Annotated in this window: 45 protein-coding genes (1 of these 45 running past the window's edge); 16 read left to right on the forward strand and 29 right to left on the reverse strand. The window is 62.7% G+C overall.

Features of this window, described 5'->3' with window-relative positions; translation table 11 throughout:
- The 4 genes from ACWF82_RS20445 to ACWF82_RS20460 all read right to left on the reverse strand — a co-directional run.
- Positions 1-323: hypothetical protein (locus tag ACWF82_RS20445; RefSeq protein ID WP_452503305.1), on the reverse strand; the 323-nt coding region annotated here is incomplete at its 3' end.
- 503 nt (positions 324-826) lie between these two features.
- A complete protein-coding gene (locus ACWF82_RS20450; protein ID WP_452503307.1) occupies positions 827-1,384 on the reverse strand; it encodes a hypothetical protein in 558 nt (185 codons plus the stop codon).
- Positions 1,357-2,706: an IS481 family transposase gene (locus ACWF82_RS20455; RefSeq protein ID WP_452503501.1), complete on the reverse strand. Its 1,350-nt coding sequence runs from the start codon at positions 2,704-2,706 to the stop codon at positions 1,357-1,359. The genes ACWF82_RS20450 and ACWF82_RS20455 overlap by 28 nt, the downstream gene beginning before the upstream one ends.
- A gap of 299 nt (positions 2,707-3,005) precedes the next feature.
- The gene (locus tag ACWF82_RS20460; RefSeq protein WP_452503309.1) at positions 3,006-3,767 is read right to left on the reverse strand and encodes a nuclear transport factor 2 family protein; all 762 of its coding nucleotides are present in this window, start codon (positions 3,765-3,767) and stop codon (positions 3,006-3,008) included.
- Between the two features lie 65 nt (positions 3,768-3,832).
- Between ACWF82_RS20460 and ACWF82_RS20465 the strand changes: the two genes are divergently transcribed.
- Positions 3,833-4,426, forward strand: coding sequence for a TetR/AcrR family transcriptional regulator (locus ACWF82_RS20465; RefSeq protein WP_452503311.1), 594 nt, complete (start codon positions 3,833-3,835; stop codon positions 4,424-4,426).
- 706 nt (positions 4,427-5,132) lie between these two features.
- Here the strand turns inward: ACWF82_RS20465 and ACWF82_RS20470 are convergent.
- The 3 genes from ACWF82_RS20470 to ACWF82_RS20480 all read right to left on the reverse strand — a co-directional run bounded on the left by ACWF82_RS20470 (position 5,133) and on the right by ACWF82_RS20480 (position 8,726).
- Complete coding sequence (locus tag ACWF82_RS20470) at positions 5,133-5,483, reverse strand: histone-like nucleoid-structuring protein Lsr2 (RefSeq protein WP_452503313.1); 351 nt, start codon at positions 5,481-5,483, stop codon at positions 5,133-5,135.
- A 350-nt stretch (positions 5,484-5,833) separates the two neighbouring features.
- Positions 5,834-6,478 (reverse strand): FMN-dependent NADH-azoreductase, encoded by a 645-nt coding sequence (locus ACWF82_RS20475; protein WP_452503315.1) that lies wholly within the window; start codon positions 6,476-6,478, stop codon positions 5,834-5,836.
- Positions 6,479-8,018: 1,540 nt separating this feature from the next.
- Entirely contained in the window at positions 8,019-8,726 is a 708-nt protein-coding gene (locus ACWF82_RS20480; RefSeq protein WP_452503316.1) for a carboxymuconolactone decarboxylase family protein, read from the reverse strand.
- Positions 8,727-9,493: 767 nt separating this feature from the next.
- On the opposite strand from ACWF82_RS20480, the gene ACWF82_RS20485 reads away from it, so the two are divergent.
- Positions 9,494-10,408 carry a fumarylacetoacetate hydrolase family protein gene (locus tag ACWF82_RS20485; protein ID WP_452503318.1) on the forward strand — a complete coding sequence of 305 codons (915 nt, stop codon included), beginning with the start codon at positions 9,494-9,496 and terminating at the stop codon, positions 10,406-10,408.
- A gap of 285 nt (positions 10,409-10,693) precedes the next feature.
- Here ACWF82_RS20485 and ACWF82_RS20490 read toward each other — a convergent pair whose 3' ends face one another.
- The 4 genes from ACWF82_RS20490 to ACWF82_RS20505 form a co-directional block, all read right to left on the reverse strand.
- Positions 10,694-12,109 carry an NAD(P)(+) transhydrogenase (Re/Si-specific) subunit beta gene (locus ACWF82_RS20490; protein ID WP_452503503.1) on the reverse strand — a complete coding sequence of 472 codons (1,416 nt, stop codon included), beginning with the start codon at positions 12,107-12,109 and terminating at the stop codon, positions 10,694-10,696.
- Positions 12,110-12,135: 26 nt separating this feature from the next.
- On the reverse strand, positions 12,136-12,438 hold the full coding sequence (locus ACWF82_RS20495) for an NAD(P) transhydrogenase subunit alpha (protein WP_452503320.1): 303 nt from the start codon (positions 12,436-12,438) through the stop codon (positions 12,136-12,138).
- Positions 12,438-13,598 carry a Re/Si-specific NAD(P)(+) transhydrogenase subunit alpha gene (locus ACWF82_RS20500; RefSeq protein WP_452503322.1) on the reverse strand — a complete coding sequence of 387 codons (1,161 nt, stop codon included), beginning with the start codon at positions 13,596-13,598 and terminating at the stop codon, positions 12,438-12,440. Before ACWF82_RS20500 ends, ACWF82_RS20495 begins: the two co-directional genes overlap by 1 nt.
- A gap of 702 nt (positions 13,599-14,300) precedes the next feature.
- On the reverse strand, positions 14,301-17,765 hold the full coding sequence (locus tag ACWF82_RS20505) for a protein kinase domain-containing protein (RefSeq protein ID WP_452503324.1): 3,465 nt from the start codon (positions 17,763-17,765) through the stop codon (positions 14,301-14,303).
- A gap of 955 nt (positions 17,766-18,720) precedes the next feature.
- On the opposite strand from ACWF82_RS20505, the gene ACWF82_RS20510 reads away from it, so the two are divergent.
- The 3 genes from ACWF82_RS20510 (at position 18,721) to ACWF82_RS20520 (ending at position 23,352) form a co-directional block, all read left to right on the forward strand.
- The gene (locus ACWF82_RS20510) at positions 18,721-19,836 is read left to right on the forward strand and encodes an LLM class flavin-dependent oxidoreductase (protein WP_452503326.1); all 1,116 of its coding nucleotides are present in this window, start codon (positions 18,721-18,723) and stop codon (positions 19,834-19,836) included.
- A gap of 197 nt (positions 19,837-20,033) precedes the next feature.
- Positions 20,034-21,794: an FAD-dependent monooxygenase gene (locus ACWF82_RS20515; protein ID WP_452503328.1), complete on the forward strand. Its 1,761-nt coding sequence runs from the start codon at positions 20,034-20,036 to the stop codon at positions 21,792-21,794.
- A 118-nt stretch (positions 21,795-21,912) separates the two neighbouring features.
- Positions 21,913-23,352, forward strand: coding sequence for an NF041680 family putative transposase (locus tag ACWF82_RS20520; protein WP_452503330.1), 1,440 nt, complete (start codon positions 21,913-21,915; stop codon positions 23,350-23,352).
- A gap of 1,359 nt (positions 23,353-24,711) precedes the next feature.
- Here ACWF82_RS20520 and ACWF82_RS20525 read toward each other — a convergent pair.
- Genes ACWF82_RS20525 through ACWF82_RS20535 form a run of 3 tightly spaced genes read right to left on the reverse strand, consistent with a single transcriptional unit; the run spans position 24,712 to position 28,176 of the window.
- A complete protein-coding gene (locus ACWF82_RS20525; protein ID WP_452503332.1) occupies positions 24,712-25,443 on the reverse strand; it encodes a hypothetical protein in 732 nt (243 codons plus the stop codon).
- A complete protein-coding gene (locus tag ACWF82_RS20530) occupies positions 25,430-26,998 on the reverse strand; it encodes a substrate-binding domain-containing protein (RefSeq protein WP_452503334.1) in 1,569 nt (522 codons plus the stop codon). The genes ACWF82_RS20525 and ACWF82_RS20530 overlap by 14 nt, the downstream gene beginning before the upstream one ends.
- 11 nt (positions 26,999-27,009) lie before the next feature.
- Positions 27,010-28,176 carry a hypothetical protein gene (locus ACWF82_RS20535; RefSeq protein ID WP_452503516.1) on the reverse strand — a complete coding sequence of 389 codons (1,167 nt, stop codon included), beginning with the start codon at positions 28,174-28,176 and terminating at the stop codon, positions 27,010-27,012.
- Between the two features lie 183 nt (positions 28,177-28,359).
- Here ACWF82_RS20535 and ACWF82_RS20540 point away from each other — a divergent pair, with 183 nt between their 5' ends.
- The 3 genes from ACWF82_RS20540 to ACWF82_RS20550 all read left to right on the forward strand — a co-directional run bounded on the left by ACWF82_RS20540 (position 28,360) and on the right by ACWF82_RS20550 (position 29,279).
- On the forward strand, positions 28,360-28,626 hold the full coding sequence (locus ACWF82_RS20540; protein WP_452503505.1) for an IS3 family transposase: 267 nt from the start codon (positions 28,360-28,362) through the stop codon (positions 28,624-28,626).
- A gap of 26 nt (positions 28,627-28,652) precedes the next feature.
- Entirely contained in the window at positions 28,653-28,856 is a 204-nt protein-coding gene (locus ACWF82_RS20545; protein ID WP_452503507.1) for a hypothetical protein, read from the forward strand.
- A 111-nt stretch (positions 28,857-28,967) separates the two neighbouring features.
- Positions 28,968-29,279, forward strand: coding sequence for a WD40 repeat domain-containing protein (locus ACWF82_RS20550; protein ID WP_452503336.1), 312 nt, complete (start codon positions 28,968-28,970; stop codon positions 29,277-29,279).
- 575 nt (positions 29,280-29,854) lie between these two features.
- Here ACWF82_RS20550 and ACWF82_RS20555 read toward each other — a convergent pair.
- The 5 genes from ACWF82_RS20555 to ACWF82_RS20575 form a co-directional block, all read right to left on the reverse strand.
- Positions 29,855-30,397 (reverse strand): YbhB/YbcL family Raf kinase inhibitor-like protein, encoded by a 543-nt coding sequence (locus ACWF82_RS20555; RefSeq protein WP_452503338.1) that lies wholly within the window; start codon positions 30,395-30,397, stop codon positions 29,855-29,857.
- A 44-nt stretch (positions 30,398-30,441) separates the two neighbouring features.
- On the reverse strand, positions 30,442-33,981 hold the full coding sequence (locus tag ACWF82_RS20560) for an indolepyruvate ferredoxin oxidoreductase family protein (protein ID WP_452503508.1): 3,540 nt from the start codon (positions 33,979-33,981) through the stop codon (positions 30,442-30,444).
- 180 nt (positions 33,982-34,161) lie between these two features.
- A complete protein-coding gene (locus ACWF82_RS20565; RefSeq protein ID WP_452503340.1) occupies positions 34,162-34,926 on the reverse strand; it encodes a cyclase family protein in 765 nt (254 codons plus the stop codon).
- Positions 34,927-35,080: 154 nt separating this feature from the next.
- On the reverse strand, positions 35,081-36,880 hold the full coding sequence (locus ACWF82_RS20570; RefSeq protein WP_452503341.1) for an FAD-dependent monooxygenase: 1,800 nt from the start codon (positions 36,878-36,880) through the stop codon (positions 35,081-35,083).
- Between the two features lie 231 nt (positions 36,881-37,111).
- Entirely contained in the window at positions 37,112-38,296 is a 1,185-nt protein-coding gene (locus tag ACWF82_RS20575; protein WP_452503343.1) for an alcohol dehydrogenase catalytic domain-containing protein, read from the reverse strand.
- A 510-nt stretch (positions 38,297-38,806) separates the two neighbouring features.
- Here ACWF82_RS20575 and ACWF82_RS20580 point away from each other — a divergent pair.
- Positions 38,807-39,184 carry a nuclear transport factor 2 family protein gene (locus ACWF82_RS20580; protein ID WP_452503345.1) on the forward strand — a complete coding sequence of 126 codons (378 nt, stop codon included), beginning with the start codon at positions 38,807-38,809 and terminating at the stop codon, positions 39,182-39,184.
- Between the two features lie 205 nt (positions 39,185-39,389).
- On the forward strand, positions 39,390-42,776 hold the full coding sequence (locus ACWF82_RS20585; protein WP_452503347.1) for a pyruvate carboxylase: 3,387 nt from the start codon (positions 39,390-39,392) through the stop codon (positions 42,774-42,776).
- A 44-nt stretch (positions 42,777-42,820) separates the two neighbouring features.
- Here the strand turns inward: ACWF82_RS20585 and ACWF82_RS20590 are convergent, their stop codons facing one another.
- The 3 genes from ACWF82_RS20590 to ACWF82_RS20600 all read right to left on the reverse strand — a co-directional run bounded on the left by ACWF82_RS20590 (position 42,821) and on the right by ACWF82_RS20600 (position 46,598).
- Positions 42,821-43,447, reverse strand: coding sequence for a TetR/AcrR family transcriptional regulator (locus ACWF82_RS20590; protein WP_452503349.1), 627 nt, complete (start codon positions 43,445-43,447; stop codon positions 42,821-42,823).
- Positions 43,448-43,881: 434 nt separating this feature from the next.
- The gene (locus tag ACWF82_RS20595) at positions 43,882-44,823 is read right to left on the reverse strand and encodes a fumarylacetoacetate hydrolase family protein (RefSeq protein WP_452503350.1); all 942 of its coding nucleotides are present in this window, start codon (positions 44,821-44,823) and stop codon (positions 43,882-43,884) included.
- 653 nt (positions 44,824-45,476) lie between these two features.
- Positions 45,477-46,598, reverse strand: coding sequence for a CaiB/BaiF CoA transferase family protein (locus tag ACWF82_RS20600; protein ID WP_452503352.1), 1,122 nt, complete (start codon positions 46,596-46,598; stop codon positions 45,477-45,479).
- A gap of 83 nt (positions 46,599-46,681) precedes the next feature.
- On the opposite strand from ACWF82_RS20600, the gene ACWF82_RS20605 reads away from it, so the two are divergent.
- Positions 46,682-47,851 carry an acyl-CoA dehydrogenase family protein gene (locus ACWF82_RS20605; RefSeq protein ID WP_452503354.1) on the forward strand — a complete coding sequence of 390 codons (1,170 nt, stop codon included), beginning with the start codon at positions 46,682-46,684 and terminating at the stop codon, positions 47,849-47,851.
- 48 nt (positions 47,852-47,899) lie between these two features.
- Positions 47,900-48,427, forward strand: a complete 528-nt coding sequence (locus ACWF82_RS20610; protein WP_452503356.1) for a carboxymuconolactone decarboxylase family protein — start codon at positions 47,900-47,902, stop codon at positions 48,425-48,427.
- Positions 48,428-48,625: 198 nt separating this feature from the next.
- Here the strand turns inward: ACWF82_RS20610 and ACWF82_RS20615 are convergent, their stop codons facing one another.
- The 3 genes from ACWF82_RS20615 to ACWF82_RS20625 form a co-directional block, all read right to left on the reverse strand.
- Positions 48,626-49,612, reverse strand: coding sequence for a quinone oxidoreductase family protein (locus tag ACWF82_RS20615; protein ID WP_452503357.1), 987 nt, complete (start codon positions 49,610-49,612; stop codon positions 48,626-48,628).
- A gap of 3 nt (positions 49,613-49,615) precedes the next feature.
- A complete protein-coding gene (locus tag ACWF82_RS20620) occupies positions 49,616-50,161 on the reverse strand; it encodes a quercetin 2,3-dioxygenase (protein WP_452503359.1) in 546 nt (181 codons plus the stop codon).
- A gap of 165 nt (positions 50,162-50,326) precedes the next feature.
- Complete coding sequence (locus ACWF82_RS20625; RefSeq protein WP_452503361.1) at positions 50,327-51,109, reverse strand: IclR family transcriptional regulator; 783 nt, start codon at positions 51,107-51,109, stop codon at positions 50,327-50,329.
- A 352-nt stretch (positions 51,110-51,461) separates the two neighbouring features.
- Between ACWF82_RS20625 and ACWF82_RS20630 the strand changes: the two genes are divergently transcribed.
- Complete coding sequence (locus tag ACWF82_RS20630; RefSeq protein WP_452503363.1) at positions 51,462-52,094, forward strand: GntR family transcriptional regulator; 633 nt, start codon at positions 51,462-51,464, stop codon at positions 52,092-52,094.
- Positions 52,095-52,166: 72 nt separating this feature from the next.
- Here ACWF82_RS20630 and ACWF82_RS20635 read toward each other — a convergent pair whose 3' ends face one another.
- From ACWF82_RS20635 to ACWF82_RS20645, 3 genes are all read right to left on the reverse strand, one after another.
- Complete coding sequence (locus tag ACWF82_RS20635) at positions 52,167-53,351, reverse strand: acetyl-CoA C-acetyltransferase (protein WP_452503364.1); 1,185 nt, start codon at positions 53,349-53,351, stop codon at positions 52,167-52,169.
- A gap of 75 nt (positions 53,352-53,426) precedes the next feature.
- Entirely contained in the window at positions 53,427-54,308 is an 882-nt protein-coding gene (locus ACWF82_RS20640) for a hypothetical protein (protein WP_452503366.1), read from the reverse strand.
- The gene (locus ACWF82_RS20645; RefSeq protein WP_452503518.1) at positions 54,218-54,538 is read right to left on the reverse strand and encodes a hypothetical protein; all 321 of its coding nucleotides are present in this window, start codon (positions 54,536-54,538) and stop codon (positions 54,218-54,220) included. The genes ACWF82_RS20640 and ACWF82_RS20645 overlap by 91 nt, the downstream gene beginning before the upstream one ends.
- Positions 54,539-54,778: 240 nt before the next feature.
- On the opposite strand from ACWF82_RS20645, the gene ACWF82_RS20650 reads away from it, so the two are divergent.
- The 3 genes from ACWF82_RS20650 to ACWF82_RS20660 all read left to right on the forward strand — a co-directional run bounded on the left by ACWF82_RS20650 (position 54,779) and on the right by ACWF82_RS20660 (position 56,904).
- Positions 54,779-55,582, forward strand: coding sequence for a DeoR/GlpR family DNA-binding transcription regulator (locus tag ACWF82_RS20650; RefSeq protein ID WP_452503368.1), 804 nt, complete (start codon positions 54,779-54,781; stop codon positions 55,580-55,582).
- Positions 55,569-56,096 (forward strand): NAD(P)-binding protein, encoded by a 528-nt coding sequence (locus ACWF82_RS20655; protein ID WP_452503370.1) that lies wholly within the window; start codon positions 55,569-55,571, stop codon positions 56,094-56,096. The genes ACWF82_RS20650 and ACWF82_RS20655 overlap by 14 nt, the downstream gene beginning before the upstream one ends.
- Positions 56,097-56,169: 73 nt before the next feature.
- Positions 56,170-56,904, forward strand: coding sequence for a transposase (locus ACWF82_RS20660; RefSeq protein ID WP_452503510.1), 735 nt, complete (start codon positions 56,170-56,172; stop codon positions 56,902-56,904).
- A gap of 335 nt (positions 56,905-57,239) precedes the next feature.
- Here the strand turns inward: ACWF82_RS20660 and ACWF82_RS20665 are convergent, their stop codons facing one another.
- Positions 57,240-57,671, reverse strand: partial view of a hypothetical protein gene (locus ACWF82_RS20665; protein ID WP_452503372.1) — the 3' portion only. The gene runs 348 nt beyond the window's last position; only the last 432 of its 780 coding nucleotides appear in the window; its start codon lies beyond the right edge, outside the window — the gene reads right to left on this strand; its stop codon occupies positions 57,240-57,242.

Consider the following 57,671-nt stretch of genomic DNA (forward strand, 5'->3'; position numbering starts at 1 on the left):
TCAGCGCTTTCTCGCGAACCTCGGGTGGGTAACGCTTGGACATGATGACCATCTTCCTCAAGGAAGGAAGCGGTCTTCAACCCGTGACGGTTCACGATCGCCCCGCTATCGAGGGTGAGCAGGTCGAAGGCGTTGGGCGCCACGGTCCAGCTCGTGCCGGCGAACTCAGGGTTGCCCAACTCGATCACAACGTTGCCCGAGAGCTGGTTGTTGATCGCCAGGCACGAATTCGGGAAGTCCCCGGCATGTGCGGGCGAGGTCGCCAACAACGGCGCGGCGACCGCACCACACAGCACGGCTATCCGCCCGATCGAGTTCATCATCAAGTCCCCGTTTCTTCTCAGTCCGGCGGGCCCGCAGATGTCCCGCCCTCACCGGTAAACATCTATCCGGCAAGGCTTTTGATGAGCTAAAGAACGCCTGACAGGGTTCGGGTGGCAACCGTCGAGAAGCGATGCGTGATCCCGACCGGTGGCCGCGGCCCGTGCGCCAGACACCAGAACTGAGTCAGTTCGTGACTAGATAGTCCACGACGGCGGCCCGGTGATGGCCAGGCCAGAGTCCAGCACGCTGGTGCGGTAGGTCTCCCAGTCGTCGAGCTTGGGCTGGTCGCGCTCGGCGCCGCGGTGGGCCATGCGCTTTCCGGTAGTAGCTGGCGAACACCAGGCTCGTCGCCGCCAGTTGCTCTCGGCAAGCTGGCGCAGTCAGCCCGAGAGTCGGGCGCGGTCGCCTATGATGGAACTCCGTGAGTCAGGCCGCCATCGAGGCAGGGCTGCTGTTTCGACGCGTTAGGGCGGGCTCGGGGCCGGCCTGTCACTGTGAGGGCTCAGGAGTTGCTTGACCGAACGTCATCACCAGATGCTTGACCGCTGGTCGGGGTCGCTCCTTTGCCTGTGACGTAGAGGCGCGTGATCGGTTTCGTGCTTCGACGCGGTCGGACGGCGATCTCTTCTTCACCGTGCAGGATCCGTAGATGGGTGTCTTCGATGACGACGGTGACGAGTTTGCCGCGGTGGCGGGGTCCGAGTTTGATGCGTTGGCTCGCGACGAGGATGCGTCCGGATTCGTGGACGCGACGTTGGGCGCGCAGTGATCCTGGAGGCAGCGGTGCTGGTGGCAGTGGTGTCGAAGGCGTGCGCGCGCCGCGGATGCGGCCGAGATGGTCGCGTGTGATCGGGCAGGGCCAGGTGCCGATCAGGGCGTTGTCGGCGATGGCGTGCAGGAGGTGCCCGTCCAGCCGCAGCGTGACGGCGCGACCGGCCCAGGCGAACCCGACGAGGTGCTGTTGTCCGCCGATGCCGACGACACCGTCTTTATCGACGGTGCGGTCGATTTCGATCGATTCGCCGGACCCAATCACAATGGTGCCGTTGGCTTTCCGCAACGCGGGCTTGGCCGGTGGTGGTCCTGCGGGGCGGGCACCGCGCATGCGCAGCAGTTGCAGGTGTTCGGGCAACAGTCGTGATGGGACTGTGCGGATGAGATGTCCGTCGAGGCTGACGTGGAGGCTGCGTGGTCGGCCCAGACGGTCACCGTGCGCCCGATGCAAGCGCGCAGGCTGACCTTTTGCCGCGCGTTGGTCAAGGTGATCTCGCCGCTGGCCGGCACCCTGGTCTCCAGTTCCACCGCACCGTCCACCGACGGTGCTGGTGCGGGTTCGATCACGTCGACCAGAAGCGGTCCGGGCGGGGATGGTTCGTCCGCAGAGCGCTCCGGAGCGAGGTTCGCGGGAACGTCGAGGCGGGTAGATCCGTTGGGGCGGAACAGATATGCCGGGGTGTCCATGTCCAGAGCCTGGTGCGGGCGTTGGTGGTTGTAGGAGGAGATCCAGCCGTCGACCGCCTCCTGCGCAGCGGCCAGAGACTCGAACGGGGCCACGCGGTCGAGGAATTCCTCGCGCAGAGTCTTGTGGAAACGCTCGATCTTCCCGGTGGTCGTCGGTGAACGCGGCTTGGTGCGACGCTGGGTGATCCCGTTGTCGCGGCAGATCCGTTCGAACAACACCTCCACCGGCTGAGGCTTGATCCGCAGGCCCGTGAACTGGCCACCGTTATCGGTCAGTACTTCCGAGGGCACCCCGTAGCGGCGCATCGCCGCGGTGAATGCCTCACACACCGCCCGGCCCGACGGCGCCGCCAGCACCGCGGCCACGACCACGAACCGGGAGTGATCGTCGATGCCGGTCAGCATCTTGCACTCTCGCCCGTCCGCCAACGGAACACCGCCGACGAGGTCGAGCTGCCACAGATGCATCGGAGTTTGCCGTTGCCACCGCCGATATCGGCGTTTGTGTTGCTGGACTTGCTGATTCACCATCCCGTTGCGCATCAGCACCCGATGCGCCGTGGCCCGAGACGGCACCCGCTCCAAGCCCTGCCGTGCCAGCTCGTGGCTGATCCGGCGGGCGCCCCACCGCGGATGATCGCGTCGCATCCGACAGATCAACGCCTCGATATCGGCATCGAGGCGGGTCGGGCTCGTGCGCGGGCGCCGCGACCGGTCGGCCAGTCCGGGCAAACCCTCCTGCCGGAACCGTTTGCGCCAGGTATCCAGCGACTGTCGCGACGTCCCGTATCGGGCCGCGACCTCGCCGATCGGCGAACCACCCAGCACCTCACACACCGCCGGTAGCGGTATTCCACCACCGCCTGCTGATCCACAACCACCCGCTCGAATCACCGACAAGACCGAACGGAACAAGACCATCGATGGCCCCGAAAGGTCAAGCGTCACTTGATGACAAACGGTAAAGCATGTCCTGAGTCCTCACATTGACATGCGGGCGGACTAGCGTCCGATAAGTTCGTATTGCCGGTGGCTAGGTCGCCACACTGTTTCGGTCCAACCAGTTCGCGGCTGGGGGCCGGACGAGAGGGAGCTTTCCTGGAACGCTCTGCACGTGCGTCTCTTGCTGTGACGGGTCCTGTCCGAACCGGCTCTGGGCCGAGCGGTCCGACCGACCAGCGACCTACATCCGACGGCAGGTCCGGCGGAGCTCGGAACAGCTATCGGGGTAGTACTCCACGCTCGACGGCGGTGGCTCGGTTGAGCAGTGTCATGACTCGTGTGGCCACACCGGCGCCGCTCATCAACAGCTTGAAGCTCTTCGACGACGGGGCGGGCAACATCCCCGACAGCTGGACTCCATCGATCAGGTCGTAGAGAGTCTCACCCTCGTACATCAGGTGATCGGTGTTGAAGTGGTAGCGGTCGACCGCGGTGCACTGAATGAACGCGCCGTTGCCTGGGATGGCCACGGCATCATTGCCGTAAGGGTGTAGCTTGAGCGGGCCCACAAGGTGGCCGCTGCCGTAATACCGGACGACCATGCGGACCTCGCCCTCCGGCGTCACGTCGACATACGACTGACCGGGGATCGGATCGTAGCGCCAGTCCGGAATGGCGTCGAAGAATGCGAAGTTGTACTCCACGAAGACATTCAGGCCAACCATGACGGCGCCGAGGGTGGTCACGTCCTTGTAGCGCAGGTCGTTGGTGTAGAGCTCATGGTTGTAGCTCATATCCCTGGCTTTCCAGCTCCACCAGTACTTCTTGGCCCACTCGAGGGTCCATCCGATGTCGATGCCGTGTTCGCCGTAGAACTCGATCTTCTTCTCGTATTCGTCGAACCACTCCCGCGTCATAGCCGTAAGGGCGGCCTCGTCGAGGATTCGCACGGGTTCAGCCCTGGTATTGAGGACCTCGGGGATCGGCTGCATCAGGCGTGGCTCGAACAGAGATTGCTGGAACAGCTGTTCGTCGAACATCGATCTCTCCACATCATCGGGAAGCAAGTGGTTTCCAATTAGGATGTTGTTGCTAATGTGGGCCTGTGTCAAGGAGCTATGGCGGACAGCCGGCCGAGGATCGCGTCGCCGAAAGGCGGAAGCGACTCGTTGACGCTGGGATCGAAGTGGTCGGCCATGGCGGCGTCGCCGCACTAGGGATGCGCGTGGTGTGCCGCGAGGCTGAGCTGAGTCAGAAGTTCTTCTACGAGAGCTTCCCCAACGCTGAGGCGTTGCTGTACGCGGTCTACGACGCCGCGTGGGGGCAGATGGAAGCGGCTGTCGCGCAAGCGATGTCGGCCGGTGACCTGCGTGCGGGTTTCGCGGTCGCCGCTCGCCTCATGGAGGGCGATCCTCGGCTCTGTCGCATCTTGTTGGTCGAGCCTTTTGCGGACGCCGACCTGCGGCGGTATGTGCGCGAAACTGGCCCCAGATTTGTCACGCTGTTGGGCGGCCTGGTCGACGGATCTCCGGACGATCCGAAGGTCAGGATGCGGTTCTCGGCGGTATTCGGTGCGCTGATCTCGCTGTTCGTGGAGTGGACCGAGGGCAATCTCGGTACGGACCGTGATGCGTTCGTCGACCATGCTACCGAGGTCGTGGAGCGGTTGGTCGGGGTCGGGCTTTCGGCCGGGCATTGATTCCGGGCCGGCTGATGCTCGAAAGGCGGTGCTGGACGGCGATGTGATCCTGTTCGGCGTCTCCAGCGTTCTGCAAGCCTTGTGCATGGCGATCGTCTTCATACCGCGAAGTACAACAACCAGTGGTTTGTGCGACAGCCGCGGGGAGGCGGCACCGCTGCCGGGCCCCGGAGATCCTGAAGCTGTCGACAGCACAAACGTAAGCACGGTCAGCGGGACGAGTCAGCGAACGGAGTCAACCAATGCGGTTCAGGTAAGGCATGAGGAACCTCGATTCCCCGGGGTCAGCAGCTCTTCTGGGTGATCAGTCTGCCTGGAGTTCCGGCACGGATTGCCACGCGATTGGTGCTGCCACTGCGCTTAGCCCAACCTCGTGGGAGGGGCTGGCGCAGGGTCGGTTCGCGGTAGCTGGGTTTGACCGACAGAGGCTGACCCATCGCCTTTGCTCGACCAGTGAGGCCCTCCAATCGTGTGAACAGAGGACTGGGAGGAGGCTCGGACGGCAGCGAACCCAAGGGTCTAGCGGTTGCGCCGTACTGAAGGTGTTGCGGGACAACGGGATTGCTAGAATCTCGCCAGGCGGGGGCGGGTGGCGTGGACCGCAGACCCTCGGTACCTTCCCTCGCCGCTACCTCGATGGCGGGCCCGGTGGTGGCGTGGGGATGTGCCCTCGCCGAAAACCGCCCACGCCTCCGCGTACTTGGTGCTACGCCGAGGCCTTTTCGTAGGCGGTGATCACCTCGGCCGCAATCCTGCCGCGGGTCGAGACCTTGTGGCCGTTCTCGACGGCCCATGCTCGAACGGCGGTCATATCGCTGCGGCGCGAGGACTTACTCGTCGCTGTAGTGATTTCGGGCCGACGCCTGATTCCCTTGATCCGACCGGTCCGGCGTGCATGCGGAATCCACTGCTCGAACACATCGCGCAGCTTGGCGGCGTTGGTATCGGACAAGTCGATCTCGAAGCTCGCCCCATCGATCCCGAACGAGACGGATTCCTCGGCAGCGGATGTCCCGTCGAAATCATCGATCAGTGTGACAACGACTTTTCGAGCCATGGGGAGTCCTGTTCAGTCGAGTATGGAAGAGCGTTGTAGTGATCGTAGGGATGGGCTGGATCGGTACACAGTCCGGGTCGGCCCCTTCGTCTCGCTATCCGCGGTGAATAATCCGGCGTGCTGATCGACGCCATGGTCTGCGTGGTCGCCGACACGAGTGCGCCCACACCTCATGCGATCGGCTAGCGCCCGCTCAGTGATCAGCGTCGGCTGGCTGCGGATTGTCGTGCCCCGCCTGTTCGGTTGAAACAACGGGTGAACCGCCGCGAGCGTTCGTAAACCATCGCGGACCCGAGAGAGTCCGATGCCCCGCCGAGGACGAAGTGGACGAGGATCGCCTGGAGGGGCGGTCAGGCTCGGGTCAGAGCACCGATGGTTTCGGCAAGGCGGCGGGCTCGGTTGTGGGCGTCGGCCAGGGAGGCTTCATACACCGGGAGAAGCGAGGCAAGCGCTGGGGCGTGAGGGGCCATGGTCAGCTCGGGGGTCACTGTGGTGATATCCAAGCCCAGCAAGTCGTCGCGGCCAAGGACTGCTTCCAGGGCGGGTACAACGTAGTCCAAGCCGTGTTTGGGGGTACCAGGCCCGTAGCCGCCGCCTCGGGCGGAGATCAGCACGGCCGGTCGGCCAGCCGCCGGCGAAGGGCCGAATCGGTCTAGGGTGCGGCCGCCGATGATGATCTGGTCCAGCCACGCTTTGAACACCGATGGCATCATGAGGTTGTACATAGGCACGGTGAACAGGTAGGCGCTTGCGCCGAGGAACTCTTCGACGAGTTCATCTTGGAGTGCGGCGGCCTCGGTCTGCTCGGCGGTGTATCGGGCGGGGTCGGTGGTGCGGGCGGTGATTCCCGCGGCACTCAGGTGCGGCACCGGGTTGGCGGCTAGGTCGCGGTGGACAGCCTGACCTTGCCATGCATCGCGGAAGGATTGGGCGACCTGGCGGGAGACGGAACCTTCTCCGAGAGAAGAGGAGTCGATGTGAAGAAGATAGGTCATGAGGCTTCTTTCGAAGTAGCGAGCAGATCGGGTGCGGGCTGAAGGGCAGCCTGCGGTCCGCAGACTGGGTGAGGGTCTCGGGGCGGTGGCTACCATGTGGGTGTCCGCCCACTCAGTTCGCAGTACATCGAGTTCGCAGTACATTGAGTAGGGCGTCGCTGTCCTGCGCACCGTTCATGCCGCAGGTGCTGTGACGACGATGACGGCACGACCATGGCAAGCACAGGAGCTGGGGGCGGCGGGCGCTGTCTCGAGTCTGGCTGCACTAGCGGCGAAAGGTGAGTGCGTTGCGGTTCTCTACACGGTCCGGCCGAGTTTGTTCGGAGCGCTTTGGGTGCGTTCCTCCGGGCCGCGGACTACGTCGGTCTTGCCGAGAGGAGATGCGGGAGATCGCGTTCCAGATCTCATCGCTCGCTATTTGCTCCAGCTTGAGCTCGAGTACGGATTCGTACCAGGATCGTGTTGCCAACCACGATTGCCTGCACATCACCTGCCGTGGGTTGCAAGTCCTATCGGTCCGTCAGTGGGCCATCGGCCGAGTTCGATGTCTGATGCCTGGCTTGCTTACCGTCACGGACAAAATTTTAGGCACACCGGTGTTTCTCCTTGCGTAGGTGGATATTTCGTTGTGACTGGCGTCCACGTCGCGGACTGCCACGGAACCAGAATCGCCGGTAGGACATCATCTGCAGTCGCCGTTTCCGTCGCGGCGAGTGCCGCGCTAGAAGAATGAGGTCGAAAGTCTCGAATCGATTCCGACCGCAACAGTTCCGTGCGGCGGGTGGTTGAAGCGTCAGACCCTGCTACGCATACCGCGGACTTGGGCGTAAACATGTGCTTCGCCTGGCTGAGCGGACCACTCCTTGTGCTTGGCTGCCGTGGTCGAAGACAGATTCGTGCCGGACTTGATCACGGCCTTGCGTTTCGGGTCAGGCATCGTACGTTCGCGTCCCATCTCTGATGTCTGCTGCTCCCAGCCGACAGCACGCAAGCGCATTCTGGGAACGCTAGCCCGGTACCCGTTCCCGGGATCGGATTCGTTCTCCTCCGTGCCCCCGCGCTGGGTCGGCTCGTATCTCCGATCAGAACACTTGCGTCGCTTCCGCGTCCAGGCATCGGTCCCGGCAGGCGGGACCGGGTTTCCACGCGGCGCCGACAAGGGACCGCGATGTCGACGGTGTTCGCGACTAGGCTCGTTCGGTAGACAGGCTGGTCGTCGACTGTGAGCTCTGCACTCCAGGGCAGTTGCCACTGCCGCCACCATCGCCGCGAGCCCACGAATTGTGAACACGTGGACGTTGCCGATGCCGCCATACATTTCCGACACGATGTGGAACCGAGCGCCTGATCCGACGATGTCGAATTGAACTTGTCGGCGTCGTTCGCATTCAATACGCGGTTGTTCGGTGCCCGGGTTCACGGGGGGCACCACGCGGCGATGCGGTCGTGGCGTGTGGAAACGAATGGCGCCTATGCTGCCAGTAAGCCGGGAAATAGCGGGCGGGGGCTCCCGCTCGCAGATGGTCACGTGACGGGTTCGCTAGGTCTCGGTTTCGATGCGGTCGTGCTCGAATTCGTCCTCGAGGCCGATTCCGGGTACACGTGTAGCGAAGTTCCCCGAAATGTACCGCGTGGCCGTCAGTGTGAGCTGTACCAACTGTTTCGGTGAGAGGTGGCGGGCCAAGTCGTCCCACATATTGGGAGTCATCTCCTCGTTGTTGGCTATCGCCCGCCCGAATCGGATAATCGACATTTCGAGATCGGTGAACAGCCCGACTTGGGATTCGGGATCGGACAGCGCGGCGATTTGGTCCGGGGTGAATCCGGCTGCGAGAGCATCCTGTTCGTGGTGCGCCGCCAAGTATGCGTTCCCTTTGCCACTGGCACTGACGAGGATCACGAGGTCGCGCAGACGTGGTCCCAATTCCACTGCCTGCCGCAAATTTTGCGCATACGGCAGTAGTCCGTCAAGCTGTGCGGGAGCATTCGCGAGAGCGCTATAGTTGTTCGGTGTGGGCACTCGTCGTTCGGATTCCAATCTATCGAAGGCTGCAATGTCCTCGGGATTTTCGGCATCTTCGCGACGGCGGTGCGGTACACGCGGCAATGTCTTTCCTTCAGTATGTGTCGGTTTTGTACCGAATTCATCGTATTCGTTGCAATTTCCGCGATGCGGCCGCCGGTTGAGTTCGGCGTCGCGTGCGAATAAAGCATGGCCACGACGGCCTGGTGGCTTGTTGTTGAGCACCTGGGAGCAGTGCCGGTTTGGCGAGAGGTTTCCTGGCGGTGGGCGGCGTGGGTTTGCCGCGTTTGGTCTTGAGCTGCAATTCACGTCCACGGCGACTACGCGGTCGACCGTTGCTGGGTCTGGATTCAGGCCAGCGCAACCGATTGGCCAGACCCGGTACCTCCTCGATCCTGTTGCGGCGCTGTCGAATAGGCCCGCAATCGGAGGGGCTCCGGTGGGAATGCCACTTCTGTTGGTTGGATGCAGCCGAGGGCGGGGACGAAATCTGGCACCCAGGGCGCATGGTCGGCACCAGCCGAGTGGACTGCCCCTCCAGGCTGTGGAACTCCCCACTGTGCCGAGAAGCCAGGGGATCCTCGGAGTCGGTCGCTCGGCTGCGGCGGCTCGCCAACTCTCATAGCGGTGAGCCGGCCCACGTGATCAAAATCTGTCGCGACCTGCGCGTCACCGCTACCTCCGGTGGGAATGTGAAAGACGGCCCTTGGTTGCCGACGTCTGCTGCCATCACAGACGCGGTGATGGATTGTCAGATTGAACAACGCGGGCGTGGCGCTTGCCATCTTGTGGTTCCACCGGGCGGGACGCGTGCTGCCACCTTTGAGGCTGCCGTCACCATACTGGCAGCACCGTCACTCGCGCCGTAAGGATGTCGTTGGGCGGTGAGACGAGAACAAATGAGGTACTTCCCAGTGCGGAATGCCGAATGGACAACCGTTAACGCTCCGCGTGCGCTTACCCCGTCGCACGCGTTTGAGAAAGGAGAAGAATTGAAGGTCGCACTTTTCGACCGAGGCATTAGGACCCCTGGAATCGGGTTCATCGACGATTCCGACATCATCGATGTGACCGAGTGGGTGGGCCCACCGAGTGACAGTCCGCTTGGCGCGTTTCTGACACGGCGGGCGCGCGAAACTCCGCCGCTTGATGGCCAACGCCTCCCGCTCACGGAGGTGAAGCTGTTGCCTCCCGCAAGGGGAACCGGCGCAATTATCTGCGTAGGCGTTAACTACGCCGAACACGGTCGCCGCGTGGCCGAGTTGAGCGGCGCGAAGTTCGACCCAGGTGCGCCGCCTTCCTTGTTCATGAAGATGTGGCGCTCCCTGACCGGTCCAGATCAGGACGTCGTGCGTCCTGCAGCGGCGGACTGGTTGGACTTCGAAGGGGAACTCGTCGTCGTCATCGGACGTCACTGCCGCGCGGTCCCAAGGGAGCGCGCACTCGAGGTCGTCGGCGGCTATTCGGTCGGCAACGATGGTAGCGTCCGCGACTGGCAACGCAAACTACCTACTCTCACAGCGGGGAAAAACTTCTTCCGGACGGGATCGCTGGGTCCGTGGGTTGTGACCGCCGACGAGATTCCCGATCCCTCCGTTCTACGCGTGACAACGACGCTGAACGGCGAAGTGATGCAGGACGCGCCGGTCTCGGACATGATGAACGATGTGCCCGCCCTCATCGAGCACATCTCGACATTCACCCCGCTGGCGCCCGGCGATGTGATCTTCACCGGGACACCGGGCGGCTCGTTCTCAGACCGCGGCAACAAGCGATGGCTCGTTGCAGGCGACGAGATCGCCGTGACGATTCCCGAAATCGGGACTCTCCGAAATCGGGTCGTCGATGAGAACCACGCAGGGATGGTGAGATCGGCCGCAAGCTACGTGGATTGGCATTTCGAGTAGCGCTCCAGGATCTTGTCGACTAACGGCGCACACGGCTGGTTCCTTCGGTGCACACAGTTCGGGATGCGATCCAGGAAATGTCACCGCATGGGTGGTTGCCCGACATTGCTGCGGTGACAGCGCGGCTCGCCCTATCGCAGCTGTTTGTTCGGTGGCAGCGAAGTTGGGTGTGTCGCCATCACGCTGCAGAGGGTGCACGGATGCAACAGCGTGATGACGACACGGCGCGCAACCAGATGGCATGGTAGCCAGATGGACTGGTAGCGCGGGCCCAGGAGACGGCGCTTAGAGCGCCTTCAGTTCTTCGGTGACCGCGCCGACGGATTTCTTGGCGTCGCCGAACAGCATGGAGGTGTGATCGGCGTAGAACAGTGGGTTGTCGATACCGGCGAAGCCGGAGTTCATCGACCGCTTCAACACGATGACACTTTGGGCCTGGTCGACGTTGAGGACCGGCATACCGTAGATCGGGCTGGTCTTGTCGTCGCGGGCGGCCGGGTTGGTGACGTCGTTGGCGCCGATGACCAGGACCACATCGGTGCGGCCGAATTCGCCGTTGATGTCGTCCATTTCCTTCATCGCGTCGTAGGACACCTCGGCCTCGGCCAGCAGCACGTTCATGTGACCGGGCATCCGGCCCGCGACGGGGTGGATGGCGTATTTGACCTCGACACCCTTGCCCTCGAGCAGGGAAGCCATTTCCTTGACCGCGTGCTGGGCCTGAGCCACGGCCATACCGTAGCCGGGGACCACGATGACCTGGTTGGCATAGGCCATCTGGATCGCGGCGTCAGCGGCCGAGGTCGCTTTGGCTTGCTTGTTCTCGCCACCGGCGCCGCCACCGGCCGCGCCACCGCCACCACCGAAACCACCGGCGACGATGGCCGGGATGGAACGGTTCATGGCCTTGGCCATCAGGTTGGTCAAGATGGTGCCGGACGCGCCGACGATCATGCCCGCCACGATCATCGCGGTGTTGTTGAGCGCCAGACCCGCGGCCGCGGCCGACAGACCGGTCAGCGCGTTGAGCAGTGAGATGACGACGGGCATGTCGGCGCCGCCGATGGGCAGCACGACCATCAAACCGAGCACACCGGCCAGCACCAGCAGGCCGATCATCCACAGTTGCGAGACGCCACCGTTGTCGGCGCCCAAACCGATCACCACGGCGCAGACGATCGCGCCGGCGAGCAGCAGCAGGTTCAGCGGTTGTTGCAGGCGGCCGATGCCGATCGGCTTGCCCGACAGGATTTCCTGCAGTTTGGCGAAGGCGATGATCGAGCCCCAGAACGACACCGAACCGATCACCGCGGCGAACAGCGAACCGATGATGATGTGAATGGTGGGTTCGTCGTGCAGCGCCGAGAAGCCCGAGCTGTCGATGAACTCGGCCCACGCGATGAGCGCGACCGTGCCACCACCGACACCGTTGAACGCGGCGACCAGCTGCGGCATCTCGGTCATCTTGGTGCGCACCGCGGGCGGAACACCCAGTGCCACACCGACAATCAGGCCGGCGCCGATGAGAATCCAGCTGTCGGTGTGCCGGACCGAGATCAGCGTGGCAGCAACCGCCACAGCCATACCGACTGCGGCGATCTGGTTGCCACGGACCGCGGTCTTGGGGCCGGTCAGGCCCATCAGGCCGTAGATGAACATGGAGAAGGCCACGATGTAGAGGCCGTTGACCAGGTACGACATGCTGTCGATATCGTTGACGGAGTGCATCACTGGGCCGCCTGCTTCTTACCCTTGAACATGCCGAGCATCCGATCGGTCACGACGAACCCGCCGATGACATTGAGAGTCCCGAACACCACGGCGACAAACAGAATGATCTGAACCAAGACCGACGGGTCTTCCACATTGCCCAACGTCACCAGCGCGCCCAGCACCACGATGCCGTGAATCGCGTTCGTACCCGACATCAACGGGGTATGCAGTGTGTTCGGGACTTTGGAGATCACGGCGAATCCGACGAACCCCGACAGCACGAGAATCGCGATATCGGCCAGCAATTCGGAATACATCAGGCACTCACCTCAGCTTTCGCCTGGTCGTTCGGGGCATCCTGCCGTTCGGTGACACAGGAATCGGCCAGCACCTGATCGGAGAAATCGGGTGCGAGCTTGCCGTCGACCAGCATCAGCTCCAGCAGCGCGGCGATGTTCTTGGAGTACAGCTCGGAAGCGTGCTCGGGCATGGTCGCGGGCAGGTTCAGCGGCGAGGTGATAGTCACCTCGTGCTTGACCACGATCTCGCCGGGCTCGGTGAGTTCGCAGTTGCCGCCGGTCTCCCCGGCCAGGTCGACGATCACGCTGCCGGGCTTCATACCCTCCACCGCGGCGGCGGTGACCAGACGCGGTGCGGGACGACCCGGGACCAGCGCGGTCGTGATCACCACGTCGAAACCCTTGATGGCGTCCTCGAGGGCCTGCTGCTGGGCAGCCTTCTCGTCCTCGGTGAGCTCACGGGCGTAACCACCCTCACCGGTGGCGTCGATACCCAGATCCAGCCACTGGGCGCCGACCGAACGCACCTGATCGGCGACCTCGGGGCGCACGTCGTAACCGGTGGTCCGCCCACCCAGGCGCTTGGCGGTGGCCAGTGCTTGCAGACCGGCGACACCGACACCGAGGACCAGCACGGTGGCGGGCTTCACGGTGCCCGCGGCGGTGGTCAGCATCGGGAAGAACCGCGTCGACTCCGACGCGGCCAGCAGCACAGCCTTGTACCCGGCCACGTTCGCCTGCGAGGACAGCGCGTCCATCACCTGCGCGCGGGAGATACGCGGGATCGCTTCCACCGCGAACGCCTGCACACCGGCGGACTTCAAAGCGCCGATCTGGTTCTCGGCGTTGCGGGGGGCGAGGAACCCGATCAGGGTCTGCCCGGAGGACAGCTTGCCCACCTCGGCGTCGCTGGGCGGGGCCACCTTGACCACGGCATCGGCCGACCACGGATCACCGATGGTCGCGCCCGCCTCGACATAGGCCGCGTCGGGGATGAGCGCGCCGAGGCCGGCACCGGCTTCCACGACCACCTCGACACCCTGCTTGGACAGGGCGGGGATGATCTTGGGCACCAAGGCGACCCGCCGCTCACCCGCGCCGGACTCGCGAACGACTCCGACACGTGGGGCCGTGACCGGGTTGGTCTCGACTTGTCGGACGTCCTCGCGCGGGCTCACGAAACTGCCGGCTGTCGAAGGCGGCTGACTACCGTTTGGGTGTGGTCGGCCGGGCTGAACTTCATCTGAATCCTTTGTTGTTTCATGGATTTCGTTGGTCTAGAACAAGGAGGGATATGCCGGAATCGTGGCGGCGCGGTCGACAACCAACTGTCAGACATCGGCAGCAAAGGGATCGATGCAGCCCGGCTGCTCTGCCCTTGTGCCGCTGGCAGGAGGAGCAAGAGGGTTCGGCGTCTCGGTATCGGCCCTCGTGCTGTCTGGCCAGCCTGTCGGTGGGAATTCGACTGTAGGTGAGCGCGGCGCCTGCTCTTGACTCGAGGTGGTGTCAGCCATGGCGGTTGCGACAAGCTCGAGTGCACCACGGATCTCGGCGTGGCTCGTATCGCGCGATATTGCGTGGCACGGTGCCGAAGTGCGCGGAATCGCGCAGATTGGTGCGAGCGGCCGGTCGGTGCGCGTCAGACTCTTTCGTCTTGTTTCGCCAGTTGTTCGAAGCCATTACGCCAGCTGGTGCTGGAATCGGCCGCATCACACCTCCCACGTTGCTGGCTAGTAGCAGCATGTAGTTGCTCAACGCGAGCTTCGGCTGCGCATGCTGCTTGGTTTCGTGCATTGCTGCCTGAAATCATGCAGAAGGTGGCGTCGCATGTCAATATCTCGTGCAAACAGCGGTCTGGACGGTGTCCAAGTAGTGGTTCGCTACTGTGTGGTGTGGTCGACCGCAGCGAGCTGAGCCAGGAATGCGCGGGGTACTGGAGTCCAGTCGGGGCTCCAGCGTCCGTGGTCGAGATCGTCGAGCAAACCGTGAATTAGGACTCTCACTGTGGAGCCTTCGTCGAGAATCGGGCGAGTGAGTCCGGTCGGGGCGTAGTCGGCCAGGACACCGGACAGGGCATGCTTGGCCTGTGGCATCCTATGATCAGCGGCATAACAGGTTGTCAGCAAGAGTGCGGCGCGCAGGGCTGCCCGGGGACGGCGTGCGGAATCGATCGATTCGGCCAGGGCCGTTGCGTATCCGATGGCGAGCGGAGGATCGTCACGTAGCACAGATCGTATGAAGGAATCCTGTTCCAGCTCGACGATCAGCTTCTCGATTCCATTGTGTGGAAGGTCGGCGGGGTCGACGGCGAAGCTCGATGTCCGGCGGTCGATAGTCTTCAGTCCAAGGCGGACCGCTTCATTGGTAATGCCGGCGGATAGTCTGGGCAGGTCCAAGACCCTGGCGATCCGAGCGCCCTCGGTCAAGCGCACTGCTGCGCTGTCGAGATCGCCGCGCAATGCCTTCACGCGGGCGCCTGTCCCGTAGGTTGCCAACATGAAGTCTGCTGATCCTCCGGCTGCCCCGAGCTTCTCGCAATTGTCGAGTAGTTGCTCGGCCTCGACTATCTGGTTGCGCTCGTACAAGAAGTTTCCGAGTAGGGCGCTGGCAACGGTGGCAGTGTAGGGGTTCTCACCGGCACTGGTACGTCCCAGTTTCAGCGCTGTTCGGAAGTTGTGCTCCGCCGCGATGGTGTTGAGTTGTTCCCAGTCGGCCAAGCCTGCGAGGCAGAAGCTGTACATCGGACTCAATGCGCCCGGGAGGTGCGGGAGATACGGTGCTGCCCGCTCGTGCCAGGCTCGGACCTGATCGAAGTCGAAGTTGTAGAGAGCTGCGCAGGCCTCTACATTCGTCGCTGCGCACATCACCCACGGGCTCAGGGACTCGGACTGAGAGATGCAGTCGTGGACCAACTGATCGACGGCACCGACCCGATCGTCGAGGAGATTCTGGACGCTTCTGATGATCGCCGCCTCGACAGCGATAGTTGACGATGGTTGCCGTCGAGACGACTCAGCAGGGAGAGCCAGGTGCAGGGCGGTCTCCATTTCCGTACGCTGACGCAGCATCATGAATGCCCAGGCGAGTGCTATCTGGAGTTTGGGGTGTGTTGCGGCCGATGACGACGGTAGTTTCTCTGCCAGTCCGATCAGGGTAGCCAGCTGCGAATGCTGCACAAGGTCGAGAGCATCGGCTTCGACCAGTTCCACCGCGCGTTCCGGCAGCTCAGCAGTAAGGGCGTGATCGATGGCTTCACTCAACAGGTGGTGGCGCCCGAACCACTCCGCTGCCGCTCGGTGCAGCTCGCGAATCCACTCCGGATGATCTCGTTCGAGTCGTTGGCGGAGGTACTCGGCGAAGAGGTGGTGATAGCGGAACCATCGGCCGTCGTCGTCGATTCGGCGTAGGAACAGGTCTCGGTGTTCAATGTCCTCGAGGAGAACCTGTCCGCGGCGATGCCCGGTCAACACGGTGGCGAGGTCGCTACAGATGAGCTCAGTGATGGAGGTCGCCAACAGCGCGTCGACGAGATCGGGATCGAGGTTTTCAAGAACGTTCTCGGTCAGGTAGGCGCTGATGGCGTGATGTCTGCCGGTGAGATGCCCCACCAATGCGGTCGGGTCGTCGTGGCCTCGCAACGACAGTGAGGCCAACTGCAGTCCTGCGGCCCATCCATCGGTGCACTGGTGGAGCCCGGCGATATCGCCGGGTGAGAGGGGGAGACCACCGATGTCGACCAGCAGGTCTCGCGCCTCCGTCGGATCGAAACGCAATGCTGCGGAATCGATTTCGATCACTTCTTCGCGGACTCGGAGAGTGCTCATAGGAAAGTGCATCTGGGAGCGGCTCGTGACGAGGATCTGCAGATGGTGGCACCCGTGGTCGATGAGGAAACTCAGCACCGCTAACGATCCGCTGTCAGTGATGCGGTGAGCGTCGTCGATGACAACTACCACCCGATCGCCGCTTTCGTGGATGGTGTCGATCAGCGTGGTGGACACGTAGCGTTCGGCGCTACGTCCGTGCTCCTCGAGAGCGGCCGCCAGATCTGCAGTGAGTCCTGGGTGTGTGCGATGGATCGCCTCGAGGATGTGACCGAGGAACCACGTAGCGTTGTTGTCGTCGCGATCCGCGTTGAGCCACGCCACGACGACGTTTTGCTGGCGAAGTTGTTCGGCCCACTGGGCTGCGAGGGTACTTTTGCCGAACCCTGCCGGAGCATGTATCACGATCAATCGAGGTCTGCGGTCGGACTGCAGAGCTTCAAGCAACCGAGGCCGCGGAATCACAGTCCTTGTCTGTAGGGCGGGGCGGAACTTCGTAGCGGCGGCAGGTGGTGTCGATAGTCGGGACAGCGACGGCCTGGGGTGCGAAGCGTTCGGCGACTCAGCAAGGAAGGTGTCGAATCGACGTGCCTGCCTGGGGTCGGTTGTCGGCGGGGCTCGGAGGACCATGTCGTCGACCAAGAGGCCGTGATTGCGCTGAATAGTGCGCATCCGGTCGCCGAACTCTTCGGCTGAATGAGGCCTAGCCACGGGATTGCGAGCCATGCTGGCTTCGATTGCCGCGCACAGATCGTTCGGTATGCCGTCGGAGCGCAGGTCCGGGATCGGTTCGGCAGCTATGCGGAGGAACTGGGCAACCACTCCTTCTCCCGTGCGTCGTTCGAATGCGGCATGACCCGTGATCGCGCAGAACAATGTCGCGCCGAGACCGTAGATGTCCGATGCCACCGACGCGGCCCCTTCTTGTAGGACCTCGGGCGCGGTGAACGCAGGGGATCCGAGTACGACATCGGCGCTTGTTTGGAATCCGCCCTCAATGCGTGCGATGCCGAAGTCGGTGAGCTGAGGCTCGTCGTAGTCAGTCAGCAGAATGTTCGCAGGTTTGACATCGCGGTGCAGAATGCCTGTGCGATGGATGGTCTCAAGGGCACCTGACAGTTTCACCATAATATGTAGCGCGTCGGCGAGGGGCAGTGGGCCATTGTCGCGGATCCTTCGCTCGAGCGAGCCTTCGGAGTGATATGGCATGACGATGAAAGGATGATTGGCGGTGGTGGTGCCGACCTGTAGCACCTGCACGATATTGGGATGACCGGACATCCTGCCCATGGCCTGCTGCTCACGGAGGAAACGTTCGAGGTTGTCAGGGTCGGCGTCGTCGGTGCCGGTGAGGACCTTGACCGCAACGACACGATCGAGGGCGGCTTCTCGGCACCGATATACCACGCCGAACCCGCCACGGCCGACGATGCGCGGCTCGGCAAACCCTTTTGCCTCCAGCTCCGCTTTGGTGACGGGTGACTGGGCACGCTGTGTAGCAACGGGCTCTTGGTCGGACATTGTGCACCGACAGCCCTGTTCAACCGGTCCGGATTGAGATCGGTCGCGAGCGAATCCGAACGACCGAGTCGCGATCGCGCTGCCTTGCCATTCGATCACCTCCAAAACCGAGCATGAACTCCTCGGCCTGCCGGTTCATGATATCTGTCAGCGCAGGGTCACGGTAGCTATCACTGCGTGTAGCCGGATGGTGCGACCCGCACCTTCGAAGCCAACTTAGTCGGGATCGGAGGTTGTCGGGTTGATCTCCAGTGCCCGTTGCGCGGGCAGGTTCAATCAGTCACGAGGCAACCGCATGGGCATGTGGCTGCCGACCAGCGAATGCCAAGGGCGCCACGAGTCCTAGCCACGGATCCGAATTCGCGAAGGCTCTTGCAGTGGCAGTAGCCACATCTTCCATGTATTGAGGCTGAACGTGGGCGATCAACTCGTGCTTGCTTGCAACTCGTGCTTGCTTGCAGATCGTCGGTCAACGGTCACGACGCCGACACCAGCCAGCCTGGCGACATCGTCGAGGGCGATCGCCCCCCGCGCTGAGTAGCCGACGCGCAGCGGCAGCCATCCGGTCCTGGTTCCGCGCCGCGTCGGCGCACAGTCGCCGACGCTCTACCTCAGGCGTACTGTTCAGTGGTCGGCCTCCTGTTATTGCGAATCCCTCGCCCTTCGTGCGCCGCTGCTTGCTCATACCGGCCGTAGTCCTTGGCTTTGGCTATGGCTATGACATGCAATGGTCCCCTCTGGCATGCTTCGCCTGCCGTACACCCCCGTGATAACTCGATGCCGTGGCCACCACTGCCTGCGTGATCCATCCAGCGGAACCCGCGTCATGACGGGTGTCACAGTGATGGCGCAAACTCCAGTACACGGGAGCTGCGATTGGCCATCCGAGGCAAGGTGGCCTGCCTTGATACGTAGGCCGGTGCGGGCCGGTCCAGCAAAGGACAGGGAGCTAGACATGGATTTCGGACTCGTCATGATGAACTACGCGGGTTGTTGGGACGATGCAGGCTTCGCCGAGGAGCACGGCTTTGCCACCGCTGGTTTCACCGATAGCCCTCTACTTTGTGGCGATCCGTTGGTGTCGATGGCACTCACTGCGCAGCGCACGTCGAAGCTGCGCATCGGGACGCTCCTGAACGTTCCAGGGATGCGCACTGCACCCGTCACGGCCTCGGCGATGTCGATGGTCAATCAGATTGCGCCGGGACGAGTGTTCTTTGGGACAGGGACCGGGTATACCGGGCGGCTGACCTACGGTCTCCCCCCTGTGGCATTGGAGAAAACATGCCGCAATTTGAGCGACGTGCGGGACCTCATGGCTGGGCGCGACGTGACATATCAGGATGGCGGCCGCGAGGTCGTAGTACGTGCAGTGAACTCGGAGCTCGTAGAGAACAACGTCACGCATCCGGTTCCCTGCTACATGGCGGCCGATGGCCCTCGATCTTTGCAAGCTGTCGGTATGGTGGCCGACGGCTGGGTCGCGACGCTTGCCCTGGCAGGTGCGAGAGCGATGGGAAATGCACCCGAGGTGTTCGCTCAGTCCTTCCAAACGGTCAAGGCAAGTGCTGTCGACTCGGGGCGGAGCCTCGAGGACGCCTACACGATGTGGGCCACCGCGATATGCATCCTTGAGCCTGGCGAACCCGCCAATTCGCCGCGTGCGCTCGCGCAGGTGGGACCGTATTCGATCTTCGCGTTCCACACCTACGCCTGCAACCCGGCGATCGCCCCGTACCTCCCGCCCGAGGTGCAGGAGCGCATTGACATCTACGAGGAGAAGGTCTTGTCGCGCTTCGATGTTCCGCGGAACCTGCTGTATCAGAGGGTCCACGAGGGACACCTGATGCATCTTCTGCCGGGTGAACAGCAAGTACTGACAGAGGAGATCATTCGGAACACGGCGCTCATAGGCACTGCAGAGGAGATCGCGGATCAGCTTCACCGAATGCAGAAGGCGGGGCTGCGGAACGTGTCCCTGTCTATCCCGCCGCGTCACACTCGGGAAGTGATCGTCGACATCGAGACGAAGCTGGCTCCGTTGCTCGACCGGACCTCTGCTCCGCTCTGACGCATCATCGAATCGGTCGGCGGGCGGCCCGATTCTCCGCGGCGGACGACAATCACCGCCCACTCTTACGTGGTCTAGCTCGTCTCCCGTCCAACGGAACGGATTTCTGGCAGATCGGATCGGGTCCTTGTTATCCATAGCGCAGCAGCTGATCGGTCCGTGTCCGGGCCATCAATAATCTGGAGGTTGTTTCTCTCATGCGTAGTGTCAAAACCGATGTCCTGGTCGTGGGGGCTGGGCCGGCCGGGCTGACCGCATCTGCGTTTCTTGCGAAGTACGGCGTCGACGCGATCACGTTGTCTCGCCATCCCGGCACTGCGCCCCAACCGCGTGCCACGATCATGAATCAGCGCACTGTAGAAGTGCTGAGAGATCTCGGCATCGAGCAAGAAATCGATCGAATCGGCGTCAGGCTCGCAGATCAGAGCCACTCCGTCTATGCGACAAGCTTCGTCGGTGCGGAGATCCTCCGTTACCGAGCCTACGGGGCCGCAGACCGGGCCACTGACTATCAGTTGGCGAGTCCGTCCGCCAACTACAACGTCGGACAGCACTATCTGGAGCCGCTGGTGCTGACGGCGGCTCGTCAACATGGAGCAGACGTTCGGTTCAACCATGAGCTTGTGTCACTGGTGCAGGCCGAGAACGACGTGGTCGCCCGGGTCCGTGAACGAGAATCCGGTGAGGAATATGAAGTCCGTGCGATGTATGTGGTCGGGGCGGACGGGGGCAGGTCGCGAGTAGCGGAGCAGGTCGGTGCGGAATTCGAGGGCGAAGCTTCGCTGCTGCACATGGTGAGTGCATGGTTGGAGGTCGACCTCACCGAGCACACCGCCTACCGGCCATGCCATATCTACACGCTGCTGCAGCCCGGCGGAGATTCTTGGGTCGGCTCAGGCAGTTTCCTCAATGTCCGGCCGTGGAACGAATGGGTACTCTCGCGTCAATATGACGGGAGTCTCGGTGACCCGGACCGTTCCGATGAAGCGGTGATTGCGGCGGCCCGCTCGTTGATCGGCGATCCCGATATTCCGGTGAAAGTCAAGGGGACCGGCCTGTGGCAGGTCAACAACATGGTTGCAAAGCAGTACGGATATGGACGGGTATTCCTGGTCGGAGACGCGGCGCATCGGCATCCTCCGGCCGGGGGATTGGGCAGCAATACATCCGTCCAGGATGCTTTCAACTTGGCATGGAAACTGGCATTCGTGCTTTCAGGCCGGGCTGGCATCGAACTGCTGGACAGCTATCACGATGAGCGCCAGCCCGTTGGCAAGCACATGGTCACCCGAACGATGGAGAACCTCGGCTACATGGCTGCCGTGGGCAAGACTTTGGGACTCGTGCAGGGACAATCGTCTGCTGAGGGATGGGCAGCGCTGAAGGAGATTTCATGCAACACTGAGGCTGGCGTCAAGCGCCGCGAGGACCTGGCTCAGGCAATCGAGCTGCAGCATTATCGGTCGAGCGCTCACGGTACCGATATTGGTCATCGCTACACGGAATCTTGCGGGATCGTGGACGACGGGACTCCATTCCCAGAGCCGTTGCGTGATCCCGAGTTGTTCTACCAGCCGACGACGCATCCAGGCGCCTACCTGCCACATGCGTGGCTCGAGCGCGATCGGGAGCGGATGTCGACCTTGGACCTTGCCGGTCATGGGCGGTTCAGTCTGATTATCGGGATCGGCGGTGAACAGTGGGTACAGGCTGCGCACAGCGTTGAGGAAGAACTGGGAATCGAGTTGCCGGTCTTCGCCGTGGGCTATCACTGTGAGTACGATGACGTGCTCGGTGACTGGGCGAAAGTCCGGGAGATCGACGATCATGGTGCACTCTTGATTCGGCCGGACAGGCACATTGCCTGGAGGTCGGCCACCTGTCCTGAAGCTCCCATCGACTCGCTTCTCGATGCTGTACGGCAAGCTCTCGCGCGCTCGATGGTGGGTGTGACCTAGCTTGAGTTTTAACCTTGGTCCCGGTCAGGCGGCCCCTGGTTGATCTTGAAAGAAGCCCTTGGGTGATGATTCTTCTTGCGACAGAAGGAAACTCACTCCAAGGGCTTCGGTGAATAGTGTGCACGACACTGGCGGCGCCAGCGTGTTCGGGGAACTGTCGGCGTTCCGGCAGGAGTTGTATCAGTGTGTGACCGCGCGCACGGATGCGGTGTTCGAGCTGGTCGACGCGGTGTTGTGCGCGGACGGGCCGGTGCGGTCGCCGCCGGAGTTGTCGCTGGTCGCCGAGCATCGCCGTGGCCACGGCAGCGTGTACGCGGCGCTAGATCGCGGCCGAATCGATGTGGAGCGGTTGCGGCGAGCGCTGGCCGCGGTCCCGCTGCCCAGGGCCGCGGACGGTCGGCTGGTGCTAGCGGTCGATATCACCTGCTGGCTGCGACCCGAAGCTCATACCTGTCCGCAACGGGTGCTGTGTCACACCTACGGGCGAGCCAAGAACACACATCAGATGATTCCGGGCTGGCCGTACTCGGTGGTTTGCGCGCTCGAGACCGGTCGCAGTTCCTGGACCGCGCCACTTGACGCGATCCGGTTGACGCCCGGCGATGACGCTGCCACAGCCACCGCGGCCCAGCTTCGCACCGTGATCGGCAACCTGATCGCTGCCGGGCAGTGGCAGCCCGGCGATCCCGACATCTGGATCGTCGCCGACGCCGGCTACGACGCGCCCCGGATGGCGTTCCTGCTCGCGGATCTGCCGGTGCAGCTGTTGGGCCGGATGCGGTCCGACCGCGTCCTGCGCCGCGCCGCGCCGCCATGGCTTCCCGGCACCATGGGACGTCCGCCGCGCCACGGCGGCGAGTTCGTGTTCGGCGACCCCGCTACCTGGGGTGAGCCGGCAACCGAGACCCTGACCGAGACCAGGCTTTACGGGCCCGCGCACGCACGGTCATGGGACCGGTTACATCCCCGGCTCACCCACCGATCGTCCTGGGTCACTGCGGCCGGGAAACTGCCCGTCATCGAGGGCACCGTGGTCCGCCTCGACGTCGCCCGGCTGCCCAGTGGTGCAACACCGAAACCGGTTTGGTTGTGGCATTCGGGCACTGGTCTGGACGCGGGCACGGTTGATCTGCTCTGGCAAGCATTCCTGCGCCGGTTCGACATCGAGCACACCTTCCGCATGTTCGAGCAAACCCTGGGCTGGACCGCACCGAAACCCCGCGATCCCGCCAGCGCGGACCGGTGGACCTGGTTGCTGATGGCCGCATACACCCAGCTGCGCCTGGCGCGCAGCCTCGCGCGAGATCAGCGGCGTCGGTGGGAGAAACCTGTTGCACCGCAACAGCTCACACCCGCGCGGGTCCGGCGGGTGTTTCGGCACCTCCGCCCGAACATTGCATGTCCAGCCAGCGCGCCGAAACCCTCACGACCAGGACCTGGCCGACCACCGGGCTGCCGCAACCAACGGCCCGCACCCCGCCATGATGTCCACATCAAGACCGATGGCAACATTCGCGCACCAACCCCGGCCGGGCCGCGACCACGCCGCCAGGGTTAAAACTCAAGGCGCTGTCCTGGAAGTCACCGGAGCCACAGGAATCGCTACGATGGTGAGTTCGGGGCCTGGTAGTAGGCGGCGCGTTTGGCGTAGCGAGCGGCCAGGTCCCGGAATTGCTTGCTCCGGTCGAATCATCGCTCGACAAGTTCTGCTGCGTGTAGGCATCGGCGTCGAACGCTGGTGGCCGCCGCCGCGTGAGCCGTTGGTTGCGCGGTGGGCGATCTGGTCGGCTGTTTGGGGCTGATCATCTGAACCCGCCGCCTATGCAGCGCGTGGAGGGTCGAGGGACGCGATTGTGCTTTGTCCGCGATCACCAGGTCGGGCTGGATCCGTGACTGCTCCAGACCCGGGCGGCCACCTGAATACCGTCTAGTAAGGCAGCAGTTTTGGGTCGTCACCGGCTTGACTGGTGTGAGCACTACGCGCATCGGCAGGTCCCGTCTGCGCGCCGAGCGGGTGACCCACGCCTTCACTACCATGTCCGCAGCTATCGGGTGTGGTTCGCCCACATCACCTTGTCCATGCTCGGACTCGCCTGGCTATCGGCATCGAAAGCAGTTGCCGCAAAGGGGGGAATCGCCGAGGTCGGTGAAGACATGATCGCTCTCGCGCTACCGGAGATCCGACGCATGCTCGTCCCCCCGGTCCTGCCCGCCACCACGACCCCGACCACGTCTGGGCCCGGTCACGATGGCCGCCGCCGACGACAACACCAAGCACGCCTATCTCCCTCTCGGCGGACTGGCCGTTGAGGGCTGGCGCCGCTACGACCGGCTCCGCGGCGCCGCGATGCGAACCTGTTCGGGCAGTATCGAACAGGTCGAACATCTCGAACACGAGATCACGCAGACTTTGCAATCCGCACATCGAGATCACCATCGACGGAAACCTGGTGGGCGCACTCGAACTCCGCATCGCACTACTGCTCCAGCCGATCACCGCCACCGTGCGCAGCGCGCAACTAGTCGCGATCGGGCGGGCGACTGCACCCTCACCGCGACGGTCTCGACGACGGAGCTAGGAAAAATCCTGGAACGCGAACACCCTACGCGTGGCGACCCTGGTGGACCTCCGCCGACCGAAACAACTGCTTTCCATCGGCCCGAGACGCTCACAGTCCGAATGAGCTTCTCACCACGCCGCTGACACCAGCGGCGAGATTCGGCCCGGACTCGGCCTTGCGCGCATTCTAGTTCCGCCAGCACCACTCAAAAGGTTCCAATAATGCTCATTACCAGCATGTTTCACATGCTGCTAGTACCCTGTAATTCCCTAGATTTCGTATCGCTTCCTACGGCACGCGTCGGCCAACCCACGACAGCCTGACATCAGGCCTCGGTGAACGCGATGCTCCTGACGTCAGCGGAAGATCGCCAGCGCCCATATCTTCAGCACGCCGTTGTTCTCGTCCCAAGCCTCGACCTTGCCGAGCACCCGGGCCGGGAACGACCCCTTGCCCTCCGGCAGCTCTTCGGGCGCGCGCAGCCACGAACGGGTGATCTTGACCCGCACGTGCGCGTCGCCGCCCGCCGGATACGGTGCGCGTAGGCGCAGAAAGGTCCGATCCGACCCGTCCTCGTCGTATTCCTGGAACTGCCCGCCAATCGACAAGAACATTCTGCTGCCGCTGAGTCGTGCCCCTTCCGCGCCGGCATCGAGGAGAGTGCGGTGCGCGAGAGCGTCGCCCCTGTGTAGATCCACGTACACGATCGCATCCGCGTTCTCGAGCCGCTGAACGACCTCACGGATCGCCGTGATCGGCTTCTTCTCGAAATCGAACGTCACCTTCTTGTCGCCCGACTTACCCGCGCGCCCAACGATAGTCACAGGGCCGTGCCTGATCTCGCCGTTGGCTTCCGCGGAGACCCGCGTATACTGCTCCACTGTCTGCTTCAGCGCCACGGTGTCGTTGGACTCAAGCAGATCCATGATCACTTTCTCGTTCAGATACATGAGGATCTCGTGGCCGGCGTCGCCGAACAGATAGTCGGGAACACGGCGGATTCTGTACGCGTACAGCCCTGCCGCGACGGCCACGAGAACGCCACCGATGAGAATCAGAACCCAGAACCACGGGTTATCGACAGCCACGAATCTCCTTGAATGCTTCCGACAGTGACGTCGCGGTCGCATCGACCATGCGACCGCCGGTGGCTCGCGCCACGCGGTCCAATTCGTCGGGAGCAGCCGAACTCACCCGGACGGTATAGGTGTGCACGGCCTGGACCTCGGGTGCGCGCTCTCGATACTCGCGCAGAAAATCCTCCACGCCGATACCGGTGTTGCTCTCGCCGTCGGTCATCAGCACAATCGTTACCGGCTGCTCGGCGTGTTCGCGGGTGACAGCGGTGGCTTTCTCGTACGCGGCATCCAGCGCCGACCACACACCTGTGGTCTCGTCGAAACCGTCCGTGGCCAGGTAGTTGCGGATGGCATCGAGATCCGGCGGCCCGGTGACGACGAAATCCCGCTCATCCAGGACGCGACCGCCGAAACGCATGATGGTGAACGTCTCGCCCCGATAGAAGCGCACGAACTTGCCCACCGTCGACGGGTCGTCGCCGCCGAATCCCGCGAACGTGGCACGCAACGCGGCTATTCGCGATCCACGCATCGACGCCGAGAAGTCGAGCACAAATATCACGTGCGACGGATTGTGCGCCTGTGGCTTGGAATATTCGGCTACGAGCCGATCGATGGTTTCCTTCCGCTCGGGAAAGTACAGCGTGTTCGTGCCGAAATCCGGAAACCGGGAATCGCGGTGCACCCGACTGTTCAACGGACGACGCGATGTCCGTTCCATGATCTCCCGCTGCACGCGCTCGGACTCGAACCATTCCACGACCGTCTCGTAGATATCTCGCTTACCGGGGTCGAGCAACATCATCGGATAGTCGGCGAGGACGATGCCGTCGCGGGGATATAGAATCTCCAGCGGCTCACGCAAAGTCCCACTCGCGTTCATCGACAGCAATACCGATTCATAGTCGATCACCGCGTCCGCCGCGTCCTGATCGGCCTTGTATGCCTCGGCGAGCGCGCGCGAGGTGTCAGCGGTGAGGGTGCGCCCGCTGAAGAACCCGCGCAGCCGGTCACACGTGATGTCCTGTTCCCGCAGAGCACCGCCGGTTCCGGCCGCCGCCGTCGCGACGCCGACCAGTGCGGACAGCCCGCTCGCCGCGTGCCGCGGGTCCGCCATCCCGAACCTCAGCATTCCCGCGGCCGCCCGGTCGGCCAGATCCGCCCAAGAAAGCTGCCGATCCCCGGCCGAACTCCGCAGGGACTCCGCGATTCTCGGTTTGACCCCAATCGCCAACGGCGAGAACATGAACCGACGGGTCAGCGGCACCTTCCCACCATACCCGCGTTGCTTCGATGTCAACTCGAAATAGCGATCCGTCGACAACCAGGCGACGTCGTGCTGGTATCTGCCCGGTTCCAGCGCCTGGGTCGCATCGATCGTCCCCCGGTGATCCAGCACCAGCTCGATGCCGGTATCGCGGCGCAACTCCTCCAGCAGCGGTCGCATATCCGTGAGTTCGGAAGAGGCCAGCACCCGCAAGGTAGCGCGCGGCGATGACTCGGACTCGCACGCGGTGACCAGCCCGAGGACGACGCACAGCACGGCGCTGATGACCACGCTCACACCGGGCCGCCTCACTGCGAGCAGCCGCCTACCGCGACGACGAACTTCTCGAACACATCGAACGGGGGCAGACTCACGTGTGTGCTGTCGGCGGAAGCAGGCGCTTGGAGCCCACGGCTGACGAGCAGATCGTTCAACTCTGCGCTGGCGATGTCATTGGAGCTGTCGAGCATTCGGAAACCTAGTTTCACTGCCCTTGTGCGCAATTTCGGATCACTGTGCAGCAACTGCGCCAGCTTCCGCCCCGTGTCGTTGAGTGCGAGGAGTCGAGGCTGGGTCTCGAAATGGACTCTGGGATAAAGAAGTACCCGCTCCTCGTCCGGTTTCCCGTCAGGTCGGTTCAATTGGTAGGCGAGATACTGGTGTTCATAGATTGCCACGACCGGCGCGATCGCCTTCCCTTCGGGGGACAGGTAATACGGCATCCGGTTGCCTATGGGTGCGCCCTGTGCCGCGTAGATCGGCTTTACACCCTCGGCGAACTCGACCACCTGGCTCTCGTTCTTGGGGGCCGTGAACTCCTGGCCGTACTTCGCGTAGGCGACTACCGCCACATAGGTACCTCCGGAGTTGGACACGCACACGTCAGAGGTGTGGGCGACCACCACATTGCCACTCCCCGACCCATAGCGGCCGATACCGATCGAGTCCCAGCTCTTACCCTGCTCCGCGAGGGCAACGAACTTGCCGATATCGATCTTGTAGTAGAGCGGGTCGAACCTGCCGCGGCTCACCGGCTCAGCGACGCCCGCGTCGCTCAATGCTTGCGCGAACGGCCGGAACGTAGCAAGCACGATCGGGCTGCTGAACAGCACATACTCTTGGACGTACTTGTTGCTCTGCTGCCTGTTGCGTGTGATCAGATCGGCGGCGGGTTGGCCGGACGGGAAGACGAAGTCGTAGTCGTCGATGTCGTGCACAGCCACCTCACGTGAGCCGCTGCTGTCCACTCGTACGTCGAAATTATTGTGCGCCAGGATCTTCTGAACTTCGGAGTCGCGAAAGAAATCGACCTTCGACCCCATCTTGCCCCGCACGACGACCGGTTCCGGGTCCGGGCGAACCACGAACGGCGTCAGAGCAATGACCAGCAGCCCGACCACGGCCACCACGCGAATCGTGAGGAGAGCGGGACGAACTGGAGACGGCTTGATCCTCACAAGCGGCTCGACGGCCACACTTCCCCCTCTGGCGATCCACCAACCGGTGCTCGATCGATAGAGACTGTACGCCCACGGGGAGGCAGATCGGAATGGCTGCGAAGCGATGCCATATGGTTCCGAGCAGGAGTACGCCTCGACTTTCCTTCTTGTTCACCAACTTCCAGCCCCGGTCACCCGTGGCGTTGGGAATCTGGGCGCATCCATGCCGAGTCCGAGAGCACCTGCGGGGTGCCGCGGATCACCGATGGGCTGCGCGAGCGCGGGCGCACGGTCAACTACAACACGGTGGCGAAGACCATGGCCGAGATCGGCATCGTGGGCATCAGCCCGCGCACGTTCGAAGACCCGGACGACGGTGGTCGATCCGGGCGCGTCCTTCCCGCCGGACTGGCATGCACGACTCGTCAGCGGGCCACTGATCTGACAGCGGCTGTCGGGCTGTCGGGACCTTCACCAACCCCGTGAGCAGCTTCACCGGGCGACTTGTCGAGGTGCTGTCACTGTCGTTCAGCCCGGACGGCCCTGTTCTCGCGGTACGGGGGCGAGATGGGGTTGTACGGCTTGTGGGACCCCTCAGCCGCCAACAGATCGGCACAATCGGCCCGATCCACGGGCTCAACGAGGTCATGTTCACTCCGGACGGCGCACTCGCCACGGGCACAGGTTCGCTCCTCGATGGAACCGTGGCCTGGTAGGACCTCAAAGCGGGAACACAAGTCGGCTCGCTTTCCGAGCCATGTGGTGGAGTAGTTGCCGCAGCTATCAGCCCGGACGGTGCATTGCTCGTCGTCAGTAACCACGACGCGATGCAGTTGTGGGACGCGCGCTCCTATGAATACGCCGGCCCGCTGACCGGCCCCACGAATGATGTTGGTGCGGTGGCGTTCAGCCCCGATAGCACCGTCCTCGCGACTACCAGCGATCGCTCTATTCGACTGTGGAACCCCCGAACTCGCCATCCGGTCGCCGACCCGGGCACCAGGCATACCAGCCCCCTCATGCTGGCCGGACACACTGACATCATCTATACGGCCGCCTTCAGCCCCGACAGCACTGTGCTGGCCACAGGCGGAAAGGACCACACGGCCAGGCTGTGGAGCATCGAACAACGCAGGTAAGAGGGTTTGCGGAAGCAGATCATCGAGTAGGCCAGGCTCGTACTCGGTAGGTGTGGTGCGGCGCTCGTACCGAGTCTAAACAGCGTTGACGATGTGCAGCCATGCAAAGTCGCGCTCGGCCGACTATCTAGTCTCCCACTCCTGTGGCGCGGCTGAGAGGGCCTCGGCACTATGAGTGAACAGGGTAATGCGTGGAAACGCCCATAACCTGCTCGACCCGTGGCCGGACTGATCGGCGCGACCACGCGGCGATGCGACTGAGCCACCGCGCAGCCTGGACCCGATCAGTGGTAGGAGCATTGATTGGCAATGCCTGCGTCTCCGCGCGCGACCAGAACCTGTAGCTCAGGACTTGAGCGTCGGCCAAGAGAAGAGGCCGCCGCAGGGATCGCGGCGGCCAGGTCCGGAGGAAAAGAGGCAGAACTCGCCTGTGACGGATGATCAGTCGAGGTATCTTTCTGCAACGACCGATCCAGGTTTAGTGCGCAAGGAGATGTTGTCCGAGCGTGTCACAGTTTCTGAGCTCGTGAGCTGACAGGCACCACAATGGATCGGCAGCGCCGTCAGCGGTCGGCCTAGGTCTCGTTTTCGTAGACCGGAATGATGAACCCGCGCGCCAGTGTGTGTCGACGCAGATGTGCGCCGAGCGCGGCGGGTGTTGAGGTATTGGAGAGCTCCAGCTTCTCGACATCCACGGCGTGAACAACGAAGAAGTAGCGATGCTCACCGGTGCCGGGAGGTGGCGCGGCCCCGAGGTAGTGGCTGAATCCGGCGTCATTTGGTAGTACCACGGCGCCGACTGGAAGGCCAGCGCCGTCTGGTGGATCTCCTGCACCAGAGGCCAATTCGGTTACCGATGAAGGAATGTTGAATACTGCCCAGTGCCAGAATCCGCTCACGATAGGCGCATCCGGATCGTAGCAGGTCACTGCGAAGCTGAGGGTTTCGGTAGGGAAGCCATGCCACAACAGATGTGGTGAGCGGTCTTCCCCTCCGCCGCGCAGGATTCCGCTACGGAAAGGTTGTGCAAGTGTTTCGCCATCCTTGATATCGTTGCTGTGGATGGCGAATGTCGGCACCTGTGGCAGACGGCTGTAGGGATCGGGTCCTCGGGACATCGACACTCTTTCGGCTCGATGGGTGTGAGCGTTGACAGACGAACTCAACTCGGCGATGTGGCCGCAGCTGGTGTGGTGAATTGAACGAGCAGGCCCGCCAACTGCTTTCGGTAGGCGCCGGTGTTGCGGATCTTGATTTCTTCATATCCTCGGACGATGTCGGGCAGCTCCGCGATCTCGATTGCAGTGTTGTAATTCGCAAGTGTCAGATGCTGCTCGATCTCTTTGAGGACACCGATGTACTCGTCGATCAGTTCACGTTCCAGGCGCCGAACCTCGCCCGGGCCGAATGGGTTGAACCGCGTACCGCGCAGGTGGCGAGTGGCGTAAAGAACGTGGAAGGCCGGCTTGAACCAAGGGCCGAGTGTGATCTTTCGGTCGAGGCCCATAGCCCGGAAGATCGGCGGGTGGAGTTTCCACTTTGCGCGAACGCCGGGGCCGAACTCCTGTTCGAGGGCGACCTGTAGCTGGCCGTCGATATTGAGTCGCGCAACTTCGGCTTCGTCTTTGTAGGCCATCAGTTTGAACAGATTGTGTGCGACGGCGGTCGTGAGTGCCTCGGAATCCGGACCCACGACGACGGTCTCGAGTGCTCGAATGCGTTCTACGACATCGGCGTAGCGCTGCGCATATCGCGCATTCTGGTAGGCGATAAGTTCCGGCACGCGGACATTGAGGACACGGGCCAGCTCTGAATCGGGCAGGGCGTCGATGCTCATGAGCACAGCTTCGGCATGTTTCTGCTGACGGGTACCGCGCCGCACCGCGGCGGTGCGAGGTCGATTCACCCGTGCGACTTTGGCGAGTGCTTCAGGGGCACTGACCATCTGACGGCCACGACGGAACGCCTGGAGGTTGACTTCGGTAGCGACGCCGTTGAGGGTGATGGCGGTCTCGATCGACTCTGCGCTGAGAGGAAGTGCACCGGTCTGGAAAGCAACCCCGACAAGCAATATGTTCTCGCACTGGCTCGACCCGAACAACGACTCGGTGAGCGAGCGGGCGTCCACCATGTGCAAGGCGGCGGGGCGGATTTGCTCCGCGATGCGCTTCTCGAGCTCCGCTGGCTGAGGGAACTTCACACTCGTGTCGACCACCATCGACCCGGTCGGGACGATGGCGGAGGAGACAACGCCGACTGTGCGTACCGGATCCGCGGCCACGAGGTTGCTCTCCGCCGCGGCGACGAGGATGTCACAACCCAGATAGAGGTCGCAGTCGACACTGGCCAGTTTGTTGGTTCGGACTTGATCTTTTGAGGTGAACCGGAGGTCCGATACGACGGGGCCGCCCTTCTGTGCGACGCCCGTTTGGTCCAGGCCTCGCACAGTCCAGCCGTCGAGGCTTGCCGCGGTCGCCAGCACCTGTGCGAGCGTGACGACGCCGGTGCCGCCGATACCGGTGATCCGCATACTGAAGTCCGCACGTTGAATCACCTCCGACGGTGCGGCAATATCATCGGGGCCGAGTTGTTCGATCTTCTTCCTCGCGCGACCTCCTGGGACGACTTCGAGGAATGAAGGGCAGTCACCCGTCACGCAGGTGTAATCCTTGTTGCACGAGGATTGGTTGATCGCTGTCTTGCGTCCGAACTCGGTATCCACGGGCTCGACTGACAGGCAATTCGACTTCTCGCCGCAGTCGCCACAGCCTTCGCAGACCCGTTCGTTGATGGCGATGCGTTTTACCGGATCGTCCAACTTTCCGCGCTTTCGTTTGCGGCGTTTCTCCGCCGCGCACTCCTGGTCGTGGAGTAGGACCGTCACACCCTGAATACCTGCGAGGTCTTCTTCCACCTGAAGCAGGCGGGAACGGTCTAGAACCTGGACGCCCTTGGGCAGCTTTATTCCTCGGTAGCGGCGAGTATCTTCTGTGGTGACTACGACCTTCCGGACTCCCTCGTTCAGCAGCAGGCGGACGATGCCGGGGACCGTCATAGCGCCAACTGGTTCCTGGCCGCCGGTCATGGCGACAGCAGAATTGTAAAGGAGCTTGTAGGTGATGTTGACGCCTGCGGCGACTGCTGCGCGGATGGCAAGCGATCCCGAGTGCATAAAGGTGCCGTCGCCGATGTCTTGAAAGAGATGGGGGACCTTGGTGAACGGTGACATCCCGATCCACTGCGCTCCTTCGCCGCCCATTTGAGTCACTCCGACGATGTTGCCGACCTGCTTTTCGTCCATAACCATGACCAGGCCGTGGCACCCGATGCCAGCACCGACGAGCGCGCCGTCGGGTACCTTGGTCGAGACATTGTGGGGGCATCCGGAGCAGAAGTAAGGTGTACGAGCCAGCGACGGTGACGTGGTATTGGCTGTGAGTAGTGGCAGTTGGATTCTGGTGCGTTCGCCAGCGTAATGCAACGGCTCGCCGTCGTGTCCATGCAGCCGCGGCGCGAGAAGGCGGGCGAAAAGGTCCGGCGATCCCTCGCCGTTGGCCGGCATCAGTACGGTACCGTTCTCGTCGTGTTTGCCCACGATGCGAGGTTGGTTCGGCGCCCCGTACAGGGCGTCCTTGACGAACATCTCGATGAATTCCCGCTTCTCTTCGAGCACGATGATCTCGCGCAACCCATGAGCGAACTCACGGATCAGTTCGGGGTCCATCGGGTATGGTGCGCCGACTTTTAGCAGCCGGATTCCTGCAGCCGCAATAGCGTCACCGTCCAAGCCCATACGATGGAGCGCTTCGATCAGATCAACGTAGGACTTTCCTGGCGCGACAATTCCGACTTCAGCGTTCGGTGCGTTATTGGTGACTCTGTTCAGCTTGTTCAGAGTGATGTAGCGACGTGCCGCGTCGAGTCGCGCATTCCATTGCGTGCGTTCGAGTTCCTGAAGCTGTGCTCCGATCAGCATGGCATTCGGGCGGTGCACAATGACTCGGCCGTTGTCCACGATGGAGACTACTCGCGGTTGCACTCGATCGTGGGACAGGTCGACGGTTGCTGACCCATCGGCGACCTGAGTAACGATCTTCATTCCTGCCCACAGTCCGCTGCATCGCGACATTGCGATTGCGTGTATGCCGAAGTCGAGGACTTCCTGAACATCGCCGGGGAACAAGAAGGGGATACCCAGGTCGAAAAGGGCCCCTTCCGAAGCGCACGGCAAGGTAGAGGACTTAGCGGCGGGGTCGTCACCGGCAAGAACGACCGCACCCCCGGTCGGAGGCACCCCGATGAGGTTGGCATGCCGGAACGCGTCTGTGGCTCGATCGACTCCGGGCGCCTTTCCATACCAGATTCCTGTGACCCCGTCGTATCGCTGCTGGCCGACTTGGTCGATGAGCTGGGTGCCCATGACGGAGGTGGCGGCCAGTTCTTCGTTTACGCCTGGACGGAAGACGACTTTGTGCTCATCGAGCAATTTGTGCGCGCGTTCCAATTCCATGTCATAGGTCCCAAGCGGTGATCCTTGATAGCCTGAGATGAATGTTGCGATGTTGTGGCCGGCGCGGGTGTCTCGTCGTCGTTGCTCCAAAGGCAATCGCACAAGTGCTTGAATCCCGGTCATGAAGCCATGTCCGTCGGATAGCAAGTACTTGTCGTCGAGCGATGGCTGTTTCGTGGACAAGATGGGGATACCGCCTTCGTTACAACGGGCTGCAGATTGGCAAATTGGGTGGGGAACACTGTTGAGATGAGGACCTCAGACACCCCGCTGTTCTTGTGTTGGCAACGCCGCCGCCCTGGGCCGACCGCCAGCCGGACCAGGGCGAAACACATCGTTGGTTGCGACGCGGCTGGTGAGATCGGGTAAAACTCACTCAGTGAGCAACAAGACCCGCAACGGCGAGCCTGTACCCTTCCCGAGTTTCAGGGGCAGCGCCACGAACACTCCTGTAGCTGGTACGTCCGCCAGATTTGTCAGGCCCTCGACGATGAGGATCCCGTTCGGCAGGAACCACCGAGTATGCCCAGGGCTGCCGGTGATCTGTCCATCCCGGAAGGAGAAATCACACGCCGAGGTATCACAGGCCACCACGGAGATGCCCGCAGTCGCGAGATATTCGCAAGCATCGTCTGTGAGGCCCGGTTCGTTGAGCCCCCACCAGGTTTCGTCTTTGCCGGCTTCGCCACCGGGCAGGTAGCGGTCCCAGCCGAAGTCGACGATGGCGACGTCGCCGGGAGCGAGTGAGAAGCCGCCGCGCGTTGCCGCCGCGATCAATTGATCGCGGTTCACCGGTTCGCCCGGTTGCGGGTCCTCCGGAGTCAGATCGAATTTCTTGAATTGACGAAAGAACAGGGCGTCGATCGGAAGTTCATCGACGCACTTTCCTCCGGAGACGAAGTGGCATGGCGCGTCGACATGGGAACCCGAATGCTCAGGCAGCGTCCACGAATTCGCGGCTACGCTGATCTCGACGTCAGGTCCGCGCGCGGCGAGTTGCTCCACCTGGATGTGCGGCATGGGGAAGAAGAGAGGAAGGTCCGGGCTGTAGACCGGGGACACGTCGTGGTACTGGAACTGCCGGACGGCCGCGACGATCTCGGTGAGGGTTAGTGTTGATTCACTTGCTGTGGCCATGGTTTGCTCCCGTCTCCCGAACGCCGTTGTTTCGGGGCAACTCGAACGCTAGGTTGTGGTTTCGAACTGATGTGAGTTATGGGTCCCGCCTGGTGGAACCGAGTCTGAAGATCGCTATGGACCGCCAACGGATCCGCGGATCCCGCACGATCGGTCAGCCTTCGCGGGCGGTTGCGATGTCCGAGGTCGTGGCTGACGTGACAAGGTCCGGCTGGTCCAGCGCAAGAGCTTGTCGGACTGCGGTCCGAAGAGTCTTGTCGGGGTTGGTGTCGCGGGTGTGAGCTCGCCAGGCGATGTGTCGATCCGGTCGGATCAAGAGCGCGCCGCCGTCGTCGGTTTCCCTGAGGCCAGCCCATTCGCCGACAACATCATCGTATTCGCACCGGGGACCGATAGCGAATACTGGGAGTTCGATTCCGAGCTCCATGCTGATCTTCTCGGCTGCACCGGCCCACGGTTCTCCGCCAATTCCGACGATGAGGCAGTATCTGCCGTGACCAGCCAAGTCTAGTGTCGAAACCTTGCGACGTTGATGTTCGACCCATGCGTGGGGAAGATACGCGCCGGGATGAGTTGTCGGGTGATAGTAGAGTTGCGGGTCGCGAGTAGGTACGGGGAATGGTGTGCCGTCGCCGACAATCGCACACGATGTATACCGCTGACCGAGCTCAACTCCATTGGCATTGGATCGGTAGTTTTGCAGGGCGATGGCTTCCGCAAGCGCCTTTCGCCGCTCTGGCGCTCCCGCTGCGTCGGAAAACAGTTCGCGCAGCGAGGACCAAGCCTCCATCGGGGCTTGGTCCGGGCGTAGACCGAGGGCCGCGATCGCTGCTCCCTGATTCTTGAGGTTTTCGATCGCTCGGTCGACGATCTGTTTGCCGACCGGCCGTCGCTCTTGGCTGTAGCTGTCGAGGAGTCCCTCGCCGGCCTGACCGGAGATGACGTTCGCAAGCTTCCAAGCCAGGTTGTAGGCATCTTGGATCGAGGTGTTGCTGCCTAGCCCGCCGGCCGGTGGATGGCGATGGGCCGCGTCACCAGCAAGAAATACTCGCCCGCGCCGGTAGTCGGTGGCCACGACGTTGTTGACCTGCCACTTGCTGACACCTTTCAGCCTGACCTCCGCACTGGGGTCTCCGATCAGCGTTCGAGCGTATTCTGTCACCGCAGCTTCGGAGGTATCCGGCTCGCCCAGAGACGGGTCGTACTCGCGCACGAGGATCCAGTCACTGAAAGGGCGGACACAGATGAAGGTGCCTGAGCCGACCCAGGAGTTGGCACCCGGCTGGAAAATCGAATAGATGACACCCGGTCGATGCGCGGCGTGCTTGGCGAGGTCGACCTCGATCCACATGTTCACCATGTGCTTGAGCGCGGCCTGGCCTTCGAACTCTATCCCCACGAGGTCGGCCACTTTCGAACGCCCGCCGTCTGCGGCAATCACGTATCGAGCGTGGATGTTGTACTCCTCACCGGTCCCGCGGCAGCGTACTCGCGCGAGCACCTCATGCTCCGACTGCTCGATCGCGATCAGTTCGTGTCCGAACCTGACGTCGGCACCCCGCTCGACCGCTGCGGACAACAGGACTGGTTCCAGGACATGTTGTGGAGCATTGATGAGCTCGCAGGGGCTCGCTGCCGCATAGTCGGCAGCGCGTGGACCCGTGCCGTAGGATTGGTACCTGTAGATTTCCATCCCCGTGAAACTTGTTGCAACCACATTGTGGTTGAGGGTGCGCAGCGGAACACCGATCGCACGCACACGTTCTTCGATACCTAGGTCGCGGAAGACTTCGACAGTGCGCTGATTGGTGATGTGCGCGCGTGGTTGAGGCGCGACTCCGGGATGCCGAGCGATGGTAGTCGCGCGAACACCGTGATCGGCGAGCATGATGGATGCGGTGAGACCGGTTACCCCGGCTCCGACGACGAGGACGTCAGTGTCGATCGTGTGCATCAGTGTCCTCACTTGGGTCGCGTTTGTGGCGACGGATTTCGAATTGGGCGCTGCGGTCATCGATTCACCGGAGACCCGGTCGGTTCGAAGACTTGTTGTCAGAGTGCTCTATTTATCAACCATCAGCCATGCACTCCTAGGATTGGGTTCCGTTGGATGAACCCGGGACCGTGATCACGTTCAATCCTGCGATCACGGCCTGCCACAGGATCGCCTGCGCCGCAGCTGCGACTATCGGATCTGTGTCTCGGGGGAGATTACGTAGTTGGAGAATCCGCCGTTCCGTTCCTCCGCACTTGCTGCTGTGATCGCCTTGTTGATATCTTCGAGCCCGAACACCTCATGGTCGAAGACATTCAAGTTGACCGCGCCGGCGCCAGCCAGGTCGGCCATTTCCTTGCCCTCAGAAGTGGTGAACCAGAATGAACCCATATATGTCTGGTTGCTGGTCATCACGTGGGGAAGACTGATCGGCACCTCCTCGAGAACGCCTCCGACGTTCACGTGGGTGCCACCCCTGGCCAAGGCCGCGGCTGCCGCCGAAAACGATGCCGGAGAGCTGCCGGTCGGCAATGCATCGATCACGACATCGACACCCCGACCCTCGGTCAGCGAACCTGCCCAATCGGCAATCGATTCTGTGGCGTTGGTGGTCGAGTGCACCTGTATCCGCTCGGGAGCCAAGGCTTTGACCTTGTCGAGTCGCTCGGCATTCCGACCAACACCCAGAATGGTGGGCGCACCCAATGCTAGGGCGAACAATGCTGCTCCGAGCCCCAGCGTGCCAGAGATGCCATTGATCAGTACGGTTGTGCTCATATTGACATTTGCACGGCGGAGGGCGCTAAAGCTCGTTCCGAGATAGCCCCATCGGGCAGCTGTCTCGAAATCGACGTTGTCGGGCAGCTTGACCAAGCTGTAGTGCGGCGCAGTCATGAATTCGCAGTAGCCGCCATAAGGGTAGTCGGCAAGCATTTGCCCACCCCACGGTCCGGTTCCGAAGTAGCCGTTCAGCGCTGCGTAGTCGCACGAGCGAACGCGTCCCATCCGGCACTGCCTACAGCCACCACAGTAGCGAAGAGGATTGACGTAGACGCGATCGCCGACCTCGAACCCGCGAACGAGCGGCCCTGTTTCGACGATGACCCCTGCGGGATCGAGGCCATAGATTGCGGGAAGCTCGGGGGTTTGGACCATCGGAGGCGGGTTGAGCATGTTCACCGTGTTGGGTACCAAGCCGCATGCTTTGACCTGGACGATGACATCGTTCGGACGGGGTGATGGACGGTCGACCTCGTCGACAGAGAAGGGTTCACCGATGCGGTGATAGCGCGCGGCGCGCATGTGCTGGGGACACTGCGCGTCCGGCCGAGCAAAATCTGCCGTGAGGGTTGTGGCGTCGCCATTGTCGATCACAGTCCATCTCCTGTTCTGTTCCGTACCGAGGTTCCGACGCGTTGCTGCGGGCGCGATGGTCGATCTTCCGTACGGAGTACGGCTCGCGTGCAGCGGTTTGCCAACCGGGTTCGTCACGTGGGGTACGCGTTTCGACGGCTGGGATGCGTCCCTCGGTGCATTGTTGATAGCGGGCCGGGGGTGGGCTCTCCAGTTTCAAGTTCCATTGGGTGGACACTGACACCCGCACGCGCCCTGACTGTGGGACCTTGGCCTGATCGGTACTGATACTTCGCGTCGGTTCGCACAGTCAGTTCCACGGTGATAAGCGCGTCAGGATCTACGGCGTCGACCTAGACTTCGAGCTGGCAGGTACTCCGCGCATAGTGCTTGTTGTCTTCGCGAGCAGCCCGGAACTCCTGCCTGCACCCGCTGTCCGCGCTGGTCGGTGAGTGACCGGCGCTGGGGGTCGGTTCCGGTGGGCGGATCTTCGCGCTTTCTCCGATTCGGTGGTGCGGCAACACTGATCTGATGACGATCTACGAGAAAGTGCTGGAGCTCGACCGGGCCCGCCGTGCCGCAATGATCTCAGCAGACACCGATACTCTGGCATCGCTGTTGGCTGACGACCTGGTGCTCGTTCATACCTCCGCCCGCGTGGACACCAAAGAGACTCTCTTGACCGCCATACGCTCAGGTGTTGTGAACTATCGTTCGATCAAAATCAGCGACGATCGTTGGCGCAGACTGGGGGACACCGTTCTCCATACTGGTATCGCTGCCATTATCGCCGGCGTCGACGGCGCCCCTGTGACCCTGGCGAACCGATTCGTGATCGTTTGGCGCCACTCTGAGCAGGGATGGCAAATCATCCACTGGCAGTCCACGGGCGTACGCGAAGCGTTGTAGCTGGAATGGATGAAGCACACGGTTCCGGTGGGTGGGACCGGTGGCTTCACCTGTATTAGTCATCGGCACAAGCTGTCCGGGTCAACACAGCAACGAAGGTTGGTTGCTGTAGCAATGGGGAGCTGTGCTCGTATCAGCCCACACCGTCCGTTGAATCGCCGTCTTGGCGACGACGGCCGCTTGAGGAAGGGAAAGCATCGTTCAAATGTTTTTGAAAGTGTTGGTCGCCAATCGCGGCGAGATCGCCATTCGCGCCTTCCGCGCGGCATACGAACTCGGCATCGGGACGGTCGCGGTGTTCCCGCATGAGGACCGCAACTCCGTGCACCGGCTGAAGGCGGCCGAGTCGTATCAGATCGGCGAGGAAGGGCACCCGGTCCGGGCGTACTTGTCGATCGAGGCGATCATCGACGCGGCCAAGTCGGCGGGTGCCGACGCGATCTATCCCGGTTACGGGTTCCTGTCGGAGAACCCCGACCTCGCCGCCGCTTGTGAGCGTGAGGGGATCACCTTCATCGGTCCGTCGGCTTCGGTGCTCGAGATGGCCGGGAACAAGGCCACCGCCATCGCCGCCGCGAAGGCTGCCGGGCTTCCGGTGTTGAAGTCGAGTGAGCCCTCCGCCGATATCGATGCGCTGCTGGCGGCGTCGCAGGAGTTCGAGTACCCGATTTTCGTCAAGGCTGTGGCTGGTGGTGGTGGTCGCGGTATGCGCCGGGTCGCCGCGCCGGAGCAGTTGCGTGAGTCGATCGAGGCGGCGTCGCGGGAGGCGGAGTCGGCGTTCGGTGATCCGACGGTGTTCCTCGAGCAGGCGGTGGTGAACCCGCGCCACATCGAGGTGCAGATCCTGGCTGATCAGCACGGCAATGTGATGCACCTGTTCGAGCGGGACTGCTCGCTGCAGCGTCGTCATCAGAAGGTGATCGAGCTCGCGCCGGCCCCGAATCTGGATCCGGCACTGCGGGAACGGATTTGCGCGGACGCGGTGGCTTTCGCCCGGCAGATCGGGTACAGCAACGCGGGCACGGTGGAGTTCTTGCTCGATGAGCGTGGCAAGCATGTGTTCATCGAGATGAACCCGCGGATTCAGGTCGAGCACACGGTGACCGAGGAGATCACCGATGTCGATCTGGTGCAGTCGCAGCTGCGGATCGCCTCCGGCGAGACCCTCGCCGACCTCGGCCTGAGCCAGGACAAGGTGTCCATCCGCGGTGCCGCACTCCAGTGCCGTATCACCACCGAGGACCCGGCCAACGGCTTCCGTCCCGACACCGGCCGCATCACCGCCTACCGCACCCCCGGCGGCGCGGGCATCCGCCTCGACGGCGGCGCCACCGTCGGTGCCGAGATCGGGGCACACTTCGACTCACTGCTGGTCAAACTCACGTGCCGGGGCAAGGATTTCGATGCCGCCGTCGCGCGGGCGCAGCGGGCGGTCACCGAGTTCCGGATCAGGGGCCTGGCGACCAATATTCCCTTCCTGCAAGCCGTTCTGGACGATCCCGACTTCCGGGCGGGCCGGGTCGACACTTCGTTCATCGATGAACGCCCCGACCTGGTGAACCGGCGCGTGTCCGCCGACCGTGCCTCGAAGATCCTCGAATACCTGGCCGATGTCACGGTGAACCGGCCCAACGGTGAGCGCCCGACAACGGTGTACCCGCAGGACAAACTGCCCGTGGTGGATCTCGCGGTGCCGCCTGTCGCCGGTTCCCGGCAGCGTCTGCTCACGCTCGGCCCCGAAGGTTTCGCCCGCGCCCTGCGTGAGCAGAAGGCGCTCGCGGTCACCGACACCACCTTCCGTGACGCGCACCAGTCTTTGCTCGCGACGCGTGTGCGCACCAGCGGCTTGCTCGGTGTGGCCGGGCACGTCGCCCGGCTGACCCCCGAACTGCTCTCGATCGAGGCGTGGGGTGGCGCGACTTACGATGTGGCACTGCGCTTCCTGCACGAGGACCCGTGGGAGCGGCTGGCCGCCCTGCGCGAAGCCGTGCCCAACATCTGTCTCCAGATGCTGCTGCGTGGCCGCAACACCGTGGGTTACACGCCCTATCCGAAACAGGTCACGCGTGCTTTCGTTGCCGAGGCCGCCACGACCGGTATCGACATCTTCCGGATCTTCGACGCGCTCAACAATGTCGAGCAGATGCGTCCGGCGATCGACGCTGTCCGCGAAACCGGTACGGCGATCGCCGAAGTCGCGTTGAGCTACACCGGTGACCTGCTCGATCCCGACGAGTCGCTCTACACCCTCGACTACTACCTGAAGCTGGCCGAGCAGATCGTCGACGCGGGCGCGCACGTGCTCGCGATCAAGGACATGGCGGGCCTGCTGCGAGCTCCGTCCGCCGCGAAACTCGTGACGGCACTGCGCAGCAACTTCGACCTTCCCGTCCATGTCCACACCCACGACACACCAGGTGGTCAGCTCGCCACCTACCTGGCGGCGTGGCAGGCTGGTGCCGATGCCGTGGATGGCGCCAGCGCGGCGTTGGCCGGGACGACCAGTCAGCCGGCCTTGTCGGCCATTGTCGCGGCCGCCGCACACAGTGAATTCGATACCGGCCTGAACCTGCAGAACGTGTGCGATCTGGAGCCGTACTGGGAGGCACTGCGCAAGGTGTACGCGCCGTTCGAGTCGGGTCTGCCCGCGCCGACCGGGCGCGTGTACACCCACGAGATCCCGGGTGGTCAGCTGTCGAACCTGCGTCAGCAGGCCATCGCGCTCGGCCTGGGTGACCGGTTCGAGGAAGTCGAAGCAAAGTACGCCGCCGCCGACCGCCTGCTGGGCCGCCTGATCAAGGTGACCCCGTCTTCGAAGGTCGTCGGTGACCTGGCTCTGGCACTGGTCGGCACCGGTGTCGACATCGAGGCCTTCGCCGCCGATCCGGGCCGCTACGACATCCCCGACTCGGTGATCGGCTTCCTGCGCGGCGAACTGGGCGAGCCCGCCGGTGGCTGGCCCGAGCCGTTCCGCAGCAAAGCGCTGGCCGGACGCAACGAGCCCAAGCCGGAGACCCCGCTGACCACGGCCGACCAGGCCGGGCTCGACGGCACCTCGGCCGAGCGCCGCGACACCCTCAACCGCCTGTTGTTCCCCGGCCCGACCGCGGAGTTCCAGGCGCATCGGGAGAAATACGGCGATACCACCGGTCTGTCGGAGAACCAGTTCTTCTACGGTCTGCGCCGCGGCGAGGAACACCGGGTGCAGCTGGAGAAGGGCGTCACCCTGCTCATCGGCCTGGAGGCTATCTCCGAGCCGGACGAGAAGGGCATGCGCACGGTCATGTGCATCATGAACGGGCAGCTGCGCCCGATCGCGGTGCGCGACAGGTCCATCGCCTCGGAGGTACCGGCGGCAGAGAAGGCGGACAAGAACAACCCCGGCCACATCGCCGCACCCTTCGCCGGCGTCGTGACTTTGACTGTCGCCGAAGGTGATTCGGTCGAATCCGGCGCCGCGATCGGCACCATCGAAGCCATGAAGATGGAAGCGGCGATCACCGCGCCACGCGGCGGCATCGTCGGCCGGATCGCGACCGCCAAGGTGCAGCAGGTCGAGGGCGGCGATCTGCTGGTGGAACTGAGCAGCTGAATGAAGACTGTGGGCGCCGCGCGACTGTCTGCGGCGCCCACGGCTCAATCCGCAAGCTGTAGAGGAACTTCCGACACTCCACCCCAACACAGATCGAAGACAGTATCGACTGCTTCGGCCCTTGCGATGGGCCGCCCAGCTTGTAGCCAGTACCGTGCGGTGAACTGGCTTGCGCCAACCAGCCCGACAGCGAGAATTCGAGCCTGACGCGGTGTGACCCCTACGTCCTCGATGAGTAAGTCGTATACTGCACTCACGCACGCATTGGTGGTCTGGTTCAAACGCCATTCCACGGCAGGCTCGGTGATCACAGGGGATTCGAAGATGAGTCGGAAGGCGTGGCATTCATCGTCCACAAAATCAAAGTAGAACTGTACCGCGGCATGTATTCGGGCTCGGGTGTCGCCGCTCGAGCGCAATGCATTCAGCATCCCGGATATCAGCTCATCTAGGTAGCTCTGAAGGACTGCAAGGTATAAGTCGAGCTTGCCTGAAAAATGCTTGTATATGACGGGCTTGGTTATTCCTGCGCGTTGCGATATTTCGCGGATGCTGGTGTCGTGGTAGCCGCGAAGTGCAAATATCTCAGTCGCCACGGCGATGAGCTGGCTGCGACGACGGTGGGCAGGCATACGATCAGCGATGCGTTCGGGGTGGACTTTTTCGATCATTTAACCTCTTCATGCTCGGTTCCTCGGACCTGGCTTTTCATTTCGAATTTTGCGCGGAGTCGCGGCCAGGCTCGGTTTGAAGCAATAGCTTGACGCGGTGGAGCCGAGGACGTCGGTAGGGTTCTATTTACATGCAACTTGCGTTCGGTCAGTATTCATAAGTCCGTCCTGGCGGGTCATTGGAGATGGAGTACCGATTGTTGCGCATCTTGATCGCAGCCGATGGTCGACCAGTGGGGGTATATGCAATTAATTGGCGCACAGAATATTCGGGTTCTGCAATGGATCGGATGCGGCAGGGTCGCATAGCGAGGCCCGCGGCGGCTGTACGAATTCGCATGTGAGCGCAACCGTCGAGTCGGCTATTTGTCGGCGCTCCTCTGCGAGGGCTTCTCACGGTCGGGTTGCTATATGCCGGTCCGGTGCCACAGTTCTCAGGCCAGGCTAGCGCGCACGCCGATAGCCACATTCAACGATGGAAGTTGAGCTGGCTCATCGGCATACCGGGTTCGTAGTGATCCGATGCCTTCGATCTGGACTTCGAACACTGATCCATCGCGGAGGAACGTTGGTGGTGTACGGGCGAATCCCACCCCCGCGGGCGTGCCGGTGAAGAGGAGGTCACCCGGTTCGAGCGTCATGATGGTAGTCAGATACGAGATGAGCTCGGGGATGCCGAAGAACATGTTCTTGGTCTGATCGTTCTGAACAACCTGGCCGTCAAGAATTCCGGTGATCGTGAGGTTTGGACGTGCTCCGCCCAGTTGGGATGCTGGCACAACGACGGGTCCAATCGGGGTAAGGCCATCCCATGCTTTGCCTGGTACAACTTGTTGCGCGTGACGCTGGAAGTCGCGAACGGAACCATCGTTGGCCGCGGTGTAGCCGAAGAGGATGCTTTCCGCGTGTTCGGTCGGGACTCTGCGGCCACGACGGCCGACAACCGCGACGAGTTCGGCCTCGAAGTCGATCTGACTTGACTCCTGTGGCAGTGCGATCTCCGAGTATGGTCTGGTGAGGCAGTTGTCCCATTTCGGGAACAGCTCTGGATGGCCAGGATGTGGTCGTCCGGCTTCCCTGGCGTGCAAGCCGTAATTCAGCCCGACGCATATGATCTTGCGTGGTCGTCCAACCGGAGGCTCTAGGGCTTCATCCGGTACCTGGAGCAGCTTGCCGGCACGTACGGATTCATAATTTCCTGCCGCCGCTTCCAGCAACTCAGGCAGATCGGCGAAAGCTTGACCGTCGACCAGAGCGGTATGTGCTTCCGTGCAGCCATTGCGTCGGAGTACGACCACCGGCCGGTCGTAGTAAACTGTTCGGGCCAGTCCGAGGCCTGCGGACCAGTCCACAACCGATCCAGTTGACCAGCTCATCCTGGGTCCTTCCGTGCGCCCCTCTGGATGTCGGTCATGGTGTTCCCTTCTTCCGTGGATCCAACGCGCTGGGGCCCAGGGGTTTCGCCGGGCATCGCTGAGCTTGGAGCAGGCGGGGTCGCTGAGGCCAGTCGGCGGTTCCGCCCTCTGGGACCGGCGTGCCAGTTGTCATAGGAAAAGATCGGGTGCCAACTCGTCGTCGTTCGCAATTCGTCATGCCGAAGGCGTAGTCGGACAGGTCTAGTACGCCAGCCGTCCGCAGTACCTCTGCGTCGATGTAGCATTGCCGGTGCCGACGTCGAGCATGGGATCGCAGCGGCGCATAGTTACACCACCAACGCCCTGCAATGCGGTCGCGGACGCGTAGCTGACTACGAAGTCGATACCTCCGAAGCGATCGGCTGGCTGTGCGGCAGCTGTGGCTACGCTGTCCTCATCCCGGATATCGCCGAGGACCGGTAAGACATCGCCGCCGGTGAGTTCGATCGCCGCGGAGGCCGTGTACACGGTTCCAAGCGTTCGGTTCTCGCGATAAACGCGAGGTTGACGCCCTCGCAGGCGGCGCGAACCGCGATGGCCAGTCCGATTCCCCGGCTGCCGCCGACCTCAGTAGTGTTCGTCCCGCCACGGACTTCCTATCGCGAAGCTCTTTCTCAGAGTGTGGTAGAGGGCAAGTCCGGTGGCGCGGACCGGTATGCCGGTGGAGTGACCGAGAGATTGATGGGGCTCCGGCAGAGCGACACGGTGCTGCCGTCTGCGCGCGGAAGCTCGACAGTCGGCCGCAGGCCGAGCTTCTCGGCGAGGGCAAATGCTCCAGCGATATCGTTGACGACTCCGGCCGGGACGCGTGCTTCTGTCAGGTCAGCAGTCCACTCGAGGGCGGTTCGTGCTGCAAGTAGCCGCTCGAGCTCGGCGCGCAACGTCAGCCGGTTCTGAACACGCGAGGAATTGGTCGAGAACTGTGGCGCGGTCGCTAGTCCTGGTTCGCCCAGTACCTTGCACAGCGAGGCGAACTGGCGGTCGTTGCCGACGGCGAGGACCAACTCGCCGCCGGCACATGCGAGTAGTTCGTAGGGCGCAATGCTGGGGTGCTGGTTTCCCATCCTGGTGGGCACGACACCGCCAGAGGTGAAGGCGCTTGCTTGGTTTACCAGGCCAGCGAGCAATGACGACAGCAGGTCGATGTCGACGCGTTGTCCCTCGCCTGTCGCTGTCCGGTGATGCAAGGCGGCCAGAATACCTGTTGTTGCGAAGAGCCCAGCAAGTACATCTACGACCGCCACGCCAACTTTCTGAGGCTCTCCGTCGCGAGGCCCGGTGATACTCATGAGGCCGCCGAGAGCTTGAATCAGCAGGTCGTAGCCAGGCAATGTGGCGCCGGGCCCGCGCCCGAAACCGGTGATTGAGCAGTAGATCAGGCTCGGGTTCTCCGGCTGGAGCTGCTCATAGTCGAGGCCGAAGTCGGCCATGAGTCCGGGGCGGAAATTCTCGACCACGACGTCGGCCATCGCCGCCATTTCTCGTGCTCGCGAACGGTCGACCGGGTCGGTCAGATCCAGCACGATCGTCGTCTTGTTGCGGTTGACGGATTGGAAGTAGGTCGCCTGCCCTCGATCGTCATGTGGTGGTCTCCACGTGCGCGTGTCGTCGCCGGTGCCAGGTCGTTCGATCTTGGTGACGACCGCGCCGAGGTCGGCCAGCTGCATCGTCGCGAACGGGCCGGCGAGGATGCGGGAGAAGTCCAGGACACGAAGGTTGGCAAGAGGCGGAGTCATATGCGAGGATCCAATCATCGATTTTCGAAAATCGAATATTAGGCTAGGTGCCACAACCCCTCAGGTCAAGGAGATCCAGAAGCATGTCGACCACAGTGACCCCACTCGACTTTCTTGCCATCGACAGCGTCCTCACCGACGAAGAGCGGGATATTCGCGATACGGTTCGTGCCTTCGTGCGCGAGCGCATCCTGCCGGGGGTAGGGGACTGGTACGACGAAGGTCGTGTCCCTCGTGAATTGTTCAGCGAACTGGGCAAGCTCGGGGTGCTGGGTATGCACCTCGATGGCTACGGTTGCGCAGGAACCAGCGCGACTGCATACGGGCTGGCCTGCCTCGAGTTGGAGGCCGGCGACAGTGGCATCCGCAGCTTGGTTTCAGTGCAGGGCTCGCTGGCGATGTTCGCCATCCATCACTGGGGGTCGGAAGAGCAGAAGCAGGAGTGGTTGCCGCGCATGGCTGCCGGCGAAGCTATCGGATGCTTTGGACTGACCGAGCCGGACTCGGGTTCAGACCCTGGTTCGATGCGCACTCATGCTCGCCGCGACGGTGACGATTGGGTGCTCCACGGCGCGAAGATGTGGATCACAAACGGTTCGCTCGCAGATGTCGCCGTCGTGTGGGCCAGGACGGATGCGGGCATTCGAGGTTTCTTGGTTCCCAAAGGCACCAAGGGTTTCACCACCAGTGACATTCGCAAGAAGGTGTCGCTGCGTGCATCGACCACCTCGGAATTGAGCTTCGACGAGGTTCGGCTGCCCGCGTCGGCGATGCTGCCCGGCGCGACTTCCCTGCGAGGGCCTCTGAGCTGCCTGTCCGAAGCCCGCTTCGGCATCGTCTGGGGTGCAGCCGGTGCCGCGCGGGCCTGTCTCGAGGCGGCGATTGACTACAGCACGACGCGAGTGCAGTTTGGCAAGCCGATCGCGTCGTTCCAGATCCAGCAGCACAAGCTCGCGACGATGGCACTCGAGGTCAACCGCGCCACTTTGCTGGCACTGCACCTCGGACGGCTCAAGGACGCCGGAAGGCTGCAGCCAGAGCAGGTAAGTATGGGGAAGCTGGGCAATGTCAACGCAGCCCTGGACGTAGCTCGTACCGCGCGCCAGGTGCTCGGCGCGAACGGGATCACCCTCGAATACCCGGTCATGCGGCATTTGACGAATCTCGAGACTGTTGTCACTTACGAAGGCACTGCGGATGTGCACACTCTGGTCCTTGGCAGCGCATTGACCGGTATCGACGCCTTCCGCTGATCCCCCTTCTCAACTACCGATAGGAAAACCATGGCCAGAGTTCCGTACTTGTCCCGCGACGACGCTGGCGAGGAGGCCAAACCGCTGTTCGACCGGCTGGAGGCCGAGCGTCGGGTTCCGACTCCGAATGTCTTCTTGGCGCTGGCGCACGCACCCGACCAGCTCGATGCCTTTCTAACCTATGCCAACAGTCTGCGATCCTGCGAGCTGACTCCTAGGATCCGTGAACTGATCATTCTGACGGTGGGATACGCAACCGGCTGCGACTACGAAGTCGCTCACCACCAATCCCATGCCCTCGCCGCCGGCCTAACGCAGGAGCAGCTCGCGGCGGTGAAACACTTCGAGACAGTCGATCTCTTCGATGATTTCGAACGAGCCGTCATGCGACTGGCCAAGGATTTCAGCTCGGGAGCCGATATTTCCGACGAGGTGTGGACCGCGGTTGCGCAGCACCTCAGCACCGAGCAGATCGTTCAGTTGACTTTGACTCTCACGTGGTATCTCTCCGGAGCGCAAATGATGCGCGTGCTTAGGCTGGATCTGGAGGAAGGCTACTCCATGCCGGATTCGTGAGCGCCAATCTGTCCTGGGAGAGCCGGCGGAGAAGTCACTGCCCCATGTGTGCCAGTGACTTCTCCCGGTGCTTGCCGGGTACTGTCTGCCGCTCGCTCGATAGAGGACCTCTGGTAGACGATTGGCTCCGGCGCGATGGTGCGCCGGAGCCAATGTCGTTTATCTCCACTGCAACTGGGCCAGATCGGCCAGCCGTTCCTACGGAATCACGACGACCTTGCCGATGACCGCCTTGGACTCGAGGTGACGATGGGCCTCGGCGATCTTTCGGAGCGGGTATGTTGCCTCAACCCGGACCGTGACCTCGCCCCGACGAAATGCATCGAACACATCCTCTGCGCGCTGTACGAGCTCGTCGCGATCAGCAACGAAGTCGATCAGGCGCGGGCGTACGAGCTGTACCGAGCCAGCACTGGAAAGGCGGTACAGGTCCACTGGAGGCACTTGGCCTCCAGCGCGGCCGTACACGACCAACAGGCCGCGACGCCGGACACTCGCGAGGCTCGCATCGAATGTGGGCGCCCCGATGCCGTCGAACACCACATCCACGCCGGTGCCACCAGTAATCTCTGCCACGACATCCGGAATTTCGGAATTGTGGACAGACCATTCGGCTCCAGCCTCACTTGCGGCGGCGGCTTTGGCTGAATTGGATGTGGCCGCGATCACCCGAATGCGTTTCGCAGAGAGGAACTGAGTCAAGAGTCGTCCGACCCCACCGGCGGCAGCCCAGACCAGTGCGGTTTCGCCGGCTGATATGGGCCGCAAGGAGTTCGCCAGGTAATGCGCGGTGAGTCCTTGAGCGCATAGCGCAGCGGCGTCCACTGGGTCGAGCCAGGAGGGCATCGGGATAGCGACACCGACTGGTACCTCGACGTACTGTGCGTGGCTGCCTGGAACTGCACCCCACGCCACACGATCGCCGGCCACGAGCTCGGTGACCCTATCGCCGACCGCGACTACTGTACCCGCCCCTTCGAGGCCGGTCTGAATCGGCGGCTCCGATTGTCCTGGATACCCATTGCGACGTTCGATGACATCGTGGAAGTTCAGCCCGGCCGCCGCAACTTCCACGAGAACGTGGCCGGGCGATGGTTCAGGAATAGGGAGATCTTCTATTGCGAGGCAATCCGGTTCACCATGCTTGGTGATGACAGCGGCACGCATGCTCTCAGGTGCGATCACGTGTCAGTTGCTCTCGGCCGCAGTCTCGGTCTCGCCGAAAAGTGCGTAGTCGGGCATCCAGCGAACGTCGATGTGCTTCTCGCTCTCGCGGAGGCGCTCGAGTGTCGGCGGCTTATCCGGTTCGAGGAAATCGACGATGTGCTCAAATCCGCCCGGTGTGATGACGCCGAGTTGCCTACTGTTGGGGGCGGCGAAGGCCCATGCATGGACCCAATTGCGCGGAATCAGTCCGAACTCTCCCACCTGCAAGTCTCGGACGATGCGCGTCCCCTTCTGATCGTCGAGCCACACACGGATGACACCGTCGAGTACGAAGATCGCCTCGGTTGTATGCCTATGGAGATGGGGCATGGTCGGTCGCGATTCATTTCCGGCGCATACCATGAGGGCGAGGTCTCCGTCGGTGTCCGCAGCTCGTGTCAGGAGGGTGCGCAGGCCGTTGTTGACCTGTGTGTGCTCACCCTCGCCGAGGCCCAGGGTGTACGCGACCCCTTTGCCGATTTCGTCGAGTGCTACATGCCCGGGCAGGACAATCCCCTCAGCGGTCATAGTTCTGGCCTTCCTCGAAGTTGACGCCCATGTCCCTGGCAGGGGTGCAAAAGGGACGGCGCAAGCCGAACGTATGACGTGTGACTCTCTCACCCAATCATTCGGTCCCGCCCAACGGAACCATCTGATACATCGGGCCGGTGCCTCTGCGACCGTTCGCTCTGACTAGGACAAGGCCCGTTCCAGAGCAACCGCGGCAGCGGCAACAGCGGTAGGTGCGAATCGGAATGTGGGACTGTTCCAGGCCTCAACGACGCCAATAGCCGCTGTGCCCCCTCCGCGTACCTTGAATCCGGCTGCTATCGCCTTCACGCCCGGGAGAAACTCCCGGTCGGCGACAGCTACACCATTCTCAGCCACTCGAAGCAGGTGCTGGCGGAGTAGGCCAGGCTGGATGAGCGTAGCTCGCGTGGCTGGCCTCAGACGTCCTTCGGAGAAGAGGATCCGCTCGCGATCCTCAGGTTCCAATCGCGCGGCGATCGCTTTGCCCGTCGCCGTGCAGTGTAGCGGCAGCGCGTGGCCGACCAGTCTCGGTAGGCCCGGGGTCTGCTGTGTGAACAGTCCGTCGATCACGAGTGCTCTGCCGCCGCTCAGTATCGCGAGGTTTGCCATCGCTCCGGTTCGCCGCTGCAGATCGACCAGGTGTGGGATCGCGGCGATTCGCAGCTCGCTGATCTGGGGATTCGTAGCCGCCAGCGCGAAGACCTTGCTGCCGACGGAGAAACCGGCAGGGGAGTGCTCGAGAAGGCCGAGTTCGACAAGTTTCCAACACATCCTGTGGACAGTTGTCTTGGCCAGGCCCGTGGCCTGCACGAGCTCGATGATCGTCATGGCCCCCTGCCTTGACGCGCAGGCCTCAAGCGTCATGACGATCCGCTGGGCGACCGGGTCTCGAGCAGGCTTCGTGGCCGCAAATGTGTCGGGGATGGTCTCCTCCAGTGCAGCCACCGCCCCATCCACAGCCGGAAGACAGTGCTCCGTTGTCATATCACTCCCGTCCTTTCGCAGACGTTCGTGGCAGACAAGAGGCGACCTGAAAGGCCCCGTTGGACCGACTACAGTGTCGCCGACTCACGACTCAACGACCGTCGGCAGCGCCTACCGGGCGATCGAAAGACCAAGCAAAACCGGACCAAGCGCCTGTTGTGAAGCGTATCACCTCTCGGTGACCGTCATCACCGCCGCCTACCCGCTGCTCTGGTGGATTACCGACCGTGGACATGAGTACGGGTAAGCTCGCCGGGTGAGTCACATAGTCGCATCCGCAGGTCGTCAGGGTCCCGGTACAGCAGGCGAACACGTGCTCAAGGAGCTTCGGCGGGCCATCGTATCGGGCCAATACCGGCCGGGCCAGCAGGTGCGGCAGGAGCGAATCGCTGCCGATCTCGGTGTCAGTCTTGCTCCGGTGCGCGAAGCCCTTCGTGCACTCGAACAAGAAGGCCAGGTGGTGTACAGGCCTCGGCGTGGCTATTTCCTCACCGAACTACGCGTCGCCGATCTGCGTGAGATCTATGAGTTGCGGGCGTTGCTCGAGACTCGGGCTGCGCGACAAACCGTGCCGCTCCTGGACACCGACTCTCTCGACCGTGTTGCGTTGGCGGCCAGCGACTGCGCAGAGGCAGCCGAACGGGGTGATGTAGCAGCAGAACTCGAGGCCAATCGCCGGTTCCATTTCGGCTTGCTGGAATCGCCAGACATGGTGCATACCATGCGTGTCATCCGATTGCTATGGGATTCCACCGAGGCGTACCGAGCGATGTACTACAACTCTCCCGTCGAACGGTCGCTGACTGTCGCCGACCACGACGCGATTCTGGACCTAGCGCGCCGCCATGCCGTCGACGAGTTGATTGTCGCACTCGACGACCATCGGGACCGGGCGTTGCGTGTGCTGACGGCAATCATCGACGATCATGCCGAAGGCGGCGATTGATCGGCGCCGAGCACAGCAGGCTTCGCTTCTCATCGCGTGTGCTGGAGAGGAGCGAAGCCCCGCGAATTTGCGTCAAGAAGCACGGATTATCAATGCGTCTCCCTGCCCGCCTCCACCGCACAGCGACGCCGCGCCGATGCCCCCACCGCGCCGTCGAAGTTCGAGCGCCAAGTGCAGCACAAGGCGCGCGCCCGACATACCGAGTGGGTGGCCGATGGCGATCGCACCACCGTTCACATTCACCTTCGCCGGATCGATGCCCAGCCTGCGAGTCGAGGCGATACTGACTGCGGCGAATGCCTCGTTGATCTCCAACAGGTCCAGGTCTGCAGGGGAAATGCCTTCCTTGGCACACGCCTTCAGGATTGCGTTGGCAGGCTGTTCCTGGAGGGTCGAGTCGGGCCCGGCCGCAACACCTGCGGCGCCGACCTCGGCGATCCAGCTCAGGCCCAATTGCTTGGCCTTGACCTTGGACATGACGACGACAGCGGCCGCGCCGTCAGAGATCTGAGAGGCGGTGCCCGCGGTGATCGTGCCGTTCTTGCGGAATGCCGGGCGAAGCATACCCAGCGACTCGGCGGTGGTGTCGGCACGGATGCCTTCATCGGCGCCGACCATCAGCGGATCACCTGTGCGCTGCGGTACTGCGACCGGAACCACCTCGTCGTCGAAGACCCCGTTCTTCCACGCGGCTGCCGCCCGCTGGTGGGAGGTAGCGGCGAACACGTCCTGGTCCTTCCGGCTGATCGGCTCGCCGTTGTTGCGCTGCTCGGTGAGCATGCCCATTGCCTGGTCGGTAAAAATGTCATGAAGACCGTCGTATGCCATGTGGTCGTGCAGGGTTGCGTCACCGTATTTGTAGCCCTCGCGCGAGCGTTTGAGAAGATGTGGGGCCTGCGACATAGATTCCTGTCCGCCGGCAACCACGATGTCATACTCGCCCGCCCTGATGAGCTGATCTGCCAACGCGATGGCGCTGATTCCAGACAGGCACACCTTGTTGATGGTGACTGCCGGGACATCCATCGGGATCCCTGCCGCCACTGCTGCTTGCCGAGCCGGTATCTGGCCCGCGCCCGCCGTGAGGACCTGCCCCATGATCACGTAGTCCACTTGCTCGGGCCACACCCCACTCTTCTGCAAGGCACCGCCTATTGCGATACCTCCGAGGGCGGAGCCGCTGAAATCTTTGAGGGATCCGAGAAGTCTGCCGACCGGGGTGCGAGCCCCTCCGACGATGACCGATCTAGTTGCCATGATGTTTCCTTTCGGGATTTCCGAGCACTGGACCCAATGGGATGTGCGGTTGGTTTCTGGTCCACGAGCGATGTCCTAGAACCGCGATATGGCGTCGCGCCTGCCGAAAGCTATCGACCAGCTGAGGGGCCGGCCCCGTCGACAGCGGCCGATCTGTGCGTTCGTCGAGCTGTCGTGATCTGAGGGCGATCCGCTGTGGAGCTCGCTGAGAAACTTTGTGGCCAGGGCTTTCTCGGCCTCGACCCCCGTGCAGAACCGAAGATTCTGTCTCCGCGGTGTGGTGCGGAAGTGCTGATCCATGGAGTGGACTCCGGCCTCCACCCGTCGGAACTGCTCTGGGCCAATCGCGATCATCAGGGGCGAGCTGACCGAGGAGTGCAGCCCGCAGCGACCACCGACCCAGCCCGCGAGTCGGAAGATGTGGGAGGGGTCGATACCGAAGCGTTCTACCGCCTGGGCATTGGCCGACACTGCGATGAACTGCGTGGCCACTGTCGCTGGGCCGCTAGTTGACACCCGTCGCCGCTGTCGTGCTGCATGCGCGTTTGTAAGAGTCCCTTGGGTGGTGAATGTCGTGGACGTGACCACGAACAGCGTGGTTTCCGAGTCCAGCGGGATGCGCGTCCCATTGAGATCGTGAGTGTCGGCACTCGAAACGAACCTCGCATCGACTGAGCTGCTTGCGAATTCACACAAGGCCTGGCAAGCCATGGCGGGGCCGAGGCTCGAGCCTCCGGACCCTAGGGCTACGAATGTTCGACTCGGCTGCCCGGTTCCGCCCAGCCAGTTGCCGGTTCGCGCTCGCTCGGCCAAGGTCGCCATACTGGCTGGAATGGACCGGACGACGGGGACCGCGATTCGTCTGTTCATGTCGTCGATCGATCCTGCCGGTGCCTGCGCTTCAATGTGCTGTACTGCTCGGACCCCTGTGACGTCAACGTGCTGGCCGAGGAACATGGCTCGATACCTGCCGCGAGTCTTCGCTTCTGCGCCATGCGAAGCGGTAGGTCGATCGTCTCGGCGGTGAGGAGACTATTGGAAGAGCCGAGCACGAGGTCGCAGTGGACGACGATGCTCTCTGGTCCACGGCCCGGTTGCGCGCTGAAGAGGTCGCTGATGTGAGCGCCGATCATGCGGTGGTGGTGGTTCTCCAGCTCTGTCCAAGATGGTCTGGAGATCGTGGTCACGACATACTCACCTACCTGTCCCAGATCGAAGGCTGCCACATCCACCGATGCCCACGGGGCAACGAAACGAGCGCCAAGAAGCCATCTGCGTGTAATCGTGCAGCATGGAGGCATTTGGCCAGGCTGCGGCGGCAATCCGCCGATTGACTGCATGATTTCGTGCTATCCTGCACGAAAGCATGCAGTAGTGATGGCAGCCTGTCAATATTTCACGCACAACGGCGAGGTGTCTCTAAGGTCGTGGCATTGATCCAGGCAGAACCCACCGGGAGGCACCCGTTGCTCGCAAGTACTCGCAGGGGCGAGATTCTCAATCGATTGACCGCCGACGGCTATGTAGAAGCCAAGGAGCTCGCCCGGGAGTTGGATGTCGACGTATCGACCATCAGGCGTGATCTGGACTTGCTCGATCGCGACGGGCAGGTTCAACGCACGCACGGAGGTGCCCGGGCCATCCCCGGGGCGACCGCTGACCTACCGTATGCACAGAAGGTGGGCGTCCATCTGAAGGAGAAGGCTGCCATCGCCCATGTGGCCGCGTCGTCCATTCGCGATGGTGACACTGTCGTGCTGGACAGCGGGTCGACAACCTATGAGGTTGCGGTCGCGCTCCGGCACCGCGAACACCTGACTGTTATCACGAATGACCTGCGTATAGCTGAATACGTGGCCGGTTTGCACCGGTTCCGCCTACTCGTAGCAGGCGGCGAGGTGCTTGGGTCTGTGTACACACTGATCGGCGATCGCACCGTCGACTTCTTGCGTGACTACGGCGCGGACTGGGCGGTCCTCGGTGCAGATGCAGTAGATGCACTCGCCGGTATCACGAACACAAATACGCTGGAGATCTCAGTCAAACGGGCGATGGTTGCAGTTGCACGTTCCACGATGGTTGTTGCCGACAGTTCAAAATTCGGACACCGAGCGCTTGCTCGGGTGGTTGGTCTGCATGAGGTGGACTTGCTGATCACCGACTCTGGCTTGGATGAAGGAGAGGGAGAGGCATTCGGGGAGAGGCTGATTCGCGCGGATGTTGAAGGATAGCAGTGGCCAGGAATTCGAGCATGTAGATGTCCTTAGCATCGGCGCAGGATTGTCGGGAACTGGCGCCGCCTGCCAGATCCAGCGATCGTCTCCATGGCGGCGTCTGGTAATCCTCGAGGAGCGCAACTCCTCCGGTGGAACATGGGACCTGTTTAGATATCCGGGCGTCCGATCGGACTCGGACATGTTCACGCTCGGCTATCGATTCCGGCCCTGGCTCGGAACAAATGTGATTGCGGACGGGGAGTCTGTGCTCAAGTATCTACGGGATACGGCCGCTGAGGCAGGGGTCGATCGGAAGATACGATTCGGCCACCGCGTGGTGGGCGCCGATTGGTGGTTTCCGTTGTGCGCGCTGACGCCGGTCGTGTGGTCCGCATCTCTGCGTCATTCCTGCTCTGCTGTTCGGGATACTATCGTCATGACCACGGGTATACGCCACATTTCCCTGGGCAGGAACTCTTTGCCGGGCCAATACTGCATCCGCAGCATTGGCCGCAAGGCCTTGACCTAAGGGATGTCCCGTAAGTTGTTGAGCGGCAACCGGTATCGTGTCGCGGGTGGTGATCTCGGCGGCTGACCCGGTGATGGTGGAGTTGTTCTCCGGGCTGCGACCACGCACGTTCGCTCGTCTGGTCGCCCGGTTGCGTCGTGAGGGTGCCGATCGGCCGTTGCGAGGCCGGCCGTGGGGGTTGTGTTTCGAAGACCGGGTGCTGTTGGTGGCCACCTACTGGCGGACCAACCTCACGATGCGCCAGCTCGCGGCGGTGTTCGGGGTATCGAAATCGGCCGCGGCCCGGGTGATCGAGGACCTGGGGCCAGCGTTGGCGCTACGACCTCGGGCCCGGTTCCCGCGGGGCGCGGTACTGATCGTGGACGGGACCCTGGTCCCGACCCGTGACCATAAGGTCGCCGCCCAGAGTAAGAACTACCGGTACTCGACCAACCATCAAGTCGTCATCGATGCCGATACCGAACTCGTCGTCGCGCTTGGGCGTCCGTTGCCGGGTAACCGTAACGACTGCCGGGCCTGGACCGAGTCCGGTGCCGCTCATGCCTGCCGCAACGCGGTGGTGATCGCCGACGGCGGGTACCAGGGCACCGGGTTGGTCATCCCGCACCGCCGGTCACCCGGTATCGAACTGCCGGAATGGAAACAAGCCCACAACAAGTCTCACCGCAAGGTTCGCGCCCGTGTCGAGCATGCTTTCGCCCGGATGAAGACCTGGAAGATCTTGCGCGATGGCCGCTTACACGGTGGCGGGGTGGGCGTCGCGATGGCCGGGGTAGCGACGCCGGCTAACCTCGCCCACGCCTACTGATTCCGGTCCGAGTAGGTCACGTGAGGTTTCCGGGCATGGGGTCCAACTCGCCGATATGCTGACGGTCGTTGAGGGCCTATCACCTCAACCCGGCAGGTCGAGGCGCCAATTCACATTTATTCTCGTGATCCAAGTGGAGCGCATGCGTGATGCCGATCCTCCGCTGCGGCGTCGACCTGAAGATGGTCGACTGAGTCTCCAGCCCTGCCCAATATTTCGCTCCATTTCGTGCGGAATCGGGTGACCCGGGCTGTGATCGACGTTTCCCGCACAACGCTGACGGACCATGCGGCAACGAGAAAGGTTGCGAGCAGCATCAGTTCGGTGCGTATGCCTCAGTCATTGTTCTCTCGGATCCTCGTCAAACGGCATCTGGCTTGCAGTGTGTCCGCTCGTCGGGGCAACGGCTGGTAGAGGGCGGGTATCAGGCGGTAGAGGTCGAGGCGGTCGATGCGAAATTTCGTGACAACGGCTGTGGGGATCGTTCCGTCTTCGGGCAAAGGACGTAGGAACAGCGCGTCGCGTCCGCGGCGAGCCGCGGCGAATTCCGCGATCGCGGCAACCACGCTCTGCTCAGCACCGGGCATGTGAGCGTCCTCTTTTGCCGTGCGCATAACCGACGTTGTGGCTAGATACTTCGCGACCACGGCCGCGATAGCCGTATCGGGGATGCGGCACGGCGGCGGCGGGCACCGGTAGCGGACCGGTGCCAACGCTTGCAGGCCACGCAATTTGGGGCGACACCGCGCGTCGTCGCAACGATGGTG

Source organism: Nocardia sp. NPDC055053, from assembly GCF_053608285.1.

What these genes read in the sequence shown, in the direction of transcription:
- ACWF82_RS20460 (WP_452503309.1), bottom strand. Translation starts at nt 3,767, where the DNA reads ATGTTCGACGAACAGCTGTTCCAGCAATCTCTGTTCGAGCCACGCCTG.
- ACWF82_RS20620 (WP_452503359.1), bottom strand. Translation starts at nt 50,161, where the DNA reads ATGACCGCTGAGGGGATTGTCCTGCCCGGGCATGTAGCACTCGACGAA.
- ACWF82_RS20635 (WP_452503364.1), bottom strand. Translation starts at nt 53,351, where the DNA reads ATGGCAACTAGATCGGTCATCGTCGGAGGGGCTCGCACCCCGGTCGGC.
- ACWF82_RS20570 (WP_452503341.1), bottom strand. Translation starts at nt 36,880, where the DNA reads ATGCACACGATCGACACTGACGTCCTCGTCGTCGGAGCCGGGGTAACC.
- ACWF82_RS20600 (WP_452503352.1), bottom strand. Translation starts at nt 46,598, where the DNA reads ATGACTCCGCCTCTTGCCAACCTTCGTGTCCTGGACTTCTCCCGCATC.
- ACWF82_RS20515 (WP_452503328.1), top strand. Translation starts at nt 20,034, where the DNA reads ATGCGTAGTGTCAAAACCGATGTCCTGGTCGTGGGGGCTGGGCCGGCC.
- ACWF82_RS20455 (WP_452503501.1), bottom strand. Translation starts at nt 2,706, where the DNA reads ATGGTCTTGTTCCGTTCGGTCTTGTCGGTGATTCGAGCGGGTGGTTGT.
- ACWF82_RS20550 (WP_452503336.1), top strand. Translation starts at nt 28,968, where the DNA reads ATGCAGTTGTGGGACGCGCGCTCCTATGAATACGCCGGCCCGCTGACC.
- ACWF82_RS20510 (WP_452503326.1), top strand. Translation starts at nt 18,721, where the DNA reads ATGGATTTCGGACTCGTCATGATGAACTACGCGGGTTGTTGGGACGAT.
- ACWF82_RS20605 (WP_452503354.1), top strand. Translation starts at nt 46,682, where the DNA reads ATGTCGACCACAGTGACCCCACTCGACTTTCTTGCCATCGACAGCGTC.
- ACWF82_RS20655 (WP_452503370.1), top strand. Translation starts at nt 55,569, where the DNA reads ATGTTGAAGGATAGCAGTGGCCAGGAATTCGAGCATGTAGATGTCCTT.
- ACWF82_RS20660 (WP_452503510.1), top strand. Translation starts at nt 56,170, where the DNA reads ATGGTGGAGTTGTTCTCCGGGCTGCGACCACGCACGTTCGCTCGTCTG.
- ACWF82_RS20565 (WP_452503340.1), bottom strand. Translation starts at nt 34,926, where the DNA reads ATGGCCACAGCAAGTGAATCAACACTAACCCTCACCGAGATCGTCGCG.
- ACWF82_RS20495 (WP_452503320.1), bottom strand. Translation starts at nt 12,438, where the DNA reads ATGTATTCCGAATTGCTGGCCGATATCGCGATTCTCGTGCTGTCGGGG.
- ACWF82_RS20475 (WP_452503315.1), bottom strand. Translation starts at nt 6,478, where the DNA reads ATGACCTATCTTCTTCACATCGACTCCTCTTCTCTCGGAGAAGGTTCC.
- ACWF82_RS20585 (WP_452503347.1), top strand. Translation starts at nt 39,390, where the DNA reads ATGTTTTTGAAAGTGTTGGTCGCCAATCGCGGCGAGATCGCCATTCGC.
- ACWF82_RS20640 (WP_452503366.1), bottom strand. Translation starts at nt 54,308, where the DNA reads ATGTTCCTCGGCCAGCACGTTGACGTCACAGGGGTCCGAGCAGTACAG.
- ACWF82_RS20505 (WP_452503324.1), bottom strand. Translation starts at nt 17,765, where the DNA reads ATGTCCGACCAAGAGCCCGTTGCTACACAGCGTGCCCAGTCACCCGTC.
- ACWF82_RS20580 (WP_452503345.1), top strand. Translation starts at nt 38,807, where the DNA reads ATGACGATCTACGAGAAAGTGCTGGAGCTCGACCGGGCCCGCCGTGCC.
- ACWF82_RS20590 (WP_452503349.1), bottom strand. Translation starts at nt 43,447, where the DNA reads ATGATCGAAAAAGTCCACCCCGAACGCATCGCTGATCGTATGCCTGCC.
- ACWF82_RS20470 (WP_452503313.1), bottom strand. Translation starts at nt 5,483, where the DNA reads ATGGCTCGAAAAGTCGTTGTCACACTGATCGATGATTTCGACGGGACA.
- ACWF82_RS20595 (WP_452503350.1), bottom strand. Translation starts at nt 44,823, where the DNA reads ATGAGCTGGTCAACTGGATCGGTTGTGGACTGGTCCGCAGGCCTCGGA.
- ACWF82_RS20555 (WP_452503338.1), bottom strand. Translation starts at nt 30,397, where the DNA reads ATGTCCCGAGGACCCGATCCCTACAGCCGTCTGCCACAGGTGCCGACA.
- ACWF82_RS20490 (WP_452503503.1), bottom strand. Translation starts at nt 12,109, where the DNA reads ATGTCGTACCTGGTCAACGGCCTCTACATCGTGGCCTTCTCCATGTTC.